The sequence below is a fragment of the Streptomyces poonensis genome (genome assembly GCF_014650915.1).
In the GTDB taxonomy this organism is placed as follows: domain Bacteria; phylum Actinomycetota; class Actinomycetes; order Streptomycetales; family Streptomycetaceae; genus Streptomyces; species Streptomyces poonensis.
The window spans coordinates 57,672-113,728 of the sequence record NZ_BMVW01000004.1 but is presented as its reverse complement, the minus strand read 5'-3'; the positions used below and the strand labels follow the sequence as shown (position 1 = coordinate 113,728).

The window sequence follows — 56,057 nt, the reverse complement described above, 5'->3', positions numbered from 1 at the left end:
CGGGCCATCGCGAAGGCGGTCAGTCCGGCGTACCTGACACGGAAGGGCGGCACGGAGTACGAGTAGGCCCGCGGCCTCCGTACGGCCGGCGCGGGCGGCCGGGAACCGCTCAGCGGCAGTCCCCGGCCGCCTCCGCCCGCTCCTGCTCCTGCTCCTGCTCCTTCTTCCGCGCCGCGCGCCGGGCCGAGCCTCGCGCCACCATGAGTCGGGAGCCGCTCAGCCGCTCACCGAAGACGTCGTCGGGGTTGGACAGCACACAGCCGTCCAGGGACAGACAGCCGCAGCCGATGCAGTCGGTGAGGTGGTCGCGCAGCCGGTTGAGCTGCTTGATGCGCTCGTCGAGCTCGGACCGCCAGGACTCGGACAGCCGGGCCCAGTCCTCATGGGTCGGGGTGCGCTCCTCGGGGAGTTCCGCGAGGGCCTCGCGGATCGTGGCGAGGGGGATGCCGACGCGCTGCGCGGCCCGTACGAAGGCCACGCGCCGCAGCGCGTCGCGGCTGTAGCGGCGCTGGTTGCCGCTGGTGCGGCGGCTGCTGATCAGGCCCTTGGACTCGTAGAAGTGCAGGGCGGAGACGGCGGCGCCGCTGCGGGCCGACAGCTGGCCGACGGTCAACTCGTGGATCGCCTGGGGAATTTGGGGCACCTGTCAGAGCCTACCTACCCCCTGTCGGCGCCCGTCCGTTGACAGGGGCCCGCGACCCCACCATGCTAAGCAGTTGCTTAGACATTGCACTGTGGCCCGGAGACAGCCGGGAAGCGGGAGGACGCACCATGGCAGAGCCGAGGATCTTCACATCCGCCGACGAGCTGAAGGCGGCGGTGGGCGAGCAGCTCGGGTACAGCGACTGGCTGGAGATCGACCAGAAGCGCATCGACCTCTTCGCCGAGGCCACGGGCGATCACCAGTGGATCCACGTGGACCCGGAGAAGGCCGCCGCGGGCCCGTTCGGCACGACCATCGCGCACGGCTACCTCACCCTGTCGCTGCTGCCGCTGCTGGTGCCGCAGGTACTCAAGGTCGAGAACGTGAAGATGGGCGTCAACTACGGCACCAACAAGGTGCGTTTCCCCGCCACGGTGCCGGTGGGCTCCCGGCTGCGCGCCTCCGTCACCCTCGCCGATGTCACGGAGGCGGGCGGCGGGGTGCAGATCACCACCGCGGTCACGATCGAGCGCGAGGGCGGCGACAAGCCGGTGTGCGTGGCGGAGTCGGTGGCCCGCTACTACTTCTGAGCCGCGCCCGGGGCTACTTCTCGGCCCCGACCATCCGCAGCACGAGGTCGGCGTAGAGCGCGCCGACCTCGTCGGGCGTCCGGGGGCCGTTCACGTTGAACCAGCGGGCCACGTCGATGCAGAGCGACAGCACGGCCAGCGTGGTGCCCTTCACGTCGGGCACGTCGAACTCGCCGGCCGCCACACCGTCCTCGATGATCTCCCGCACGGTCGAGTCGTTCTGCCGCCGCAGCGCCACGATCTCGGCGCGCGCGTCCGGGCCGAGGGCGTCCAGCTCGTACTGCACCACCCGGGCGACCGTGTGCTGCCCGGCGTGCCAGCGCACGAAGGACCGTACGGCCTCGGCGAGCCGCTCGGTGGGGGTGCCCTCGCCCTCGGCCGCCGTCCGCAGCACCCGCAGGGCCTTCTCGTGCCCGATACGGCTGATCCGGTGGAGCAGCTCTTCCTTGGTCTTGTAGTGGATGTAGAGCGCGGCCGGACTCATGCCCGCGCGGCCCGCGATGTCACGGGTCGTCGTCGCGTGGTAGCCGCGCTCGGCGAATGCCTCCACCGCGGCGACGAGCAGCCTCCGGGCCGCGTCCGGGGTGACCTCGCCCCACGGCTGCGTCTCGCCGCCGGCCGTCTCCTCCGCCGTACTCATCGCTCGTTCGCCCCTTCCCGTGGCAGGGTGAACACCATACCCCCGAAGGTGAGCGGTTGCTTAGAGAGCCCGCTCAGCGCGTATGCGGCGACGGATCGGAGCTGCACACCCTCACAGCTTCTCGAAGGGATCGTGCTCGGAGAGGAGCTTCTCCAGCCGGGCCTGGTCGACCCGGCTGACGATCTGCCCGGCCTCCTGCCGGTCGCGGATCACCTTGGCGAGGGTGAAGGCCGAGGTCACGAGGTACAGCACGGCGATGGCCAGGAAACCCCGGACCCAGGCGTCCGCGTCCAGCTGGTAGATACCGACGGCCGTGGCCGCCATGGCGACGGCGAACGAGGCGACGGCCTGCCCGTAGAAGGCGGCCGTGGACTGCTGCTTGACCGGTGTCTCACTCATGCGGAAAAGGATCGGCGGACATGGCCGGAACCACATCCGCCGAAGTACTCACCCGCCTACTCAGACGCGGGCACCGGGATCAGAAAGCCGAGACGCCGGTCAGCGCCCGCCCGATGACGAGCTTCTGTATCTGGCTGGTGCCCTCGTAGAGGGTCATCACGCGCGCGTCCCGCAGCAGCTTCCCCACCGGGTACTCGTCGATGTAGCCGTACCCGCCGTAGACCTGGAGCGCGTTGTTCGCGGCACGCACGGCGGCCTCGGAGGCGAACAGCTTCGCCTTGCTGGACTCGGTGGCGAAGGGCTGCCCTCGGTCGATCAGATCGGCGACGCGCCAGGTCAGCAGCCGCGCCGCGTCGACATCGACGGCGATGTCACTGATCAGCTCCTGCACCAGCTGGTGGTGGGCGATGGTCTTGCCGAACTGCTCGCGCTCGGTCGCGTACGACACCGCGGCGTCCAGCGCGGCCTGGGCGATCCCGACGCACCCCGCCGCCACCGACATCCGCCCCTTGGCCAGCGCGGACATCGCGACGGCGAACCCCTTGCCCTCGGGCCCGAGCATCGCGCTCACGGGCACCCGCACGTCCTCCAGGACCAGCTCGGCGGTGGCCTGCCCGCGCAGCCCGAGCTTGCCGTGCACCGTCCGCCGGGTCAGCCCGGGCGTGTCCGTGGGCACCAGGAACGCGGAGACACCCTTGTGCCCGGGGGCGTCGGTGGACCGCGCGAAGAGCAGCACGACGTCGGCCCAGGTGCCGTTGGTGATGAACATCTTGGCGCCGTTGATCACGTACGTGTCGCCGTCCCGCACCGCGCGCGTGGACAGGTTGCCCGCGTCGGAGCCGGTGCCGGGTTCGGTGAGGCCGAAGCAGCCGACGTACTCCCCCGAGGTGAGTCCGGGCAGCCAGCGGCGCTTCTGTTCCTCGTTCCCCCAGGACGCGACGGTCTTGGCGACCAGCCCCAGCGACACGGACACGATGCCGCGCACGGAGGAGTCGCCGCGCCCGAGCTCCTCGGTCACCAGGCAGTACGCGAGGTGGTCGCCGCCGCTGCCGCCGTACTCCTCGTCGATCGTGAGCCCGAGGAAGCCGACCTCGCCGAGCTTCTTCACGATCGAGCGGTCCACGGCCTCGGCCCGGTCCCACTCGACGACATACGGGGCGATCTCGCCCTCGACGAAGTCCCTGGCGAGCCGCCGCACGGCGACCTGCTCCTCGCTGAGCTCAAGGTTCACGAAATGTCACCCCACAAGAAGGGAACCGGGAAGGCGGTCCACGAAGGCGGCCCACGAAGCGACGCACAGAAACTAACACTGCTAGTTTTACGGCGCAGCCCTACTATGTGCGCCATGGCCCGACCGCGCAAGCCCCTCCTGAGCACCGACCGGATCGTCGCCGTGGCACGGGAGCTGGTCGACGGCGAGGGCCTGGCATCCCTCTCCACCCGCCGCCTCGCCGCCGAACTGGGTGTCAGCGGCCCGTCCCTCTACAACCACTTCCGCACCAAGGACGAGATCCTGGAGGCGGTCGCGGACTCGGTGAGCGCGCAGGTCGACCTGTCGATGTTCGAGGACGGCCGGGACTGGCGGACCGCCCTGCACGACTGGGCCGTCTCCTACCGGGCGGCCCTGCGCGACCACCCCAACATCGTCCCGGTCCTCGCCCGCGGCCCCGGCCGCCGCCCGGCCGGCCTGCGCCTCGCGGACGCGGTCTTCGGCGCCATGGTCCAGGCGGGCTGGCCCCCGGCCCAGGCCACCTCCATCGGCGCCCTGATGCGCTACTTCATCATGGGCTCGGCCCTCGGCTCCTTCGCCGGCGGCTTCGTGGACGACGAGGCGGCCTACGACCCCGCCGACTACCCCCACCTCGGCCAGGCCCATCTCCTCGCCGACCGGCAGGAGAAGATCGACGAGCGGGCCTTCGAGACCGGTCTGACGGCGCTGCTGGACGGGCTGGCGCAGCAGTACGAGCAGGTGAGGTCGATTGCCCAGGACGCATCCGCCCAGAACGCATCCGCGTAGAGAACTGCGGCGCGGAACACTTCGGCGGGCACCGAAGCGTCCGTACCGCATGCTGGGATCCATGACCTCCAAGGACGCCGGAGCACCGGGACTCGCCCGGCTGGCCGGCCTGATCGCCGACGAGACGCGGGCCGCCTGTCTGCTGGCGCTGCTCGACGGGCGGGCGTGGACCGCCGGGGAGCTGGCGCGGCACGCGGGTGTCGCCCCGTCCACGCTGAGCGAGCATCTGGGCAAGCTGGTCGCGGGCGGGCTGCTCGCCGAGGAACGGCAGGGCCGGCACCGGTACGTACGGCTGGCCGGCGCGCGGGTCGCACAGCTGGTGGAGGACCTGGCCGCGCAGGTGGCGCCGGAGGCCGGGGCCCGGCGCCCGCGCACGCTGCGGGAGTCGAGCGCCGGGTCGGCGCTGGCGCGCGGCCGTACCTGCTACGACCACCTGGCCGGGCGGCTCGGTATCGCGCTCACCGACGCGTTCACCGCACGCGGGCTGCTGGTCCAGGACACCGGCTTCGCGCTCACCGAGGCGGGGCTGGCCTGGTTCGGCTCCGCCGGGATCCGCCTCGACCGCACCGGGCGCCGCCCGCTGGCCCGTGCCTGCCTCGACTGGACCGAGCGCCGTCCGCATCTCGCGGGCGTCGCGGGCGCGGCGCTGTGCCGGCACGCGCTGGACGCGGGCTGGTGCGTGCGCATCGGCTCCGGGCGGGCGGTCAAGGTGACGGAGGCCGGCGAGCAGGCCCTGTCCGGCCTGCTGGGCATCGGGGCGGCGGCGCTGCGCTGAGCCCGCCCCGTCCCCCTGCACAGAATCGTCCGGCTCCCTTGCACAGCATCGTCCGGTGCCCTGCGCCGTCCGAAATACGCGAGCCCTCGAACCGTCTCTTCCCTAACCTCGGGAGCATGATGAACCACCCCTTCTCACACCCGGCCCGCCGGACGGAGCTGCTCGCCGCGGGCGCCGCCGCCGTCACCGTGGTGCTGTGGGCCTCCGCCTTCGTCTCGATCCGCAGCGCGGGTGCCGCGTACTCGCCGGGCGCACTGGCCCTCGGGCGGCTGCTGGCCGGTGCCCTGACACTGGGGGCGATCTGTCTCGTACGGCGGGAAGGGTGGCCGCCGCGCTCGGCCTGGCGCGGGATCGCGATATCGGGGGTGCTCTGGTTCGGCTTCTACATGGTGGTCCTGAACTGGGGCGAGCAGCAGGTGGACGCCGGTACCGCCGCCCTGGTCGTGAACGTCGGCCCGCTGCTCATCGCGCTGCTCGGCGCCCGGCTGCTCGGGGACGCGATGCCGCCGCGGCTGCTGGCGGGGATGGCGGTGTCGTTCGCCGGTGCGGTGACCGTGGGGCTGTCCATGTCGGGCGGGGGCGGTTCCTCGGTGTTCGGGGTGGTGCTGTGTCTGCTGGCGGCAGTCGCGTACGCCGGCGGTGTCGTCGCCCAGAAGCCGGCCCTGGCGCGGGCGAGCGCGCTCCAGGCGACGACGTTCGGGTGCCTGGTCGGGGCGGTGCTCTGTCTGCCGTTCGCCGGGCAGCTGGTGTCCGAGGCGGCCGACGCGCCGGTCTCCGCGACGCTCAACATGGTCTATCTGGGTGTGTTCCCGACGGCCCTGGCCTTCACCACGTGGGCGTACGCCCTGGCCCGGACGACCGCGAGCCGGATGGGCGCGACGACGTACGCGGTTCCGGCCCTGGTCGTGGTGATGTCGTGGGTGGCGCTCGGCGAGGTGCCGGGGCTGTTCACGCTGGTGGGCGGGGTGCTGTGTCTGGCGGGGGTGGCGGTGTCGCGGTCGCGGACGGCTCGGGCCGCGACAGCGCCGGACGTGGCGGAACCGCGGCCCGAGCGCACCCCGGAGTCGGCGTGAGCACGCCCGGCCGGGCGGGGCGGGACGCCCGCTAGAACACCACCAGCGCCCGGCCGCCCTTGCCCGCCCGCATGTTCTCGAAGGCGGCCGGTATGCCGTCCAGCGCGATGTGCTCGGTCACCAGGGCGCCGAGGTCCAGCCGGCCGGCCCGGATGTGCTCGGCCAGCACCGGCAGGTCCTCGGCCGGGTTCGCGTTGCCGTAGACACAGCCGGACAGGGTGCGGCCCCAGTGGAAGATCTCCAGGGCGTTGAAGGTGACCTGCTGGTCCTTGCCGCCGATGCCGACGACCGTCGTACGGCCGCCGCGCCGGGTGGACTCCCAGGCCGTGCGAATGGTGACCGCGCGGCCCACGCACTCCACGGCCACGTCGACGCCCTGCTTGCCGGTGAGGGCGCGGATCTCGCGGGCCGTGGTGTCGGAGGCGAGCACGTAGTCGGTGGCGCCGGCCGCGCGGGCCAGCTCCTCCTTCTCCGGGGAGACGTCGACGGCGACGATCTTCGACGCGCCCGCGATCCGGGCCGCCTGGAGGGTGGCCAGGCCCACTCCCCCGACGCCGAACACGGCGACCGTCTCGCCGGGCCGGACCTTCGCCGCGTGGTGGACGGCGCCGTAGCCGGTGAGGACCGCGCAGCCGAGCAGGGCGGCGTCGGTGAGCGGGACGCCGTCCGGGGCGGGCAGGACGCAGGAGGCGGGTACGACCGTCTCCTCGGCGAACGCGGCGACGTTCAGGCCGGGGTGCAGGCCGGTGCCGTCGTCGGCACGGTGGGCGTGCACGTCGGCGGCGCCGCTGAGGGCGTCGGCGCACAGCCAGACCTCGCCGAGCGAGCAGGGGTGGCAGGTGCCGCAGGAGGGCGCCCAGTTGAGGACCACGCCGTCGCCGGGCGCGAGGTGCGTGACGCCCTCGCCCACGGTGACGACCGTGCCCGCGCCCTCGTGGCCGAGGACGGCGGGGACCGGCACCCGCAGGGTGCCGTCGGACAGGGACAGGTCGGAGTGGCAGACCCCGGCGGCGGCGAGCCGGATACGGACCTGGCCGGGACCGGGGTCCGGCAGGTCGATCCCGGTGATCTCCAGCGGGGCTCCGACGGCGGGCACTACGACGGCGCGGACGGCACGGACGGCCATGGCGGGTGACTCCCTTGGGACTGGATCAGCAGGACGGGATCGGCAGGACGGAATCAGAACTGGAGGGACTTGGTCTGCAGGTACTCGGACAGCCCGTGCGCACCGAGCTCCCGCCCGACGCCCGACTGCTTGTACCCGCCGAAGGGCGCGAGGGGGTTGAAGCGCCCGCCGTTGATGTCCACCTGCCCGGTCTCCAGCCGCCGCGCGAAGGCCACCGCCTCCGCCTCCTCCCCGGCCCACACGGCGCCCGCGAGCCCGTACACCGTGCCGTTGGCGATCCGTACGGCGTCGTCCTCGTCCTCGTACCGGAGGATCGACAGCACCGGGCCGAAGATCTCCTCCTGCGCGATCGTCATCTCCGGCGTCACGTCCGCGAAGACGGTCGGGCTGACGTAGTAGCCACGCTCGCGCGGGGCCTCCGGGCCGCCCGCGACCAGCCGCGCGCCCTCCGCGATCCCCTTCTCGATGTATCCGCGCACGCGTTCCTGCTGCCCCGCGTTGACGAGGGGACCGATGCGGTCGCCGTACTTCGCGGCGGCAGCGGCGGCGAGTTCGACCGCCTCCTCGTACTGGGAGGTGTGCACCAGCATGCGCGTCCAGGCGCTGCACGTCTGGCCGGAGTTGGACATGACGTTGGCGACGCCGACGTTGACCGCCTTGGCGAGGTCGGCGCTCGGCAGGATGACGTTGGCGGACTTGCCGCCCAGTTCCAGGGCCACGCGCTTCACCGCCGCGCCCGCCGTCGCGCCGATCCGCCGGCCGACCGCCGTGGAACCGGTGAAGGAGACCAGGTCCACGCCCGCGTGCTCGGCGAGGGCCTGGCCCGCGACCGGGCCGAGGCCGGTGACGAGGTTGAGGACGCCGGCCGGGACGCCCGCCTCGTGGGCGGCCTCGGCGAAGAGCTGCGCCGTCAGCGGGGTGTCCTCGGCGGGCTTGAGGACGACCGTGCAGCCCGCGGCCAGCGCGGGGGCGACCTTGGCGACGATCTGGTGGAGCGGGTAGTTCCAGGGGGTGATCGCGGCGACGACGCCGACCGGCTCCTGGTAGACGGTGGAGTTCCCCACCTTCTCCTCGAAGGGGTACGCCGCGGCCAGCTCGGCGTACGACCCGGCCACCATGACCGGCATCCCGACCTGCACCTTCTGCGAGAACGCGAGCGGCGAGCCCAGCTCCGCCGTGACCGTCCCGGCGATCTCGTCCAGGCGGCCGGCGAGCGCGTCGCGCAGGGCGCCGAGGACGGCGCCGCGTGCGGCGGGCGGGGTGGCGGCCCAGGCGGGGAGGGCGGCGCGCGCGGCTCGTACGGCGGCGTCGACGTCCTCGGCCGTGCCCGCCGGGACCCGGGCGATCACCTGCTCGTCGGCGGGGTTCACGACCTCGATCGTGTCCGTCCCGGCGGCGGGCCGCCAGGCGCCGTCGATGTACATGCCGTCGTGTGCCTTCATCGTGTCCTCCCCGGGGCGGGCATCGTCGGCCGCGGCGATCGGTCGCCGTCGACCCGGCCCCCTAAACTAGCGACGATAGTTTTCTGTCACCAGAGGGGTCCGTCCAGGAGTACTCGCCCCGCCGCGCCGCCACCACACCCCCAGCGCGCCGGGGAACGTCAGAAGCCGACCTCGCCGCCCGGCTCCCTGACCGCCGTAAGGTGCGCGAAGACGACGATGTTGCTGTTGTAGCCGCTCTCGCGGTCGTAGTCGCCGCCACAGGTGATCACGCGCAGCTCCGGGCGGTCCCGCCGGCCGTACACCTCCTCGTTCGGGAAGCCGTCCTTCTCGAACGTCCGCACGGTGTCCACGGTGTAGACGGCGGTACGCCCGTCCGCGCGCCGTACCTCCACGACGTGGCCGGGACCGAGCGCGCCGAGCGCCGCGAAGACGGCCGGCCCCCTCCGGGTGTCACGGTGGCCGACGACGACCGCCGTGCCGGGGCCGCCGGGTGCCGGGCCCTGCTCGTACCAGCCGACCAGTTCGGGCCTGCTCTCGTCGGGCGCGGGCAGCCGGCGCCGGTCGTCGAGGCGCAGGCCCGTGACGGGCGCCTCGATGTCGAGGTACGGGATGTCGACGCGGACCGCCCGGGACCGCGGCAGCGGCCGCGGCGCGCCGGGGGACGAAGGACGGGCGGAGGCGGAGCCGGCGGGCGCCGGGCGGGCCGGCGCCCCGCCGGGCGACGCCGGCGAGGCGGGGACCGAGGGGGTACGGGCCGGCGAGGCGGAGACCGGTGACCGGTGAGCCGACGGGGTGGAGGCCGGCGGGGCGGACACGGCCCCCGAGGACTCCGACGCGCGTGGTGCCCCCGCACCACGCGCGTCGGTCCGGGCCCCGGCCACCTCGGCGGGCTCGTCGTCCTGCGCCCACCAGACGCCGCCCACCAGCAGCGAGACGGCCACCACGACCGTCCTCGCCAGGCGGTAGGCGCGCCTCCGGAGCCAGGGCCGCTGGACGCCTCTACGCAGCGCCATCGGCGCGCCGACGGCGCATCCGGAGGTACATCGCACCGCCGATCGCGGCCGAGCCGACGGCCGCCGCGCCCGCGACCGTCGAGAAGTCCTGCGCGAGGCCGCCGCCACCGGCGGGCGGCCCGCCGTTGGGACCGATCGCGGCCTGCGGACCGGCGGCGTTGCTCACGGTCGCGCGCGGACGGGCGGCGCTGGGAGTCGCGGCGCTCGGGCTGACGACGCCCGGGCTCACGGCGCTCGGGCTGACGGCGCCGGGCCTGGCGGTACCGGGGCTCGCCGCGCCGGGGGACGCCGCACCGGGGCTGGCGGCGCTGGGGCTGGCAGCGGACTGCCTGGAGTCCGAGCACTCCGCCTTGAAGTCCTTCTGCTTGCCCGCGCCCGCCCCGCCGAGCATCTTCCAGGTGAGCCGGTACGCCCCCTCCGGAGCCGTCAGGGGCTCGGACTTGCCCGCTCCCTTGACGAGGGAGAGGGAGCCGGAGAGCGCGCTGCCGCCGGGCTTGGCGGGCTGGGGCTCGATGGTCCAGTCGAGACCCTGGACCGTGTCGAAGCCGGTGGCCTCGAGCTGGAACCGGCAGACCGCCGGCTGACCGTTCTGCGGGGCGACGGCCACGCCCTGCACCCGAGGCGTGACGTCCCCGTTGTCACCGGGAGCCGCGACGGCGCCGGGGGCTGCGAAAAGGGCGATTCCCGTGACGGCGAGCGCCGCGAGGCCGACGGCGCCGGAGCGCGCTCCCGAGCGGCGTGGGAGGAACGAGGTGGACATACATGACCTCCGGGTCAGGTGATATTCACACAAATCGGCTTTCACCCGACTCTCCGTCCATCCGCACGCGCAGGTGTGCGTGCCGCGCCCCGCGGCCCGTCAGATATCGCCCTTCCGGCCCAACGAGGCCCTGGCCCGCCGGCACCGGGCCCGGGCTCCGGCGACCCCTCCCGCTCCCGTTCCGCGCTCCGATCCGTTCTCCGTTCCGCGCCTGGTTCCGGTCTCGGCTCTGGTCTCGGCTCTGGTCTCGGCTCCGCGCTCGGTATCCCTCTCCGCTCCGCGCTCGGTTCCGCTCTCCGGCCGCGCGGTCGAGCGCAGGGCCGTGGCCGAGGACAGCAGCAGCAGCGCGCCCAGCATCACGAAGGGCGCGGCCACTCCCGCGACCCCGGCGACCAGGCCCGCGGCGGCGGGCGCGGCGACCTGGCCGAGCCGGTTGCCGGTCAGCCGCAGCGCGAGCGCGGTGGACCGGGCGCCGTCCGGGGCGGCCTGCACGACGGTGGTCATGGACAGCGGCTGTCCGACCCCCAGGCAGAACCCGAGGACCGCGAGCATCACGGCCAGCGCCCACACCGGCACCGGCACCGCGATCCCGGCACACAGCACGGCGGCCAGCAGACAGGTCACGGTGAGCAGCGCGGTCCGGCCCAGCAGCCGCAGCATGGGCGTCATCACGAGCCGGCACGCGATGGTCGCCGCCGCCCGCAGGCTCAGCAGCAGACCGATCACGGACGGCGCGATGCCCCGGTGCTCGCCCACCACCGGCAGGTACGCGGTGAGGATGTCGGTCGCGGACAGCACGGCGAGACTGACGAAGATGCCCCCGGGCACGCCCCGCGTGCGCAGGATGCGGTGCACGGGGACCCGTTCGGCGTCCTTCGCACGGGACGTGGGCGCCGTACGGTGCTCGATGCGCCACAGCGACGTGCACGCGACCGCCGCCCCGGCCGCCGCGACGAGCAGCGCCAGCGCGCTCGTGCCCGCCATGTCCCGGCCGCCGATCAGCGCGCCCGCGGCGATCGGCCCGACGAGCTGGCCGAGCGAGGCGCCGATGGTGAAGTGCCCGAAGTTGCGGTCCTGCTCGTGCGGCGCGGACTGGCGGGCCACGATCGACTGAGCGCCGATCACGAAGCAGAGGTGGCCGAGCCCCATCACCCCGCTCCAGGCCGCCATCGCCGCCAGGGAGTCCGCGACCCCGCTCAGGGCGCAGCCGCCCGAGATCAGGACGACACCGACGGGCAGCAGCGGCGCGCACCGCCCGTGATCGGTACGGCGGCCGAGGGGCACGGCCACGAACAGCGGGAGCAGGGCGTAGACCCCCGCGATCACACCGACCGCGCCCTCGTCGGCGCCCAGCGCCAGGGCCCGGTAGGACACGGCGGGCCGGGCCATCGACACCGCCCCCTGCGCGAAACCGAAGGCGATGACGAGGCGGAGCAGCCAGCCACGGTTCCCACCGGGCCTCACGATGACGTGCCTCCTCGAACAACTACTGACAACAGTTACGAACGACTACGGACAACTACCGAACATGATCGCTCAGATGATGCCCATCAGGATCCCGGCCCCCAGCACCACGAGCGAGGTGAGCGCCGCCCACTTCACCACGAACCGGGTGTGGTCACCGAACTCGACCTTGGCCATGCCGACGAGCACGTACACGGCCGGCACCAGCGGGCTGGACATGTGCAGCGGCTGGCCGACGATCGAGGCGCGGGCGATCTCCAGCGGCGACACCCCGTGCGCGGCACCGGCCTCGGCGAGCACCGGCAGGACGCCGAAGTAGAAGCCGTCGTTGGACATGAAGTACGTGAGCGGCAGGCTGAGCACGCCGGTGACCAGCGCCATGTGCGGGCCCATGCCCTCGGGGATGGCGTCGACGAGCCAGTTGGCCATGCTGTCGACCATGCCGGTGCCCTGGAGCACCCCGGTGAAGACGGCGGCGGCGAAGACCATGCCGGAGACGTTCAGGGCGTTGTCGGCGTGGGCGGCGAGCCGCGCCTTCTGGTCGGCCATGTTCGGGAAGTTGACCGTCAGGGCGAGGGCGGCGCCGAGCAGGAACAGCACCGGGATCGGCAGCAGCTCCATAATCATGGCGGCGAGGAGCACCGCGGTCAGCAGCGCGTTGAACCAGTACAGCTTGGGGCGCAGCGTCGGGCGGTTCGGGTCGAGGCCCTGCAGGCGCGCGTCGCCGCCGCCTTCACCGTCGTCGCCGGAGGCGTCCGCATCGGTACCGGCGCCGGAGCCGCCGACGGCCTTGGGCGTACGCCCCTTGCCGGCCCCCGACGCCCCCTCGGCACCGGCACCGGCGCCGACGAGCACCGTCTCGCTCTCCTGCTCCTTCTCCAGCACCTCGTCCAGGCTCAGCACACCGAGCCGTTTGCGTTCGCGCAGGCCGAGCCCGTACGCGAGGATCACGACGAAGAGGAGTCCGGCGGCGAGCGCCGGGATCATCGGGACGAAGATGTCCGCGGCGTCGAGCTTCAGCGCGGTGGCGGCGCGGGCGGTGGGACCGCCCCAGGGCAGGGTGTTCATGACACCGTTGGCGGTGGCGGCGACACCGGTCATCACCACCAGGCTCATTCCCAGCCGCTTGTACAGCGGGTACATCGCCGAGACCGTGATCATGAAGGTGGTCGAGCCGTCGCCGTCCAGCGACACGATCGCGGCGAGCAGGGCCGTACCGATCACGATGCGCAGCGGATCCGCCTTGCAGAAGCGCAGGATGCCCCGCACGATCGGGTCGAAGAGGCCCACGTCGATCATGACGCCGAAGTAGACGATCGCGAACATCAGCATCGCGGCGGTGGGCGCCAGGGTGCCCACCCCCTCGATGACGTAGTCGCCGAGATGGGCACCCTTCCCGACGAACACACAGAAGAGCGCCGGGATCAGCACGAGCGCCGCGATCGGCGACATCTTCTTCATCATGATCAGGACCAGGAAGGTCGCGATCATGGCGAAGCCGAGGATGGTCAGCATGAGTTGGACACCTAACGTTCGCCCTTGAACAGCCACCGGAAGGACGGCGGATGGAGCGACGTTAGGGCGGGCCAACGAGCGTTAACAAGATGTTGACACGCGAGCAATAAGCGCAAAACTCCAGGTCACAGCCTCGTCTCGATCGGCGACAGCTCGACGGGCACACCATTGAGCCCCGGGTTGCCCGACAGCGGGTCGAGCTGCGGCCCGTCGAGGAGACGGTTGACGTTGACGCCGGGGTCGAGCGCGGCCTGCCGCATCCGGGTGCCGGGCCGGTCGTGCCCCCAGCCGCGCGGAAGGCTGACGACGCCCGGCCGGACGGAGTCGGTGATGCTGAACACGTCGTCCCGGTCCCCGCGCGCTCGGGTCACCCGGGCGCCCTCGACCGACCAGGCCGCAGGCGGCCGCGCAGAGAGGGCAGACGCGCAGGGCCGTACGGGAGTCGGTGGTGGTTGCGGCGGATGCGATGGTTCCGGCGGATTCGGTGGCAGTGGCGCCGACCGTACGGGACAGGGGTCCTCCCGGGCAGCGGCGGCAGTGACGCATGGCTGGGGTGGCACACGACTCACCAGGAGCATACCGACCGGTACGCATCTCGGGGAGTTCCCGGCGCCCGCCGATCCGCGGCCTCAGTCCAGCGCCCTCCCCAAATACGCCCGCAGCAGCGCCCGCATCTCCGCGATGATCCGCTCGTCCCCGTCCGGGGCGGTGCGGAAGGCGAGGTGGACCAGGCAGTCGGCGGTCTCCACGGCGACCAGGAAGGTGCGGCGCAAATCCTCGTCGGGCGTCCGGCCGATATGGCCGGCGAGGAGTTCGCCGAGGCGGTCGGCGACGCGGTGGTTGGGTGCCGCACGGCGGGTGCCGACCGGTATCTGGTTGCCGAAGTCGACGAGGCCGAAGCCGGGAGCGGTGCGCTTCATGTCGAGGTACTCGTCCAGGACGACGTCCACGGCGGCGCGCCAGCCCCCGTCGTGCGTCTCACCCAGGCGCTCGGCGACCCGCTCGGTGAAGCGGGCGAGGTTGCGCTCGGCGAGGGCGTCGACCATCGCGCGCTTGTTGCCGAAGAAGCGGTACACGGAGCCGATGGGCACACCCGCGCGCAGGGCGACGGCGCGGGTACTCAGGGCGTCGTAGCCCACCTCGTCGAGGAGGTCGGCGCAGGCGTCGAGGATTCTGGTCAGTCGTTCGGCGCTGCGGCGCTGCACGGGTGCGCGGCGCAGCGAGGTCGCTCGGAACACGGGCTTCATGATCTCTTTCCCCCCGGGTGCGACGGGCGCCCGGTGCGGGTGCGCCCGTCACGTCGGGCCTTGGTGCGGCGGGGCCGGCGAACGGGCGAGAGGCGGACCTCGCGGACGGTCAGCCGTGGGTCCTCGTCGCCACCGTCCCCGTCTCCGTCTCCGTCCGCGGCATCGGACCGGGCCTCGATGCGGCTCCGCGGCGTGCCCTCTTCATCGGCTTCGTCGGTCTCACGGCAGTGCTGTCCCTTCTCGTGCGTGTCGCCCGGCGGTGTGCCCGACGGTGACGCCCGCCCCCTCCGCGCGTCCACGACATGCCCGGGAGACTAGAGCACCTCTCCGACAAGCGGACCCACCTGGAGCCGGGTTCCGTCGAATCCGTCGAACGGCGCCGCCGCGCTCCCACCCGGACCGGCCTTCGCAGCCGCCAACACCACCGTTTGCTCCCGGTCGGTCCGGCATGCTCGGCCCGGTCTGCTCGGTCCGGCGTCCGAGGTGGCGTCAGAAGTGGCGGAGAACTGGCGGCAGAAGTGGCGTCAGAACTGGCGGCAGAAGTGGCGTGCGGACCCCTTGCGCCCCGCACCCCCGATTCCTACGGTGATGCATAGGATTCCGAGGCGAGGGAGGGCGCGCCCATGACCGTGGACGCGAGGAAGACCGCCGAGCAGCTGACATATCTCTGCGGTTTCGGCAATGAACACAGCTCGGAGGCGGTGCCCGGCGCGCTGCCGGTCGGACGCAACTCCCCCCAGCGGGCCCCCTTGGGGCTGTACGCGGAGCAGCTGAGCGGCACGGCCTTCACCGAGCCGAGGGCGCACAACCGGCGCTCGTGGCTGTACCGGATACGCCCGTCGGCCGCGCACCCGGCGTTCACGCGCACGGACAACGGCGCCCTCGGCACGGCGCCCTTCACCGATACCGTTCCCGACCCGAACCGGCTGCGCTGGAACCCGCTCCACGAACCACCGGCGGGCACCGACTTCCTGGCCGGTCTGTGGACCCTCGGCGGCAACGGCGACGTGACGCAGCGCACCGGAATGGCGGTGCACCTGTACCACGCGAACTCCTCGATGGAGCGGGTGTTCAGCGACGCCGACGGCGAGCTGCTGATCGTGCCCGAGCGCGGCGGGCTGCTGCTGCGCACGGAGTTCGGGCTGCTGGCCGCCGAGCCGGGCCATGTGGCGTTGATCCCGCGTGGTGTCCGGTTCCGCGTGGAGCTGCTCGACGATGTGGCCCGAGGCTATGTCTGCGAGAACTACGGCGCCCCCTTCCGCCTGCCCGACCTCGGCCCGATCGGCGCCAACGGCCTGGCGAACGCCCGGGACTTCCTGGCGCCGGTCGCCGCGTACGAGGACGTCGAGGGCCCGGTGGAGGTGGTCAACAAGTTCTGCGGCAACCTGTGGCGGGCCACCTACAGCCACTCGCCGCTCGACGTGGTCGCCTGGCACGGCAACCATGTGCCGTACATCTATGACCTGCGCCGTTTCAATGTGATGGGGACCATCTCCTACGACCACCCGGATCCGTCGGTCTTCACCGTGCTCACCTCGCCGTCCGACACCCCGGGGCTGGCCGGCGTCGACTTCGTCGTCTTCGCGCCGCGCTGGCTGGTGGGCGAGGACACGTTCCGGCCGCCGTACTTCCACCGCAATGTGATGAGCGAGTACATGGGGCTCATCGAGGGCGCGTACGACGCCAAGACGGCCGGGGAAGGCGGCTTCGTGCCGGGCGGGGGCTCGCTGCACAACATGATGTCGGCGCACGGTCCGGACCGGGAGACGTTCGACCGGGCGTCCTCGGCCGAGCTGCGGCCGCAGAAGATCGACGACGGGCTGGCGTTCATGTTCGAGACCCGCTGGCCGGTGACCCTCACCCGGCAGGCCGCGGAGGCGGGCCACCTGCAACAGCGGTACGACGACGTGTGGTCGGGTCTCGGGCGTCACTTCACGCCATTGCACTGAACGCCCGCGACCGGTACGGATACCGTCGTGACAGCATTCGCGCCGGACTCGATCGTCCTGAACCGCAAACTTCCGCTCTGGTATCAGGTCTCGCAGTCCCTGCGTGCCTCGATCCTCGGCCGGTCGCCCCATGACCCGCTGCGTCTGCCGACCGAGGAGCAGCTCGCCGGGCACTACGGGGTGAGCGTGCTGACCATGCGGCAGGCGCTGAAGGAACTGGAGGACGAGGGGCTGATCAGCCGGCACCGCCGACGCGGCACGTTCATCGAGCCGAGCGCGCGGCGCGGCGCCCCCGTGCGGCTGCTCGGCTCGGTGGACGCGATCGTGGCCCAGCAGTCGGGCATGTCCACCGAGCTGCTGGAGAGAGGCACGGCCGCCCCGCCGGCCGAAGTCGCGGAGTACTTCCCGGAGCTGGCCGGGGTGGCGACGTACCACCGGCTGCGCAGCGACGAGAAGACGGGCGAGCCGACCAACCACGCCCGCAACTACGTCCGGCCGGAACTCGCCGCCCGCATCGACCGCGACGACCTGGTCCGCTGGCCGATGACGAAGGTGCTGCGGGACGTGGTGGGCGTGGCCATCGCCCGGATCACGGACACGGTGGAGGCGCGCCTCGCGGACCCGGAGACGGCCCGGCTGCTCCAGGTGCCGCTGCTCAGCCCGATCCTGCACTACACGGGCGTGACGTACGACGAGGACGGCCAGGTGCTGGACGTGGCGGTCATCCACTACCGCGGCGACCGCTTCTCCTTCACGGTGACGCTGGACGCGCACTGATCCGGTTCATCGTGGCAGCGGCCGCGCACCGATGCCGTTCACCGTGACACCGGCCGCCCACCGATCCGGTCCCGCGTCGGCGGGGGCGTCGTACCATGCCCAGCGTGACGCACGACGACGCTCCGCTGCTGGCGGACCTCATGCCGTGGTCCGTCGCACCGCCGCGGCTCGGCCGGGGGTGGCCGACGGCCCCCGACGCGGCTTCGCTGAAGGCTCGCTGGGACGCCCTGGTGAAGGCCGAGGGCCCGGACCGCGAGACCCTGTTCGCGCCGACGCGCTCCCGCACCCTGCACTCGGCGGTGGGCCAACTGCCGGGCCGGGCGGGCGGCACCGGACGACTGGCCCGCGAGTCGGGGCCGTGCCCGGAGCCCGTACGCGTCCTCGCCGCGCCCTTCGACGAGCAGTGGCTCATCCCGGACCACCGGCTGATCGACGCGGCGCGGCCCGAACTGTGGCGGGTGGCGGACGCGGAGCAGGTGTTCGCCGTCGAGCAGCCGGCGGTACCCGACTCCCCGGGCCCGGCACTGCTGGTGTCGTCCCTGCTGCCGCTGCACCCGCCGCGGGGCCCGCGCACCGGCCCCGTCCGCCCGCTGTACCGGCGCCCGGGCGGAGCGGAACCCAATCTCGCCCCGGGCCTGACCGCCCACCTCGCCGGACGCCTGGGCAGCGCCCCGGAACCCCTGGACGTCCTGGCCTGGATCCTGACCGCCGCCCGCCCGGGCCCCCGGGGCATCGAGGTCCCGCTGACCGCGGACCCCGACGCGTGGCGCGCGGGCGTGGAGTCGGGACGCCGGGCGCTGTGGCTGATGCGCCGCGACGGCGAGCGCCCCAAGCTCCCGGGCGGCCGCCGCCCGTACGTCCGCGCCCCGCTGCCGGCCCGGCCCACGGAACTCCTCTACGACCGTGCGGAGGAGGTCCTGCTGATCGGCGAGGGCCGGATCGCCCCCGTGCCCGCGGCGGCGTGGGACTTCCACGTCGGCGGAGTCAGGATCCTGGAGGCCTGGTTCGCGCGCCGCACGGAACGGGCCGCCCCGGGAACCCTGGAAGCCGTGCGTCCCCCCGCGTGGCCGCAGGCCTGGACCTCCGAGCTGCTGGAACTGATCACGGTGCTGGCCCTGCTCGCGGAGGTACGGGACACGCACCCGGAGCCGGGCGTCCAGGACCCGGTCACGGCGGCCGAGCTGCGGAAGGCCGGCGTCCTGCCGGTCCCGGACTCCGCCCGCCGCCCCGCCTCCGTCCTGGACCACCAGGAGGAGGGTCCGGAGGGCCAGTTCGCCCTGCTGTGAGCGGCCCGGCGGTTCACGCCCCGCGGTCGAACGCGTCCAGCACCCGCTGCAGCGCCCGCTCGAACACCGCCTCCAGATCGATCGGCCCGGCGTCCTCCGCGAAGGCCGCGGCGAGGTGCGGGTACGCGCCGGTCGCCACCTGGCTGCCGAGGTAGGCGATGCGAACCGCGTTCTCCTCCTCCTCGGACCACGGCATCGCGCGGGTGCGCTCGGCGGTGGCGAGCTCGTTCGCGGTGTAGGTCGTCACGACGCCGTTGAGCAGCGCGACCAGCTCCATCTTGGTCGCGTACGACGCGTCGAGCGGTTCGAGGCAGGCCAGGCAGTGCTCCAGATAGTGCAGGGTGTTGGGGCTGAAGCCGTACACCCCCGACATCAGGCGCGGCGCCCAGGGGTGGCGGTGCATGATGGCGCGCGTCTGCCGGGCGTTGCGGAGCATGTCGGCGCGCCAGTCGCCCGTGGGCTCCGCCAGGACGTGTTCGGCGCCGATGGCGTCGACCATCAGCTCGTACAGGTCCTCCTTGCGCGGCACGTAGTTGTAGAGCGACATCGTGCCGCAGCCCAGTTCGGCCGCGACATGCCGCATCGAGACTGCCTCCAGCCCGCCCGCGTCCGCGAGGCGCACCGCGGCGGCCGCGATGTCCGCCCTGGTGAACGCCGGCCTCGGGCCTCGCCCGGTGCGCTCGGGGCGCGCCCAGATCACTTCGGGTACGGCCGCTCGGCCCGCCATCGCTCATCACCTCGATGACCATCCTAGTTACGTACAGCGTACGTAGTGCGCTATGGTCGAGCCATGACTACTACGTACGCTGTACTTAGTGAGGGCCTGGAGAAGCGGTTCGGTGACGTGCGGGCGGTGAACGGCCTGGATCTGGCGGTCGCGGAGGGCACGGTCTGCGGGGTGCTCGGGCCGAACGGGGCGGGCAAGACCACGGCGGTCCGGCTGCTGACCACACTGCTGCGGCCGGACGCGGGGTCGGCACGGGTCGCGGGGCACGACCTCGTACGGGAGGCGCCCGCCGTGCGCCGCGCGATCGCGGTCACCGGGCAGTACGCCTCGGTGGACGGCGACCTCACCGGGCGGGAGAACCTGCGGCTGTGCGCACGGCTGCACCGCGTCGGGAACGCGGCGGCCCGGGCGGACGAACTCCTGGACCGCTTCGGGCTGTCCGAAGCCGCCGGCCGGCTCGCGTCCACGTACTCGGGCGGGATGCGGCGCCGTCTCGACCTGGCGGCCAGCCTGGTCCGCCGCCCCGAGGTGCTTTTCCTGGACGAGCCCACCACCGGCCTCGACCCGGTCAGCCGGACCACGATCTGGGACGCCGTGCACGAGCTCACGGCGCGGGGCACGACCGTGCTGCTGACCACCCAGTACCTGGAGGAGGCGGACCGGCTCGCCGACACGATCGCCCTGGTGGACCGCGGCCGTGTCGCGCACACCGGTTCCCCGTCCGAACTCAAGGCGCTCATCGGGACCTACGCGGAGGTCATCGTCGCGGACACCAACGTCATGATCAAGGCGGCGGCTGTGCTCGACCGGCTCACCGGCGCCGAACCCGCCTTCCACCACGAACGGCGCGCGGTGGGCGCGGTCACCACCGACCCGACGCTCACCCTGCCCCGTCTGGTGCGCGAACTGGACGCGGCGGGCGTGCCGTTGCTCGACGCGAGCCTCAAACCGCCGACACTCGACGACGTCTTCCTCCGGCTCACCGACACCGGCGCGGAGCGTGCGGCATGAGCGCCCTGGCGTACGACGGCGCGGCGATGCTCGGCCGCCAGCTGCGGCGGGTCCGGAACAACCCCGCGCTGGTGGTCCTCGTCCAGACGATGCCGATCACGATGCTGCTGTTCTTCGGGTACGTCTTCGGCAGCGCCCTCGCGATGCCCGGCGAGGAGTACCGCACCTTCCTCGTGCCGGGGCTGCTGGTGGCGACCGCGGCCAACGGCATCATGACGGGGATGTTCCAGGCGGCCCAGGACACCCACCGCGGCGTGATGGACCGCTTCCGTACGCTGCCGGTGAGCCGGGCGGCCGTACCGCTCGGGCAGGCGCTCGCGGATCTGGTCGTGTCGGCCGTGGGGACGGTGCCGTTCCTCCTGGCCGGGCTGGCCGTGGGCTGGCGGATCGAGGGACCGGCGGTCCGGGCGGTGGCCGCCCTGGGGCTGTTGCTGCTGTTCCGGTTCGCGTGCACATGGATCGGGATCTTCCTCGGCCTGCTGACGCGCAACGAGGAGATGGCGGGTCAGCTGGGCAGCGCCACCTTCATGCTGCCCCTGCTGTCCAACGCCTACATCCCCACGGACGATCTGCCCGACTGGCTGCGCACGCTCGCCGAGTGGAACCCGCTCAGCGCGGTGACCACGGCCCTGCGGGACCTGTTCGGGAACTCCTCGGCGCCGGAGGGGGCCGCCTGGCCGGTGGCGCATCCGGTGGCCGGGTCACTGGCGTGGTGTGGTGTGCTGATCGTGGTGTTCGTGCCGCTCGCCCTGCGCGGGTACGCGCGCGGCGGACGGTGACCTGGGACACGGCGCGGCGAGCGGGGCGGAAGGAAGGAGGGAGGGCCGGCCGGTGACAGGAAGGAAGGCAGAGAGGGACCGGGACGAGAGCGGTGAGCGGTACCCGCGCCCGGGAACCGCTCGGGGGCGCTGCTGTGTGCCGTGGGGATGACGGGCGAAGAGACAGCAGCGCCACACCGGAACGGCGTGGAGCCCGAGCGGCGGGCTCGCACGGAGGGTCCGACCTGTACGGCGGGTCGTCCCGGTGCTGCTCAGCGGCCGCCGAACAGCGAGCGGCGCAGGCGGCGGAGCGGGGCGAACAGCGAGACCCGGTGCACCCGGGCTCCCCGGCCGCCGCGCCGGTGCGTGTCGCGAGCGGTTATCTCACGCATCAGGGACGTCGCCTCGGCCGCCTCGCGCTGCGGCACGGCGGGGCCGCCGAGCACCGAGAGATGCCGGTCGAGACGCGAACTGGTCGCGCTGCTCCCGCAGGTGATGGCAGGGACCCGTGCCCTGCGCACTGTTATCTGTTCCATGTCACTCCCCACCCGTACGAGTCCACCCGGCCCGGGCAGAGTAACCCTATCGCCCCCTTGGGGCACTCGTGTATCGCGGTCACAGCATTGACGTACCCCGCCCACGGATGACGATCACTCTCCGAATCCGACCGCATCCAGGGCGAGTTGGACAACTGGCAGGCTGGTGGGGTGCGGTGACCCTCCATCGGGTTCGACGGTCACGGCGAGTGACGTCGCGTCGGGGGTCATTCCGTCGGCGACCAAGGGCGTGTCGTCGGCGAAGAGGCCCAGAGAGCGAGGCTGCGCCTGGGGGCGCACAAGCCAGAGCTGATGCACTCGGCCGGATGGCGGCTCCTCCAGCCCGCGCAGAGTGACAACCGCGCGCCCCTCTTGAGCGGAGGCGATCACTCCGATTCCCCGGCCCCGCGCGTCCTGTTCGCCGGTCGCGCGGGCGTCGGGCGCGGCGAGAACGTGGGCGATCTCACGTGCCCGGTCGCGCTCGGCGTCCAGCCGCTCCTGCGTCCGGTGTGCCTGGACGGCGAAGAGCGAGGCCACGACGAGCGCCGCGGCGGCCGTGGCGGTGGCCAGCGGGGCGAGGAGAGGCCGCGTGCGGGGCGCGTGCCGCGGGCCCGACGGCGGCTCGGTGCCCCACCCGTGCGCCGGTGGCTGCCGGGGGCGGGCGCGGGGCGCTTCCTGCGGCGGTGGCTCCTGGGGTGTGGTGCGGACGGCGGCGAGGACCCTCTCGCGCAGGGCCGGCGGCGGCGTGGCCGTCGTGGACCAGGCGAGCCGTACCGCGTCCTCGGCCAGGGCGCGCACCTCGGCCGCGCACCGGTCGCACACGGCCAGGTGCCTCTCGAACCGTGCGCGCTCGTCGTGCTCCAGCGCGTCCAGGGCGTACGGCGCGGCGAGCGAGTGCGGATCGCGTCGGAAGAGGCGGGCGAACAGGCTCATGCGGCACCTCCCAGGCACTCACGCAGCCGCGTCAGGCCGTCGCGCATCCGGGTCTTGACCGTCCCGAGCGGCAGGGAGAGCCGCTCGGCGACCTCACGGTAGGTGTAGCCGTCGTAGTAGGCGAGGGTGACGGACTGTCGCTGGAGGTCGGTGAGCCGGTCCAGGCAGCGGCGCACCCACTCGCGTTCGAGGCCGGCCTCCACCTCCTCGGCGACCTGGTCGAAGGCGGGGTGGTGGGCGCGCCGTCCCTCGCGCTGCTCCCGGAGCCCGGCCGCGCGGGCGCTGCGCACCCGGTCCACGGCCCGGCGGTGGGCGAGGGTCAGGGTCCACGACAGGGCGCTGCCGCGGCCGGGGTCGAACCGGGACGCGGACCGCCACAGTTCCAGCAGCACCTCCTGCGCCACCTCCTCCGACTGCGCGGGGTCCCGCACGATGCGGCGTACGAGCCCGAACACCGGCCCGGAGACCAGCCCGTACAGCTCCTCGAAGGCGTTCTGGTCACCTCCGGCGACACGTATGAGAAGTTCGTCCGCCTCCACTTTCTCCCCCTCTGCTCCGGCCGGGCACGGCCATCCCCTCGCGTAGGGCATTCGCAACGAAGCCACCTCCGGATGGGGTTACGGATCGGCGCGCCGAAAACGCGGGTCCGGCCGCGGCGGAACGGATCCCGGGTTGTGGCCAATCCGCTCCGGCCGCGGCTCCGAATCCCCGTGCAGCAAGGCAAGTCGGCACAAGGGCGCGAGGGACGGACGGCATGACACCTACTTCCAGGGCGAAACGCGGCGGCATCGCCGCCCTCATGAGCGGGGCGCTGGCCGCCGCGGGGCTCGCGGCCGCCGGCGCGGCCGCGCTGGAGCCGGGGGCGGCCACCGCCTCCAGCCACCGGGAGGCCCCGCTGATCTCGGGGCAGCCGCAGTTCGACAACACGGACGTGTACGCCTTCGTCAGCCCGGACAAGCCGGACACGACGACGATTGTGGCGAACTGGATCCCGTTCGAGGAACCGGCCGGCGGGCCGAACTTCTACACGTTCGCCGAGGACGCGCAGTACGACGTCCACGTCGACAACGACGGTGACGCGCAGGGCGAGCTGGTCTTCCGCTACACCTTCGACACGCACACGAAGAACGGGAAGACCTTCCTGTACAACACGGGGCCGGTGGACAGCCTCGACGACCCCGACCTCAATGTGACGCAGACGTACGACCTCGAGCTGCTGAAGCTGAAGGACCAGCGTCTGGTCTCGAAGACCCGGCTCGCGGACGACGTGCCGGTGGCGCCGTCGAACGTCGGCAAGGCGTCGATGCCGGACTACGGCAAGCTGCGCGACCAGGCGGTGTACCGGACGGCGGGCGGGGCGACGACGTTCGCCGGGCAGGCCGACGACCCGTTCTTCCTGGACCTCAGGGTCTTCGACCTGCTGTACGGCGGTGATCTCTCCGAGGTCGGGCGGGACACGCTCAAGGGCTACAACGTCAACTCGATCGCGTTGCAGCTGCCGAGCGGCATGCTCACCGAGTCGGCGGACCAGCCGGTCGTCGGCATCTGGTCCACGACCCAGCGCAAGGGCGCCGACGGGCACTTCAGGCAGGTGTCGAGGCTCGGCAATCCGCTGGTCAACGAGGTCGTCAACCCGCAGAAGGACAAGGACGCGTTCAACGCGTCGGCGCCCTGGGACGACGCCCGGTTCCTGAAGAACGTCACCGAGCCGGAGCTGCCGAAGCTCATGGAGGCGATCTACAAGATCGACGCTCCGGCCGAGCCCCGCAACGACCTCGTGGACGTCTTCCTGAAGGGCGTGGAGGGCCTCAACCGGCCGCCGCACGTGCGCCCCTCGGAACAGCTGCGCCTCAACACCTCGATCGAGCCCGCCGCGCGGCCCAAGCGGCTCGGGGTCCTCGACGGCGACAAGGCGGGCTTCCCGAACGGGCGCCGGCTCACCGATGACGTGATCGACATCTCGCTGCAGGTCGTCGAGGGCGAACTGGTGGGTGCCAAGAACGACCTGGGGGACGCGGTCGACGAGAACGACAGGAAGTTCGGTGACTCCTTCCCGTACGTCGGTCTGCCGACGGCCGGTTCGCGCGGCGCGACGGCGAAGGGTGACGGCAACACCGTCCGCAGCCAGCTCGACGGCGGCGTGCCGGCCACGGCGGGCGGCGGCATGGACGACACCACGCTGATCGCGGCCTCCGCGGCGGCGGGCGCGGCCGGGTTCCTGCTGGTCGCGACCGGTGTGGTGTGGTGGCGGCGCCGGACGGCCGGCGGCCGCGCGTACCGCTGACCGGCGGCGCCGTCCCGGCTGCCCCGGTCCCGTGACCGGCGCGGCCCGTGCCTCCCCAGATTCCCCCACGGCGCGGGCCGCGCCACCCGCCGGTCACCACGTATTTCCTGCCATGGATGCCATTCGGATGCCGATGAACTCGAGGAGGGGCATGTCCCCGCGGAGGAACAAGGTGCTGCACACGGCCGCGTGTGCGCTGGCGCTGGCCGTCGCGATCACGTCGGGCGCCATCGCGCTGGACGCCCGCGACGAGCGGACGGCGGTGAGCGGCTCCGCCGCGCCCGGCGCCGGCGTCGGGCTGCTCGCCGGCGGTGACCTCGGTACGCAGGTCACCTCGCTCCAGGCGCATCTGCGCGACCAGCCGCGCGACCACGCCTCCTGGGCCGCGCTCGGTCTCGCGTACGTGGAGCAGGCCAGGACCGAGGGCGACCCCTCCCGCTATCCGCAGGCCGAGAAGGCGCTGCGGCGTTCGCTGGAGCTGCGCCCGGACAACGATCCGGCGCTCGCCGGCCGGGCCGCCCTCGCCGCGGCCCGCCACGACTTCGCGGGCGCCCTGCGCGACGCGGACCTGGCCCTGGAGCAGAACCCGTACAGCGAACGGGCGCTGGCCGTCCGGATCGACGCCCTGGTGGAGCTCGGCCGCTACGGCGAGGCGGCGCGGGCCGCCGACGTGGCCGACGCGCGGCGGCCCGGCATCCCGGTCTTCACGCGGTACGCCTACGTGCGCGAACTGCGCGGCGACACACGGACCGCCGAGCGGGTACTGCGCCGGGCCCTCGGCTCCGCGACCGCGCGCGGCGACATCGCGTACGTGGCCACGCAGCTCGGCGGGCTCGCCTGGAAGCAGGGCGACCGGAGGAGCGCGCTGGCCCACTACGCCCGTGCCCTCGCCGCCGACGACGCCTACGTCCCCGCGCTGGAGGGCCGGGCCCGCGCCCAGGCCGCGAGCGGCGACCGGGCCGGCGCGGTCCGCACCCTGGAGGCCGTCGTCGAACGGCACCCGCTGCCGGGACCGCTCGTGGCGCTCGGCGAGCTGTACGAGGCGCGGGGCGACAAGGCGGCGGCGCGTGACCGGTACGCGCTGGTGGACGCCTGGGTCTCGCTCGCCCGCGCGCACGGGGTCGACGCCGATCTCGACACCGCGCTCGCCGCCGCGGACCACGGTGACCGCGCGGCCGCCCTGCGCGCGGCCCGCGCCGAGTGGGAGCGGCGGCACACGGTCCACACGGCGGACGCCCTCGCCTGGGCGCTGCACGTCAACGGCCGGGACGAGGAGGCGCTGCCGTACGCCCGGCGCGCGACGGCGACCGGTTACCGGGACGCGGCCTTCCTGTACCACCGCGGCATGATCGAGCGGGCCGCCGGCGACCGGGCGGGAGCCCGACGCTCGCTCACGGCGGCGCTCGACCTCAACCCCGGCTTCTCGCCGCTCGGCGCCCGGCGGGCCCGGCAGGCCCTGGCGGCACTGGAGGCGGCCGAGTGACGTTCCGCCGACGCCTTTCCGCCTGCTGCGCGGCGGTCCTCCTGGCGGTCTGCGCGCTGGTGCTGCTGCCCGCCGGGGCCGCGCACGCGCACCCGCTCGGCAACTTCACCGTCAACCGGTACGACGGGCTGGTCGCCGCACCCGGCACGCTGCGCGTCCTGCACGTCGAGGACCTCGCGGAGATCCCGGCCGCCCAGGCCGCGCCCGACGTCGAGAAGCGGGGCAGGGACGGCTGGGCCCGCGAGCGGTGCGCGGCGGCGGCCCGGGGCAGTGAGGTCACGGTGGGCGGGAAGGGCGTGCCGCTGACCGTCGGCGCGAGCCGTGCGCTGGTAGGGCCCGGGCAGGCCGGGCTCACCACCCTGCGCGTGGAGTGCCGGCTCACGGCGCCCCTGCCCGAGGGCGCGTCGGAGACGGTGCGCTTCCGGGCCGCCGTGGACTCCGGGCCGGGCTGGCGCGAGGTCACCGCGCGGGGCGACCGGATGACGCTCACCGCGTCGGACGTGCCGGAGGAGTCCGTGTCCCGGCGACTGACCAGCTACCCGCAGGAGTTGCTGTCCTCGCCGGAGGACACCGCGGCCGCGTCCCTCCGGGTCCGGCCCGGCGGACCGGCCCTGGGCGCAGAGCCGGACGGCTCCGGCGGCGTCTCCGGCAGCTCGGTGCTGCCGCGCGCCGCGGACCGCTGGACCCGGGCGCTCGACGGCCTGGTGGCGCGGCAGGACCTGACCGCCGCCTTCGCCGCGCTGGCGCTGGGCGTCGCCGTGGTCCTCGGCGCGCTGCACGCGCTCGCTCCGGGACACGGCAAGACGATCATGGCGGCGACCGCCGCCGCGCGCGGCCGGGCCGGCTTCCGCGACGTCCTGCCGATGATCGCCTCGGTGACCGTGACGCACACCCTCGGTGTGGTCGCCCTGGGCCTGCTGGTCACGGCGGGCTCGGCCGCCGCGCCGTCCGTGCTCGCCTGGCTCGGCGTCGCGAGCGGGCTGCTGGTGACGGCGGCGGGCCTGGCGCTCGTACGCCGGGCCCTGGCGAACCGGCGGCTCGCGCACCGGCACACGCCCGGACATGACCATCCACACGAACGCCAGCACGCACATGAGCACGAGCGTCCGCACGAACACGGTGACGGACACGCGCACGAGCACAGTCGTCCGCATACGCACGCCCCCCACACCCGCACCCACACCCACACCCACACCCACACCCACGGCGGCATCACCCACACCCACCCCGTCGCCCCCACCCTCCGCGGCACGCTCCTGCTCGGCTTCGCGGGCGGGCTCGTGCCGAGTCCCTCCGCCGTGGTCGTGCTGGTGGGCGCGGCGGCGCTGGGGAGGGCGTGGTTCGGGCTGGTGCTCGTGCTGGCGTACGGCGCCGGGCTGGCGCTGACGCTCACCGCGGCCGGGATCGCCGTGGTGCGGGCGGGGGACGTGACGGCGCGGCTGCTGGCGCGGCGCTCCGGGTGGTCCGGCGGGCCGGCCGTCGCGGTGCTGCGCCGGGCCCTTCCCGTGGTGTCGGCGGGGGTGGTCGTCGCCCTGGGGGCCGGATTGGTGTTCAGGGGGGCGGCATCCGCGTTCGGCTGAGTTACTTTCGGGGAGATATCAGGCGCAGCGGAGGAATCGCGCGGATACGAGGAGGGGACGCCCGTGTCCGGAGCACCCGGCAGTGAGCGTGTGGTCGCGGGGCGCTACCGCCTCCTGTCCCGGCTGGGCGAGGGCGGGATGGGGACGGTGTGGCGGGCCCGCGACGAGGTCCTGCAGCGCGAGGTCGCCGTCAAGGAGGTGCGCGCCCCGGCCGGGCTCCCGGCCGGCGAGGTGGAGCGGATGTACGCCCGGCTGGAGCGGGAGGCCTGGGCCGCCGCCCGGATCACGCACCGGAGCGTGGTCACCGTCTACGACGTGGCCATGGCGGACGGCCGCCCGTGGATCGTGATGGAGCTGGTCCGGGGACTGTCCCTGGCCGACGTGCTGGAGTCCGAGGGCCCGTTGCCGCCGCGGGAGGCCGCCCGGATCGGCGCCGAGGTGCTGGCCGCGCTGCGCGCCGCGCACGGGGCGGGTGTGCTGCACCGGGACGTGAAGCCCGGCAACGTGCTGATCGCCAACGACGGCCGTGTCGTCCTCACCGACTTCGGCATCGCCATGGTGGAGGGCACCTCCGCGCTCACCATGACCGGCGAGGTGATCGGCTCCCCCGAGTTCGTCGCCCCGGAGCGGGCGCTGGGCCTCCCGCCGGGCCCGGAGTCCGATCTGTGGTCGCTCGGGGTGCTGCTGTACGCGGTGGTCGAGGGCAGCTCGCCGTTCCGGCAGGACACCCCGCTGGGCACGCTGCGCGCGGTCGTCGACGCGGAGCTGCCGCCGGCGCACCGGGCCGGCCCGCTGGCCCCGGTGATCGCGGGCCTGCTGCGCAAGGACCCGGCCGAGCGCGCCCGGGCCGAGGGGACGGAGCGGGATCTGCGCCTGATCGCCTCCGGCGGCACCCCGCGCGCGGACACCGCCTCCGCCGTGCCGTACACCCCGACGGTCACCGCTGTCCCGCTCCCGGAGACCGGCCCGGGCGGGTTCGGGCCGGCGACCCCGCCGCAGCCGGCGTCCGCCGCCGTGGCCCGGACCCCCGACGCGCCGGCGGAGCCCCGCCGCAGCCGCCGGTCCGTCCTGTTCGTGATCGTGGGCATCGCCGTACTCGCCCTGGCGCTGGCCGGGCTGACGTACCGCCTGGTGAACCGCGGCGACGGGGGCGGCAAGGCGGACGGCACGGTCGGCAGCGTGCGCCCCACCGGCGGCAGCGCGGAAGAGACGGGTGGGACCAGCGGGTCCGGCGGGGACGACGAGACGGACGTGAGGGAACCCACCGGCGGCCGCACCAGCGACGAGACGGACGCCGGGAAGCCGGGCGGCAGCCCCTCCGGTACGTCCACCGGCGACCGGACGACCCCCGCGCCCGACCCGACCGTGCGGGTGACGGTCGAGGGCGCGCAGACCGAGTACGCGGGGACGTGTCCCCCGCCGGACACCGAAGTGCCCACGTTCACCGCGACGTTCACGGTGGGGCGGGTGCCCGTGGAGGTCGGCTACCGGTGGGTGACGAAGGGCGGCGAGGTGTCGGACCCCGGCTGGCGCACGCTGGAGTTCCCCGCGGACGGGGGAAAAACCCGGCAGGAGCGGGTCATCGTGACGACGTACCGCACGGACGGGACGTACGAGGACGAGATCGGCGTCGAGGTCCGCGATCCGGTGCACACGGCGTCGGACACCGTGCCGTTCTCGGTCACCTGCGAGGGGGAGCCCCCGACGGACGGGACCTCCCCCAGCACGTCCGGGTACGCGTCGGTGTCCGGCGCGGCGGTCAGGCCGCGTTCCTGAACACCGGCAGATAGCCGCCCGACTGGCCCGCGGCCGTCGGGTGGTACGACTCGCCGATGTTCAGCCAGTTGACGCTGTGCAGCCACGAGCTGCCGGAGCAGATCTCGTGACCCGTGAACGAGGAGCGCACGTCGCCGAAGGTGAAGCCGTGGTCCGCGGCACGCTTGGCGATCGCGCTGTTGAGGTGGTCGGAGGCGTTGTTGATGGCGGTGCGCTTGGCCTCGGAGAGGCCAAGGCAGGTCTGGCCGAGCTTGTAGAAGCGGGGGTAGCCGAGCACGACGACGTGGGCGCCCGGCGCCTTGGAGCGGATCGCCGTGTACACGGAGTCGAGCCGGCCGGGCAGGGTGGAGTCGACGTACGCCCGGGCCGTGTTGATGCGGGAGATGCAGGTGCTGTCGGACGAGGTGACGCAGGTGGTCATCACGTCGGCGAAGCCCGCGTCGTTGCCGCCGACGCTGATCGAGACGAGGCCGGTGGAGGAGTTCAGCGGGCCGAGCTGGTTGGCCAGGACATCGTTGGTCCGGGCGCCCGAGCAGGCCGTGAAGCTGAAGGAGGAGGGGGCGTTGGCGGCGGCCCAGAGCTGCGGGAACGCCTTGGTGCTGCGCTTGCAGTCGCCGCTGGAGCTGAGGTAGCTGCCCGCGCCGACACCGGACGAGTAGGAGTCACCGAGGGCCACGTAGCCGGTGGCCGCAGCGGTCGAGGACGCCTGCGCCGCGGCGGACCCGGTGAGGGTGACGCCGGTGGCGAGGAGGAGCGAGGTCACGTATGCCGCAATTCGGGTACGTCTCATGGAACCTCCCTTTAGCAGGATCTCTGCCACAACCGTGGTAGCAGCTACGCGTGTTGACTGGAAGTGTTCATGCCAATAATTTCCGTGTCGTGTCCTCATTCGCCCCAGGCGTTCACCGCCATTTTCATTACGCCCCTATGACAGAAACATGACAACGCTTCAACTCCCTTGAGCTGCACCCGTTGATCCCCGACGCTGTGTGCAGCCCCGGCGTGGAACGCAACACTCCGAGGCCGTGCGTGCGAAGACGCGCGCACCCCCACATGCGCGCACCCGACCCCGGGGGCGCGCTGCCTGGAGGAGGACTCCCTCGTAATGGCACAGCTGCGTAGCAACAAGATCCGGATCGCCGCTCTCACCGCCGTGACGACCGCCGCCCTCGTGGGCGGACTCACGGCACTCCCCGCCCAGGCCGCCCCGGCCGAGGGCAAGGTGCTCGCGGCCGATTCCCCCACCGCGATCAAGGGCAGCTACATCGTCACGCTCAAGAAGGGCGCGACGGGCCTGAAGGCCACGTCCAGCCAGGGCAAGAGCCTGGTCAAGACGTACGGCGGCACCGTGCAGAAGACCTTCAAGGCCGCGCTCAACGGCTACACGGCCGAGCTCTCGGCAGCCGAGGCCCGCAGACTCGCGGCCGACCCGGCCGTGGCCTCCGTCGAGCAGAACCAGACGGTCCGGGTGACGGCCACGCAGTCCAACGCCCCCTGGGGCCTGGACCGCATCGACCAGACCTCGCTGCCGCTGAACGGCACGTACACCTACCCGGACTCGGCGGGCAGCGGCGTCACCGCGTATGTCATCGACACCGGCGTCCGCATCACGCACTCCCAGATCAGCGGCCGTGCCTCCTACGGGTACGACGCCGTCGACGGCGACACCACCGCCTCCGACGGCAACGGCCACGGCACCCATGTGGCCACCACCATCGCGGGCTCGACCTACGGCGTCGCCAAGAAGGCGAAGATCGTGGCGGTCCGTGTGCTCAACAACAGCGGTTCCGGCACCACGGCCGGCGTCATCGCGGGCGTCGACTGGGTGACCGCCAACCACAGCGGCCCCTCCGTCGCCAACATGTCGCTCGGCGGCGGCGTCTCCACCTCGCTCGACAACGCCGTCCGCAACTCCATAGCCAGCGGCGTGACCTACGCCGTCGCGGCCGGCAACAGCAGCACCAGCGCCTCCTCGTCCTCCCCCGCCCGCGTCAGCGAGGCCATCACGGTGGGCGCCACCACCAGCACCGACGCGCGGGCCAGCTACTCCAACTACGGCTCGGCCCTCGACATCTTCGCGCCCGGCTCCTCGATCACGGCGGGCTGGTACACCAGCGACACCGCGACGAACACCATCTCGGGCACCTCGATGGCCACCCCGCACGTCGCGGGCGCGGCCGCCGTGTACCTCGCGGGCCACACCTCGGCCACTCCGGCCCAGGTCGCCACGGCCCTGGTGAACGGCGCCACCACGGGCAAGGTGACCAGCCCGGGCAGCGGCTCCCCGAACCGCCTGCTGAAGATCGTCCAGTAGTGCCCGGCGCGTGAGCGCCACGCTCCGACTCGCTTGACCGGCACCACAGTTCCCCGGAGGCAGCCGGCGCCTCCGGGGAACCGTCGTGTACGCCGGGGACATCCTTTGCCGGTGCATTACGAATGCGGAATCCCGGTCTTGACGCCCGCGCGCCCCCTGGGTGACATTGAAGCCCGGCATCCGGCGCTTCAGGGGGCAAAGTCGCCCATGCAGACCTTACGCATCAAGCTGCCGTCCTCGTCGGGACCGCCACCGGGGGACGACGGCCGGCCGCGGCCCGGTCCGCGCAGGGACCTGGCGGCGCTGCTCGCGGGCGGAGCCGTCACCGTCGCGGCGGCCGGCGCGCTGCTCGCGCTCACGGACACGGCCTCGCCGCTGCGCGGCCCGCTCACACTGTTCTTCCTGCTCGCCGCGCCGGGCGCCGCCATCGGTGCCGCGCTGCGCGGGCTGGCCCCTCTCGGTCGCGTCGTGACGTCCGTCGCGGGAGCGGTCGCGGTCGACCTCCTCGTCGCCCAGGCACTGCTGGCGACCCGCGCGTGGTCCGTCCGCGGCGGGATCGTGGCGGTGACCGCGATCAGTTCGCTCGTCCTCCTGCTGGTTTCGGTGCGGCGCCTGCGCGGCCGCACGGAGAGAAGACGGACCCCCTGACGTGGACATCAGCGTGTACCGCCCCGGTGAGCTGACCGCCGCCGACCGGGCGGCCTGGACCGCTCTGCAGTCCAAGGCGCATCTGCACGGCGCGCCCGAGCTGGCGAATCCTTTTCTGTCACCGGAGTTCGCCCTCGCGGTGGGCGCCTGCCGGCGCGGCGTGCGCATCGCCGTCGTCCGGGAGGACGGAGAGCCCGCCGCGTTCTTCCCGTTCCAGCGGAGCGCCACCGGTGTCGGCCGGGCCGTCGGTCTCGGCCTGTCCGACTGCCAGGGCCTGGTCCACCGCCCGGGGTTCACCTGGGACGCGCGCGAGCTGCTGCGGGCCTGCGGGCTGGCGGTGTGGGAGTTCGACCACCTGGCGGGGGGCCAGGCGCCGTTCGAGGTCCACGCCACCGGCCGCTTCCCGTCCCCCGTCATGGACCTGGAGGACGGGTACGAGGCGTATCTGGGCCGGCTGAGGGCCAGATCGGGCGGGAAGTTCGTGCGGTCGACGTTCGCGAAGGAACGCCGGCTCCAGCGGGCGACCGACGGCGAGGTGCGCTTCGTGTACGACGAGCGCGACCCGGCGGTGCTGCGCACGCTGATGGAGTGGAAGTCCGCGCAGTACCGCAGGACCGGGCGCAGCGACCGCTTCGCGCACCCGTGGATCACCCATCTCGTGCACCGGCTCTTCCACACCCGCTCCGACGCGTTCGCGGGTGTGCTGTCCGTGCTGTACGCGGACGGCAAGCCGGCCGCGGCGCACTTCGGGCTGCGCTCCGACCGGGTGCTGACGTGCTGGTTCCCGGCGTACGACCCGGCGTACGGGCGGTTCTCGCCGGGTCTGCTGCTGCATCTGCACATGGCGGAGGCGGCCGCCGCCGACGGCATCGCCTATCTGGATCTCGGGCGGGGCCAGAAGCAGTACAAGGACTCCCTGAAGACCCGTGAGATCAGCGTGTCCGAGGGCTGGGTGTCCCGCCGCCACCCGGTGGCTCTCGGCCACCGGGCCCACCGGGCCCCGGTCCGGGCGCTGCGGAACACGGTGGTGACGCGGCCGGAACTGTTCGCACCTGCGGACAGACTCCTTAAACGGATTGGCAAAATCCGTTCGAGGAGGTAACTAACGGACACAACAACAAAAACGTGGGGTCTTGTTCCAGGACTTGCCATACGTGCCGATTTATCAATATCGTCGTACATCCACTCGCGTGGGTTCATCGTTATGCGGCTCCAGGGGAGGGCTCAGGGCCGCGATGATCCCGACGCGGTGGCGCGGTAGGGGGGTGCCGTGCTCGGTGACCGTACGTCGTGCCGAGTCGTGCCGCGCGACCGACTGGTCGCGAACAGTCGGCCAGCCATGCCAGCTCACTCGGGCGTGCACGTGAGATCCACTTCGTCATGCCCTGAGTGAGGACCCCCCTTTCGAACCGGACCACACACCGGACCGTCCAGGGGCGGGCGGTCCACCGGACGAGAGGGACCAGACTCATGACCTCAGTTCTGCGCCCGGCGGTTCCCGACGACACAGCGGAGGATCCGTCCGCGGCGGCGAAGTCCAAGTACCGGCCCGTCTCCAGCCACCTGGCCATCGCGCCGCCGGTGAGCGTGGTGATCCCCGCCATGAACGAGGCGGAGAACCTGCCGTACGTCTTCAAGACGCTGCCGTCCTGGATCCACGAGGTGGTTCTCGTGGACGGCAACTCCACCGACGACACCGTCGAGGTCGCGCGGGAGCTGTGGCCGGACGTGAAGGTCGTGCGCCAGCGCGGCAAGGGCAAGGGGGATGCCCTGATCACCGGGTTCGAGGCGTGCACCGGCGACATCATCGTGATGGTCGACGCGGACGGCTCGGCCGACGGCCACGAGATCCTCAGCTATGTCTCCGCGCTGGTCTCCGGCGCCGACTTCGCCAAGGGCTCGCGGTTCGCCAACGGCGGCGGCACGGACGACATGACGCCCGTCCGCAAGCTGGGCAACCGGGCGCTGTGCGCGGTGGTGAACCGCAAGTTCGGCGCCCGCTACACCGACCTGTGCTACGGCTACAACGCGTTCTGGCGGCACTGCCTGGACAAGATCGACCTCGACTGCACCGGCTTCGAGGTGGAGACGCTGATGAACATCCGGGTCGTCAAGGCGGGCCTGAAGGTGCAGGAGATCCCGAGCCACGAGTACCTGCGCATCCACGGCGCCAGCAATCTGCGGGCCGTGCGCGACGGGCTGCGGGTGCTGAAGGTGATCCTGAAGGAACGCTCCAACCGGCGTGACCTACGGCGCCGTCCGCACGGCACGATGCTCCTCGGGACGCGGGGAGAGGCGTCTTGAGCGAGCCGGACGTCTCGGTCGTCATCTGCGTGTACACCGAGGACCGCTGGGAGGACATCCTCGCGGCGGTCGCCTCGGTGCGGGCGCAGTCCCGGCCGGCCCGGGAGATCCTGCTGGTCGTCGACCACAACCAGGTGCTTCTGGACCGGCTGGCGAAGGAGTACAAGGAGTACGCGCGATCCGGGGAGGTGCGGGTGCTCGCCAACGCGGGCCCCCGCGGCCTGTCCGCCGGCCGCAACACCGGCATCGCCGCCTCCCGCGGCGAGATCATCGCCTTCCTCGACGACGACGCCGTCGCCGAGCGGCACTGGCTGCGCTACTTCGCCGAGGGCTACACGGACCCGCGGGTGATGGCCGTCGGCGGCCGTACGGTGCCCGTCTGGGCGTCCGGCCGCCGACCGCTCTGGTTCCCCGAGGAGTTCGACTGGGTGGTGGGCGCCGCGTACAAGGGCCTGCCCACCGGCCGGGCCCCGGTCCGCAACGTGCTCGGCGGCAACGCCTCCTTCCGCCGTACGGCGTTCGACGCGGCCGGCGGCTTCGCCACCGGCATCGGGCGCGACGGCGACAAACGGCCGCTGGGCTGCGAGGAGACGGAGCTCTGCATCCGGCTCACGCGGGCCAGACCGGACGCGGTACTGCTGTTCGACGACCGCGCGGTGATCCACCACCGGGTGCCCGAGGCCCGGGAGCGCTTCGCGTACTTCCGCACCCGCACCTACGCCGAGGGCCTGTCGAAGGCCCTGGTGGCGCGGAGCGTCGGCGCGGACAAGGGCCTGGAGTCGGAACGCCGGTACACCACCCGGGTGCTGCCCGCGGGGGTCGCCCGCGGGCTGCGCGACGCGGTGCTGGCCCGGCCGGGCGGCGCGGGCCGGGCGGGCGCGATCGTCACCGGGGTACTGACGGCGGCGGGCGGGTACGTCGTCGGGAGCGTCCGGGCGCGCAGGAACGGGACGGCCTTCTCCGTCGCGGACATAGACGCCGACGTCGTGGACATCGACGCCGGCAAGGAGGGCTCGGCATGAGCGAGACGGCTGTCCCGATCCTCATGTACCACGCGGTCGCGTCCGCGCCGAACGACGCGACCCGGGTGCTGTCCGTCGCCCCCGAGGCGTTCGCCGAGCAGATGGCGCTGCTCGGGGACCGTGGTTTCACCCCGGTCACCACGGCCGAGCTGGCGGAGCACTGGCGCTCCGGCGGCCCGCTCCCCGAGCGGCCGGTCCTCATCACCTTCGACGACGGTTACGAGGGCGTGCACCGGCACTGTCTGCCGGTGCTCACCGAGCACGGCTTCCGGGCCTCGCTGTTCGTCTCGACGGCCTGGATCAAGGGCGCGCACGACAACGGCGCCGCCCCCGACGCCATGCTCGACTGGGAGCAGGTGCGCCGGCTCGCGGACGCGGGCGTCGAGATCGGCGGGCACAGCCACGCGCATCCGCAGCTGGACCAGCTGACCGACGACGAGCTGTGGTCCGAGGTGCTGCGCTGCAAGGAGATCATCGCGGACGAACTGGGCTCCCGCCCCGTCTCGTTCGCGTACCCGTACGGCTACTCCAGCCGCCGGGTGCGGCGCACGGTGCGCGCGGCGGGCTTCGCGCAGTCGCTCGCGGTCGGCAACGGTCTCGCGCGGCGCCGCCAGGGCCCGTACGCCCTGGAACGGGTGACCGTGCGCCGGACCACCTCGATCGAGGAGTTCGAACGGCTCGTCGAGGGCCGTGCGATCGCCCGCAACTTCGCCAGGGACCGGGCCCTCACCAAGGGGTACGCCATGGTCCGCAGAGCACGACAGGTCCGGAAGGCACTCCGTTCCCGTGTCTGACACGACCACCACCGCCGAGGCCGGCACCGCCGCCACGACCGGGGCACCCGAGGAGCGGTCCGGGCGGCGGTTACGGCTGCCCGGACTGGGCGACGGGCCGGGCGGCAGCCAGCTGTTCCGCAACGCCTACGCCCTGATGCTCAACACCGGCATCTCCGCGGTGCTGGGGCTGGGCTTCTGGCTGGCCGCCGCCCGCTACTACTCGGAGGCCTCGGTCGGCCAGGGCTCCGCCGCCATCGCCGCGATGAAGTTCATCGCCGGTCTGGCCGCGCTGACCCTGACGGGCGCCCTGGCCCGGTTCATCCCCGTGGCGGGCGCCGGCACCGGGCGGCTCATCCTCCGCACGTACGTCGGGAGTTCGGTCGCCGTGGCGCTGGCCGCCGGGGTGTTCCTGCTGACCCTGGGGCTGTGGGGGCCCTCGTACCGCTTCCTGCACGACCCCCTTCTCGCCCTGGTGTTCGTGCTGGCGGTGGTCGCGTGGTCGCTGCTCACCCTTCAGGACGGGGTGCTGACCGGGCTGCGCAGCGCGCTGTGGGTGCCGGTGGGCAACACCGTGTTCTCCGCGGTGAAGCTGGTGCTGCTGGTGGTGTTCGCGGCCTCGGTCCCGACCATGGGCGTGTTCGTGTCGTGGATCGCCGCGATCGCGGTGTCGGTGCTGCCGCTGGGCTGGCTCGTCTTCCGGCGGCTGGTGCCCCGGCACGTGAAGGCGACCGAGGGGCACGCGCAACCGCCGTCCCTGCGGGAGATCGGGCGGTTCCTCGCCGGCGACTACACCGGCTCGCTGTTCTCGCTCGCCGTCGTCTACCTCGTCCCGGTGATCGTCGCCGCCCAGGTCAGCTCCGCCGACAACGCGTACTTCTACATCACCACGACCATCGGCGGCACGGTCAACCTGCTCGCCATCAACATGGGCGCCTCGCTGACCGTCGAAGGCTCCCACGACCCGTCACGGCTCGCTGCCGACACCCGTGCGGCGCTGAGGCGGATGGCCCGCATCATGCTGCCGGTGTGCGGGGTGCTGTTCTTCGGGGCACCGTGGATCCTGGCCGTGTTCGGGCAGGGGTACGCGGACGCGGCGACCCCGCTGCTGCGCTGGTTCGCCCTGGGCGCGCTGCTGCGGGTCGTGATGGAGACGTACTTCGCGGTGCTGCGCGCCCAGAGCCGTACCGCCGGACTGGCCTGGCTCCAGGGCCTGCTGTGCCTGCTGGTGCTCGGCCTGACGCTGCTGCTCCTGCCCCGGATGGGCCTGACCGGCGCGGGCGTCGCGGAGATCATCAGCCTTTCGGTGATCGTCCTGATCGCCGCGCCGAAACTGTACGCCATCGTGCGGACCGCGCCGCCCGCCGCGCCGCCCGAGGACGCGCCGCCGGACGGCGACCTCGCCGACATCGGCTCGGTCACGAAGCGGCGGAGCCCCACCTGGGCGCGCCGCCTCGACGCCGACACGATCGCGCTCGGCATCCATCTCGACTTCGACCACCAGGAACGGCGGCCGGACGTACGGCCCGGCCCCGGCACCCCGCCGGCCGGGACACCCGGCGAGCGGACCGAGCACCCGCCGGCGTGGGCGCTCCGGGTTCCGGACCGGGTACCGGAGGCACCGCCTGAGACGGAGACACCCCAGACACCTCAAGCGCCTCAGACACCTAAGGCACCTAAGGCACCTCAGGCACCTCAGGCACCTCAGATCCATGAGACCTCCGTCGAGGCTCCGGTGGAGACCTCCGTCGAGGCCTCGGGCCCGACAGAGGCACCCGTAAGCGCCGGTCCCGCCGCTCCCCGGACCCTGCGGGAGCGGCTGCGCCCCACGCGGTCGGGCCTGGTGCTCGGCTGTCTGCTGTTCTCCGCGCTGCTGCTGTACTGGGTGCCGGCGCTCGCGCTCGACGACACCGCCCTGGACGGGATGGGCGGGCTCGGGCTGGTCTCGGTGCTGCCCACGCCGACGCTCGTCGGCGCCGGACTGCTGGCCGTGGTGTTCGCCACGCTGCTGTGGACGGCCCGCGAGCGCAGGGGGCTGCTGCTCGTCACACTGCTGGCGACCGTGGTGTCACTGCACGCGCTGCCCGCGGTCGTCGAGACGGAGCCGCGGTTCCCGACGGCCTGGCAGCACCTCGGGTTCATCGACTACATCGACCGGACCGGCGAGACCGTGCCGGACCTGGACGCGCGCTGGAGCTGGCCGGGCTTCTTCGCGGCGGCCGCGTTCGTGGCGAAGGCCTGCGGCATCACGGACCTCACCGAGGTCATCCGCTGGTGGCCGCTCACCGTCCAGCTGCTGTACCTGGCGCCGATGTTCCTGATCACCCGCTCCATGCGGGCCAGCTGGCGGGCGAAGTGGACCGGCGTGTGGATCTTCGTGCTCGGCGGCTGGGTCGGCCAGGACTACTTCTCCCCGCAGGGCTTCACGTACCTCCTCTACCTGGTCTTCGTGGCGATCCTGCTCGTGTGGTTCCGTGCCCCGCGCATGCTGTGGGGCACGGCCCGCCCGGGCGAGGCGGAGGTCGAGCCGACCGACCGCCGGCAGCGCACGGTGCTGCTGGCGGTGCTGATCGCGCTGTTCGCGGCGACCGTCCCGGCGCACCAGCTCACGCCGTTCGTGATGCTGGGCGTGCTCACGGTCCTCGTCCTGATCGGCCGCTCGGAGCTGCGCGGGCTGCCGATCCTGTTCGGGGTGCTGGTCACCGTGTGGATCGGCTTCCTGGCCGAGCCCTACTGGTCCGGGCACTTCGACGAGCTGTTCGGCGGCATCGGCGGCGTCGGCGGCAATGTCTCGTCGTCCGTCTCCGGCCGGATCGCCGAGGGCAGCTCCACGCACAAGCTCGTGCTGTACACACGCGTGGCGCTGGCCGGCACGGTGATGGCGCTGGCCTGCTGGGGCTGGTGGCGCCGCCGCGACCACGGCTACCGCGAACGGTCGCTGCCGGTGCTGGCGTTCGTCCCGTTCCTGGGCTTCGGCATGCAGTCGTACGGCGGCGAGATGGCGCTGCGCGTCTTCATGTTCGCGCTGCCCGGCGCGGCCCTGCTCGCCGGACTCGCCCTGTTCCCGCGTACCGGGGTCACCGCGAAGGAGCGCGACAAGGACCAGGTGAGCCTCGCCCCGCTGGCCGCGCTGCTGGCGGGTCTCGTCCTGCTGGGCGGCTTCCTGGTGGCCCGCTGGGGCAACGAGCCGTTCGAGCGGACCCGTACGGGCGAGGTCGCGGCCATGGAGTACGTGTACGCGCACGACGACCCGACGGTGCGGCTGCTGTGGCTGAGCACCGACCCGGTGAACGACGTGACCCCCGCGATGCCGTGGGGCGCCCGGGACATGGAGAAGGTCGAGTACGTGCCCACCCTGGCGCCCGGCGACCCCGTACTGGTGTCGGGCCTGGTCAAGGCGCTGAAGGACGCGGGACCGAACTCGTATCTGATGGTCAACCGCAGCCAGGTGGTCTACCTCCAGCTGGACGCCGGCTACTCGACGACGTGGGAGCCACGGCTCCTGCACCACCTCGACGCCCGCGAGGAGCTGAGGCGGGTGTACGCCAACGAGGACGTCACGATGTACGCCCTGCGCGAGGAGCCGGACGGGCCGGTCGCACGGGCGGAACCGGGGCCGGCCGGGCCCCGGGTGACCTGGACCCCGTGGTCGGTCGTGGGCGGGCTCGCCGCGGTGGCGCTGATCGTGCTGCTGGCGGCCCGTGAGGTCGTCCGCGTCGCGCTGCGCCCCAGCGTGCGGCAACTGCGGTGGCTGCAGAGCAGCTTCTGGTTCGCCCTGCCGCTGCTGGCGGTGCTGCTGGCCTCGCTGGTGCAGCGGTTCCTGACGATGGGAGGCGCTCCGTAGCGCCCGGGAGGCATGAGGGACGACGGGTACGAGGTGAAGGGGCTCAGCGGCTGAGCCACTTCACCTCGTACGCGCCCATGTCGAACCGCCGGCCGTCGACCTCCGCGCTGATCTTCCGGTCGAGCGTGTTGACCACGAGCACCGCCTCGTCGTCCGCGAGGACGCGGACGTTGGGCTTGTCGTCGTCGGCCACGGAGACGGACTCGTACGCCGTCCCCGGCGGGAACTCCTCGTTGAAGCGGGAGAGCAGGCCGTACATCGGCAGCGCCTTGCCGCCGCCGGAGGCGTTCGTCGGGGTCCACAGGCAGCCGGCACAGTCGGAGCCGGCGGATCCGTCCTCCTTCTCCGGGTTCCAGTAGGAGCCGGAGGTGGCGCCGCCGCGGGCCATGGCCATCAGTCCCGCGGCGTGGACGGCGACGCGCCGGGTCTCGGACCAGCCGTCGCGGTCGTCGTTCGCGTCGGCCGGTTCCACGTAGTACTCGGACCACCACAGGGGCAGGTCGCCGATGCGCTCGCGCACCCAGCGGCCGACCGCCGTGAACTTGTCGGTGGCCGCGAACTCGTCGGGCAGCAGCTCGTCGTCCCTGGTGTAGCTGGACCCGTCGACGACGACGAAGTCCGCACCCGCCTTGTGCTTGTTCCAGTACTCGAAGGCGTCGAGGACCCGGCGGTCCAGCGCGCCCCACGGGCCCTTCAGGGTCTTGGACGCGTCGTGGTCGCGCGGGTCGAGGCTGTCCATCACCAGGTAGGGGCCGCCCACCATGATGTCCTCGTTGACCTGCTTCAACGCCTGGTGGACGCGGTTGTACAGCTCGGTGTAGCCCTCCTGGTCCCAGCGGTCCTCGGAGTCGTTCCAGAAGCCCTTGAACTCGTTCCAGACGATGAAGTGCCGTACGTCCGGATAGCGTTTGGCGACGGTCGCGGCGAGCGCGGCGAAGTCGTCGAAGTGCTCGGGATCCGGGGCCGACTCCAGGGAGGCCATGCTCCAGTTGGTGTTGTCGGAGCCGGACCGGCCGCCCTTCATCCAGTCCGGCGCGCAGCACAGGGTGACGACGGGGATGCCGCCGGAGGCGCGGACGAAGTCGATGCGCCGGTCCAGGTCGTCGAAGTCGTAGCGGCCCTTGACCGGTTCGGGGTTGCCCGCGCCCCAGCCCATGATGTGCTGGATCTGCGGCATCGGCCGCGCGCGGAGTCGGTCCGCCACGCGCCGCGTGGCCTTGTCGCTGCCCCGGTCGGCGCTGAACTGGGTGTGGGTGAAGCCCCAGCCGACGTCGGGTCCCAGGTCGTCGGGCGGAACGGCCGGAGTCCCGTGCACCTTGTCCCCCTCCGGTGAGGTGCCCGCGGTGCTGCCGCCGTCCCCGGGCAGTGTGTTGATCAGGGTCAGCACCAGCGCCAGGGCCACCACCGCCACGCCGAGCAGCGCGGCGAGCCGCCACCGCGGTACCCCCGAATTCCACCCATGACGTCGCATCGAGGGCAACAGTAACCGGCTGGTTCGGCACCCGGACAGGCCCGCTCTGCGACGGCCCCGTAACAGGACGACCCACCGGCGACAGAGGGCACTTCAGCACCTGAAGTGATCACCGGCATCAGGAGTACGGCACTGTGCGGCGCCCCGCACGCCGGGAGATCCCGGTGCACGGGTGACACTTCCGGCGCACTGCGGAAAGCGGATGCACGGGCGCGTCCCGTGACGGATCATGGCGGCATGTCTGCGAACCCACACGAGGCTCTGCCGATCCGGCTCAACGTCGACGACAGCGACTCGCCCTCGGACGTCGTCGACGCGCTGTTCCTCGGCCGCTTCGCGACGGGCGAGCAGCCGTTCGCGCACGCGGCCAACATCGACCGGGTGCGGTCCGGGGCGAGCCTGATGCCGCCGGGCGCCCGGGTGCTGCGCTCGGCCCGCGACGACGACCGCAGCGCGACGCTCGCGGAGGGCGACGGCTGGACGCTGCTGATCTCCCGCTGGAACCGGGGCGCCGACGTCACGGTCACGGCGACCAGCGCCGAACTGGCCGAGAAGGTCCTCGGCCAGGCCACCGACGGCGCGGCGGACGAGCCGGAGCCCCAGCCGAACGACGTGACGATGGGTTTCTGGTACGTGTCGCCGCGGCGCGGTCCGCACCGTACGACGCGCCGGATCTCCGCGGGCACCTGGGACGAGGTCCGTGCCAACTACACGGCACCGGTCGCGGACGCCCTGGACCGGCTGATGAAGACGACCCCGGAGGACATCGCGGGACGCCTCCTGCTGCTGCACGGGCCGCCCGGCACGGGCAAGACGTCCGCCCTGCGCACGCTCGCCCGCTCCTGGCGCGACTGGTGCCAGGTGGACTGTGTGCTGGACCCCGAGCGGCTCTTCTCCGACGTCGGCTATCTGATGGACATCGCGATCGGCGAGGAGGACGCGGCGGGCAAGGGCCGCTGGCGGCTGCTGCTGCTGGAGGACTGCGACGAGCTGATCCGCGGCGAGGCCAAGCACACGGCGGGCCAGGCGCTGTCCCGGCTGCTGAACCTCACCGACGGCCTGCTGGGCCAGGGCCGCAACGTCCTGGTGGGCGTCACCACCAACGAGGACCTGGAGCGCCTGCACCCGGCCGTGGTCCGCCCCGGCCGCTGCCTCGCCCGTATCGAGGTCGGCCCGCTGACCCGGCAGGAGGCCGTGAACTGGCTGGGCACCGAGGAAGGTGTGGGCCGCGACGGGGCCACGCTGGCGGAGCTGTACGCGCTGCGCCGGGGCATCCCGCCGGCGTCACTGCCGGAGCCGCGAGGCGGGGCGGACGCGGGGCTGTACCTGTAACGGGCGCCGTAACGGGTGCTTTCATGGGGGTATGACCCTGTTCGTCGGAACGTCGGGCTGGCAGTACAAGGACTGGCGCGGCCTCCTGTACCCGGACGGGACACCCGCGCGGCTCTGGCTGGAGGAGTACGCGGCGCACTTCGCCACGGTCGAGAGCAACAACGCCTTCTACCGCCTGCCGTCGTACGAGACCTTCGACGCCTGGCGGGAGCGTACGCCGCCGGACTTCGTGGTCGCCGTCAAGGCCAGCCGCTTCCTGACCCACGTCAAGCGGCTGAAGGAACCCGAGGAGCCCGTGCACCGTCTGATGAGCCACGCCGCCGGGCTCGGCGACCGGCTCGGGCCCGTGCTGCTCCAGCTGCCGCCCACGTTGCGCCGATCCCGGCCTCCTCGACGACTGTCTCGCCCGCTTCCCGGCCGGGACCCGGGTCGCGGTCGAGCCGCGCCACGACTCCTGGTGGGCGCCCGCCGTGCGGGACGTACTGGAGGCCCGGAACGCCGCGCTGTGCTGGGCCGATGTCCTGTCCCGCCCGGTGACCCCGCTGTGGCGGACCGCCGGCTGGGGGTACGTCCGCTTCCACACGGGGCGCGCCCGGCCGTGGCCGCGCTACGGGCGGCGGGCCCTGGTGAGCTGGGTGCGGCGGATCGCGGAGACCTGGCCCGACGACCGTGATGCGTACGCGTACTTCAACAACGATCCGGGCGGCGCGGCGGTCCTGGACGCCATGGTCTTCGCCCGCGTGGCGGCCGCGGCGGGGCTGACGGTCACGCGCACCCCGGTCCGCCTGCCGTCGCTGTCACCACCGCCGCCGACGCCGGTGACAGCGACGGCGACGGACGCGGCGGCGCGGCGAGGGGCGGGCGAGGCCGGGCGCCCTCAGTCCCCGTAGGCCGCCCGCAGGGCGTCGCGCACCGCGGCGAGCGCGTCGGGCTCGGCCAGTCCGAGCCGCCGTGCGCGCTCGGCGTACGCCTGTGCGGCGGCCGCGGCCTCGCGGTCCGCGGCGGAGCCGGCCGCGGCGACGAACGTGCCGTTGCGGCCCCGGGTCTCGATCACCCCGTCCGTCTCCAGGGCGCGGTAGGCCTTGGCGACCGTGCCCGCGGCCACCCCCAACTGCTCCGCCAGACCGCGTACGGTCGGCAGGCGGTAGCCCACCGGGAGGGCGCCGGAGCGTGCCTGCTCGGAGATCTGGGCGCGCACCTGCTCGTACGGCGCGGGTCCCTCGGTGATGTCGATCTTCAGGGTCACGAGGCGATTGTCCCGTACCCGCCGGAGAAAAATGAGAGGCATCCGTCTGCGGCCTGCACGTAGCGTGCGCACACATGACCGTCATCGTGCGCGATCTCCGGCCCGGGGCGGGGGCCGACGTCGAGGGCTTCGCCCGGGTGCGGCGGCTGGCCCTGCCCTTCATGCTGGCCACCCCGGCATCCGTCGCCCATACCCTCACCCACGCTCATCCGGACGCCCGTTTCCGGCAGTTGATCGCCGAGGAGGACGGTGAGGTCATCGGCACGGCGCAGGTGCACGTCGTGCATGACAGCCCGGACCCCGGCCAGGGCAGCGCGAATGTGTACGTACACCCGGGACGGACGCGGCGTGGGGCGGGTGCGCTCCTCGTCCGCGCCGCCGAGGAGTACCTGGCGGGTCACGGCGTGACCAAGGTGTACTCGTGGGTGCTGGACGAGCCGGGCAACCGCGCGTTCGCCGAGCGGCGCGGCTACCGGGCGAGCCGCTCCGCGCACTTCCTGCGGCTGGACCTGGTGCACGGGACGCTGCCCCCGCTCCCGGACCTCCCGCCGGGCGTCGTGCTGCGCACGGCCGCCGACTTCGCGGACGATCCGCGTCCGCTGTTCGAGCTGGACGTGGAGGCCTCTGCGGACGAACCGGGCGACATCGAGCACGAGTTGGCGGACTACGAGGCCTGGCTCGACGAGACCTGGCGGCATCCCCTCCTCGACCGCGACCTGACCTGCGTCGCGGTGGCCGACGGCCGGCCGGTGGCCTTCAGCGTGGCCTACACGGACGGCGACGGCCGCTACGGCACCGCGATGACCGGCACCGCCCGCTCCCACCGCGGCCGGGGCCTGGCCAAGCTGGCCAAGAGCCACTCGCTGCACCGGGCCCGCGCGGCCGGCTGCACGGAGGCCTTCACGGGCAACGACACGGGCAACGGCCCTATGATCGCGATCAACAAGTGGTTCGGGTACGAGATCTGTGCGACGGAGGTGCGGCATGTCCGCGAACTCGGCTGATCGGGCGGGCCTTTGGGACGTGGTGCTCGTCAAGGCGGGCCGTACGAAGATCCGTTACCCGGCCGAGCTGGTCGGCGACGACGGCACCCGCGTCACCGTGCGCGCCCCGTGGGCGGGTGCCGGCGTCCGCGACTTCGGCTTCGTCCGCTTCGAACCGGGCGACGTCTTCACGGAGCACTACTGGCGAGACCGGTGGTACGCGGTGAAGGAGGTCCGCGACGGGCAGGGCACCCTGAAGGGCTGGTACTGCGACGTCACCCGCCCGGCCGTGGTCTCCGGCACGGAGCTCGTCGTCGAGGACCTCGACCTGGACCTGTGGTGCTCCGCGGACGGTACCGCCGTACTGCGTCTGGACGAGGACGAGTTCGAGGCGAGCGGCCTGGCGGCCACGGACCCGGCGGCCACGTCCGCCGCCCGCTCGGCCCTGGACGAGCTGGAACTCCTCGCCCGGCGGCAGGACGCCTTCGAGTCGCTCCTCGGCTGAAGACACGCGTGCCGCGCACGGTATGCGGTATGCGGCATGCCGTGTGCCGCATACCGCTCTAGAACACCGCCACCACCGCGTACCGCCGGTCCCCCACCTCCCTCCCCCACAGCCTCGCGTCGTCCGACAGGCACTCCAGCCGTACCTCGGGCGCGAGGGGCGCGAGCAGGTCCATGAGCCGCTCCGCGGACACGCCGACCGGGGACACCGTCCCCCACACGCCCTCCACCAGGACGAGCCGCCCTCCGGGGCGCAGCAGCCCGCGCCAGTGCCGCAGCACACGCGCCGGGTCCGGAAGGGTCCACAGCACATGGCGTACGAGGACCACGTCGAAGCGCTCCTCCCCCACCGGCGGTGCCGCCGCGTCACCGACGACGAACGCCGCGTCACGGCCCGCCAGTTTGGCGCGGGCCAGACCCACCATGGCCGGGGAGAGGTCCACCCCGGTGACCCGGTGGCCGTGCTCGGAGGCGAGGAGTGCCAGACTGCCCGTACCGCAGCCCAGGTCCAGCACGTCGCAGGGGCGCGCGGGCAGCCAGGCGCGCAGCCGGGCCGCCCAGGCGTCGCGCACCACGGGGTCGCGCAGACCGTGGTCGGGCTCGTCGTCGAACGTGGCGGACTCCACGTCCCAGTCGATGTCGCTGGTCATGACGTCAGGGTGACACCCGCCACTGACAGCCGGATCGTGACAGCCGCCACTGACAGGGCGGGAGGCGGTGCGGAACCCTCCCCGGAAGGCCTAGCTCCGCCGGAACGCGGAACCCGGTAAGGCCACGAGGAGGCAGTCATGCGCCGCAGTACCGTGCACAAGCCCCTGAGGAAGCCCGAGTCCCGCCGGGCGCGGGACGAGGCGGCCGACGAGCGGCCGGCCGGGCGTCCGGAGGTGCGCAAGGACGTCGCGCGGACGTGGTGGCCGGACGGCTGAGCACGGCTCGGACGCGTCGTCGGTCGTGTACACAGCGGTACGGACCTGAGCGCAGTCTGATCACTTCCTTAACGCCGCCATAAGGATCTTCCTCACCCGCCTCGAACAGGCGATCTCGCGGTGACCCGGGGCTAGTTTCGGATCACCCCCACGGGATTCCCCAGCGGTTCCAGCCGCGCATCGCACCGTTTCGAGGAGTTCTTCATGCCCGCACCCCGCAAGGCTGCCGCCGTCGCCGCCGTCGGCCTGACCCCGCTCGCCCTGACCGCGCTGGCCGCCGCGCCCGCGTCCGCGCACGGTTCGATGGGCGACCCGGTCAGCCGGGTCTCGCAGTGCTTCGCGGAGGGCCCCGAGAACCCGCGGTCGGCCGCGTGCAAGGCGGCGGTCGCGGCCGGCGGCACCCAGGCGCTCTACGACTGGAACGGCGTGCGCATCGGCGACGTCGGCGGCCGCCACCAGGAGGTCATCCCGGACGGGGAGCTGTGCAGCGCCGGCAACGACGCGTTCAAGGGCCTCGACCTGGCCCGCGCCGACTGGCCTGCGACGAGCGTGAGCAGCGGCTCGTACACGTTCAAGTACCGGGTCACCGCCCAGCACAAGGGCACCTTCAAGGTCTACCTCACCAAGGAGGGGTACGACCCCGCCCAGCCGCTCACCTGGGACGACCTGGACCTGTCGAGCCCGGTGGCGACGGCCACCGACCCGGTCGCGTCGAACGGCTTCTACACGTTCTCCGGCACGCTCCCCGAGCGGTCCGGCAAGCACCTCCTGTACGCGGTCTGGCAGCGTTCGGACAGCCCGGAGGCCTTCTACTCCTGCTCCGACGTGTCCTTCGGCGGCGACAGCGCGACCGGCGGCAGCAACAGCGGCAGCACCTCGTCGGACGACGCGGCCGCCGCACCGGCGCCGTCCGCGTCCGCCCCGACCGACGAGCAGATCGAGGACGGCAACGCCCTGTCGACCGTCGAGCACCACGGCCACGGGGACGACGACCCCGAGACGACTACGGACCCGACCACAGCCACGGGCGCGGACGAGGACCAGGACGAAGCCGAGACCGCCGAGACCGCCGAGGCCGCCTCGGACACCGGCTCCGGTTCGGGCACCGCCAACGACGCCCGGCCCGCGGGCGCCGCCGAGAACCTCGCCGAGACCGGCGGCGACAGCATGACCCCGTACGTGGCTGTCGGCGGCGCGGCCGTCCTGGCGCTCGGGTCCTCGATCCTGTTCGCCTCGACCCGCCGCCGCGCGGCGGCCGCCGGCCGGCACGGCCGCTGACGGCCGCTGGACGGCCGCCACGACCGCTGGACGGCGGCGGCCGTGGCGGCTTGCTCCCGGGGTCTGTCCGGCGGCTCAGGCCGGACAGACCCCGGCGCATGTCGTCACGTGGTCACATCGTCAGGTCGTCAGGTCCTCACGTCGTCACCAGGCGGGCCGCACGGGCCCGTTGGGCGCGATGCGCAGCAGACACCCGTGCAGTGCCCGTATCTCTTCCTCGCCGAGGGCGTCGGCCCACGGCCGTACGGCGTCCGCCGCCGCCTCCTCCGCGGCCCGCGTGCACGCCCACCCGCGCTCGGTGAGGACCACCAGCCGGGCCCGGGCGTCCCCGGGGTGCGGCCGCCGCTCCACATAGCCCTTGCGCACGAGTTCGTCGACGACCTGGCTGGCCGCCTGCTTGGTCACTCCCAGGTGGACGGCGAGGTCGGTGACCGTGGCGCCGCCCGCGGCGAGCCGCGTGAACGCGAAGCCGTGCATCGGGCGCACCCCTTCGAACCCGCGGGCGACGACCCCGTCGTGGATACGCCGGGTCAGCTCACCGGCCGTGGCGAGCAGGACGGCGGACAGGGCCAGGGCGTCGGAGTTCTGCACGAAGGCATTGAAACATCTCCCGCCCTTGACGCATTGGTCAAGCTGCTTGACCATATAGTCAAATTGCTTGACCATCTGCCAGGCGTTCACGGAGGTCCGCCATGCCCGTTGTCCGTTCGTCCGATTCCGTCGTGCACGAGATCCACGGCGCCCGTTTCGTCTCGTACGCCGCTCCCCGCACCGGCAGCCGGGAACTGTGCGCCTGGCGGGGAGAGGTACCGGCCGGGACGAAGGCGCCCGTGCACACCGTCAACCGGGAGGAGATTCTCCATCTGCTCGACGGGGAACTGCTCGTCACCCTCGACGGCGTCGCCGAGCGGATCACGGCCGGGGACACCGTGATCGTCCCCTCCGGCGCCGCCTTCGGGGTCGAGAACCCGGGCGAGGGGACCGCCGTCACCTGGGTCGCCACATCGGTCGGACTGGAGGCCCGGCTCGCGGACGGTACGCACCTCGTGCCGCCGTGGGCCAACTGACCACGGCTCACGCGCTTCCGGGCCACGGTCAGCCCGCGCTCCCCGGACTCTGGTGCCACAGCTTCCGTGCCGCCTTCTTCGGCTCCTCGCCCGCGGGCCGCAGATCCGCCCACGGATGCATCTCGTACCCGGTGGACATGCGGATACTGCGCGAGCGGGCGGCCTCCATCGGGTCCTGCGCCGCGGACCCGGCCGGCGCGGGCAGCCCGTGCGACCCGGCGAGCCGGGCCGCCCGGTGCGCGCCCTCGCCGTCCGGAGCGCCTCCCGCCCCCGCCGGGGCGCCCGCCCCCTGCGCCAGCCGGGCCACCACCGCCTCGACACCTCCCGTACGGCGCAGCTCGACGAGTTCGGCGAGGTTCCAGGCGACCGATCCCACCACGCTGAAGCTGCGCGGCGCCCGCCGCTGCACCACTCCACGCACCAGCAGCAGCCAGGAGTGGAAGACGGTGTGGGCGCAGGCGTCGTGGGAGTCGTCGAAGAAGGCGAGGTCCACCAGACCCGTACCGTCGTCCAGGGTGGTGAAGATGACGCGCTTGCCGGAGCGGATCGGCGGGGTCTGGGTCGCCGCCTTGGCGCCCGCGACCAGGACCGTCTCCCCGTTCCGCGCCTCGCCCAGCCGTCGCGCGGACAGCACGCCGAGCTCGTCGAGGAACTGCTTGTAGTCGTCCATCAGATTGCGCGAGGCATCCATGGCGAGCACGCCCAGCTCGGCGCTGAGCCGCTCCTCCGAGGTGAGGTCGGGCAGCCCGGCCGACGCGGTCCCGCGCCCACCGGACAGGGGGAGCTGATCCCCGCGTCCTCCGCCTCCGGCGCCCCGGTGCAGCTCGGTCAGGTGCAGTTGCAGGTCGCGGCGGTTGGCGCCGAACGAGTCCAGCGCGCCGACCTGGGCGAGCCGTCCGGCCAGCGGGCGGCTGGGGCGGGCCCGTTCCCAGAAGTCGACCAGCGAGGCGTACGGCTGCCCCGCCGCGATCCGTTCGGCCTCGGCCTCACTGATGCCGTGCACGTCGGAGAGGGCCAGCCGGACGCCCCACTTCCCCGTTCCACCCGATTCAGACACCAGTTCGATGCGGTGCGTGACCCCCGACCGGTTCACGTCCAGCGGCAGGATCGGCACCCCGCGCCGCCGCGCGTCCGCCAGCAGCAGCCGCTTCGGGTACATCCCGGGATCGTGGGTGAGCAGGCCCGCGTAGAACGCGGCCGGGTGGTGGGTCTTCAGCCACGCCGACTGGTACGTCGGCACCGCGAAGGCGACCGCGTGCGCCTTGCAGAAGCCGTAGCTGCCGAACGCCTCGACGATCTCCCAGGTCCGGGTGATCGTCTCCGCGTCGTATCCCCGGGCGGCGGCATGCTGCGCGAACCAGACCCGGATCCGCCCCTGCGAGTCCGGGTCCGACAGCCCGCGCCGCACCCGGTCCGCCTCGCCCCGGCCGCAGCCGGTCATGCGGTCCACGATCTCGATGATCTGCTCGTGGAAGACCACGACCCCGTACGTCTCCTCCAGGGGCTCCTTCAGGTCCGGGTGCGGATAGCGGGCCGGCGCCCGTCCGTGGCGGGCCTCGATGAACGGGCGCACCATGTCGGCGGCGACCGGGCCGGGCCGGAAGAGGGAGATGTCGACCACCAGATCGTGGAAGGTCGCGGGCTGGAGCCGCCCGACCAGGTCCCGCTGTCCCGGCGACTCGATCTGGAAGCAGCCCAGCGTCTCGGCGGAGCGGATGAGCCCGTACGTCGCCGGGTCGCCCGCGTCGATGTCGACGGCGTCCAGGTCGAGCCGGTTGCCCGTCGCCCGCTCGACCTCGCCCACCGCGTGCGCCATCGCGGACTGCATCCGTACGCCCAGCACGTCCAGCTTGAGCAGCCCGAGGTCCTCCACGTCGTCCTTGTCGAACTGCGCCATGGGGAAGCTCTCGCCGCTGCTCGGCATCACCGGCGTACGGGCGAGCAGGGAGGCGTCGGAGAGCAGCACCCCGCACGGGTGCATGGCGATACCGCGCGGGAGGGCGTCGAGCGCCTCGACCAGCTCCCACATCCGGCCGTACTTCTCCTGCTCCCCCGCGAGCTTCCTGAGTTCCGGCAGTTCCTCCAGTGCCGCGCGCGCGTCCTTGGCCCGGATGTGCGGGAAGGACTTGGCGATGTGGTCGATCTCGGCCGGATCCATGCCGAGGGCGGCGCCCACGTCCCGGACGGCGTGCCGGACGCGGTACGTCTCCGGCATCGCCACGGTCGCGACCCGTTCGGTGCCGAAGCGGTCGATGATCGCGCGGTAGACGTCCAGCCGGCGCGCGGACTCCACGTCGATGTCGATGTCGGGCAGCACCGGGCGCCGCGTGGACAGGAAGCGCTCCATCAGCAGCCCGTGCGCGACGGGGTCGGCGTGTGCGATGCCGAGGAGGTGGTTGACCAAGGAGCCCGCGCCCGAGCCGCGCGCGGCCACCCGGATGCCCATCCGCTGGATGTCCTCCACGACCTGGGCGACGGTGAGGAAGTAGGAGGCGAAGCCGTGGTGGGCGATGATGTCCAGCTCGTGGTGCATCCGCTCCCAGTACTCGCGCCGCCCGTCGTAGCCGCGCAGCACCATGCCCGCCGCGGCCCGGGAGGCGAGGACGCGCTGTGCGGTGCGTCCGCCCGCGCCCACGAGGTGCGGCTCGGGGAAGTGCACGCTGCCCATGCCGAGGTCGTCCTCCGGGTCGACCAGGCACTCGGCGGCCGTCGCCTGCGTCTGGTCGAGGAGCCGGTACGCGGTCCCGCGCCCGAACCCGGCGGCCTCGACGACCCGCTCGGCGACGGCGAGCATGGCGTCCGCGTCCTTGAGCCAGGCCTCGCCCGAGTCCAGCCCGCGGGCGGGGTCGACGGGGACGAGACGGCGGGCGGCGTCCAGGACGTCGGCGACCGGGCCCATGCCGGGGTCGGCGTAGCGGACGGCGTTGGCGAGCACCGGCCGGATCCGCTGCTCGGCGGCGAAGCCGACGGTACGGGCGGCCAGCCGCAGCGAGCCCGGCCCGGTGCCCGTGCGGCCTTGCCACACGGTCTCGAGGCGCAGGGCGGCGTCGCCGTACGCCTCCCGCCACGGCAGAAGGAGCCGCGCGGCGCGGTCGGGGCGGCCCGCGGCGAGTGCGCGGCCCACGTCGGAGTCGGGGCCGAGCAGGACGGTCAGGCCCTCGGCGGCGAGCTCCCGCCGGGGCAGCACCGGCGGGCCCTCGCCGCGCGCGTGCGCCGCCGAGACGAGGCGGCAGAGGCCGGCCCAGCCCTGGGCTCCCTCGCGGGCGAGGAAGGTCACCCGGGGTGTCGACTCGTCGATGAAGGCACCGCCGCGTACGGGGGTCCGGCGCTTCTCGTGCGCCGCACCCCGCGCCCTTCCGGTGGCGCGCTCCCCCGCCGACGGTTCCTCCACCGCCAGCTCCGCCCCGAACAGCGGCCGGACCCCGGCCCGGGCGCAGGCCTTGGCGAACCGCACCGATCCGGCGAGGCTGTCCCGGTCGGTGAGGGCGAGGGCGTCCATGCCCCGCTCGGCGGCGCGCTCGGCGAGCCGCTCCGGGTGCGAGGCCCCGTACCGCAGGGAGAACCCGGAGACGGTGTGCAGATGCGTGAAACCGGGCACACGCACCTCCGCACTTCTCCGCACCTAATCGAACGCTAGTTCACAGCTTCCCCTCCCTCACCATACCCCCATTATCGAACGAACGTACGACATCCGTTCGGACCCGCCCCACCTGCGGAAACACCGGGCGCCCCGGAGCGTGGGGACATGACACGGACAGCCGCGACCCCTCCCGCCCGCCGCACCCTCCTCGGCGAGGTACGGGACGCGGTCACCCCGCGCGCCACGCTGCTCGTCCTCGCGGTCCTCGCCCTCCAGCTGCTCTTCATCGCCTCCTACGTAGGGGCCCTGCACGATCCGCGACCCCGGGACGTCCCGTTCGGCGTGGTCGCGCCGAACGCCCCGGCGGCCGGGCAGGCGACGGCCCGCCGGCTGGCACGGGTCCCGGGCTCACCACTGGACCCGCGCATGGTCGAGGACGAGGCCACGGTCCGCCGGCGGATCCTGGACCGGGATCTCGACGGCGCGCTGGTGCTCGACCCGGCCGGCACCACCGACACGCTGCTGGTCGCCTCCGGCGGCGGCGCGGCCCTCGCGAACACCCTCGAGTCGCTCGTGACCACGCTGGACGAGAGCCGGGGGCGTACGGTGCGGACGGTCGACGTGGCCCCGGCCTCCGACCGGGACTTCGACGGGCTCTCGTCGTTCTACCTGGTCGTGGGCTGGTGCGTGGGCGGCTATCTGTGCGCCTCGATCCTGGCGATCAGTACGGGGATGCGGCCTCCGAACCCGCGGCGGGCACTGATCCGGCTCGCGGCGATGGCGCTGGTCGCGATCGCGGGCGGGCTCGGCGGGGCGGTGATCGTGGGACCCGTGCTCGGTGCCCTGCCGGGGAGCGTGGCGGCCCTGTGGGGGCTCGGCGCGCTGATCACCTTCGCGGTGGGGGCGGCCACGCTCGCGCTCCAGGGGCTCTTCGGGATCGTCGGCATCGGACTGGCGATCCTGCTGGTGGTGATCGCGGGCAATCCGAGCGCGGGCGGCGCCTTCCCGCTGCCGATGCTGCCGCCGTTCTGGGCGGCGATCGGTCCGGCCCTGCCGCCGGGCGCGGGCACCTGGGCCGCCCGCTCGATCGCGTACTTCCGGGGCAACGACGTGACCGCCGCGCTGCTGGTGCTCTCGGCCTGGGCGGTCGCCGGGACCGCCGTCACCCTGGCGGCGGCCGCACTGCGCGGGAGACGGACCGAGGCCGGGGCCGGGCGCCCCGCCGCGGTGCCGTAGCGGTACGCCGCGAGCGCGCGAACGCGGACGGGTCCCGCCTCCGGACGTACCGGGCGGGACCCGCGACGTACCGGCCACCGGCGCCGGTCACCGCCCGTACCGGGCGGGACCGGCGCCGGGGCCGTCCTCCCCTCAGCCGATCCGGGCGCCGAAGGCCGAGAGCGCCTCGGTGACCGGCTGGAAGAAGGTCGTGCCGCCCGAGGCGCAGTCGCCGCTGCCGCCGGACGTGAGACCGATGGCGGTGGCGCCCGAGAAGAGCGCGCCGCCGCTGTCCCCTGGCTCGGCGCAGACGTCCGTCTGGATCAGACCGCTGACGACGTCGCCGTTGCCGTAGTTCACGGTGGCGTCCAGGCCGGTGACCGTGCCGCTGTGGACCTGGGTCGTCGAACCGCTGCGGGTCACCCGCATGCCGGCGGTCGCCTCGCCCGCCCCGGTGATGGCCTGCGCGGAGCCGTCGTAGAGGTTGACCTCGCTCGGATGGTCGACGCCGGCGGCGTACTTCACCAGGCCGTAGTCGTTCCCGGGGAAGCTGGACCCCGCACCGGTGCCGATCCGCCGGCCGCCCGTGTCGGACCAGGTGGTGGCGGCCTCGGTGCAGTGGCCGGCGGTCAGGAAGTACGGCTCGCCGTCCTTGACCACGTTGAAGCCGACGGAGCAGCGGCCGCCCCCGCCGGCGATGGCGTCGCCACCCGCGACGAAGGGCTTGAACTCCCCCTCCGTCCTCTTCAGTTCGGCCCTGGCGCCCAGCCCCTCGACCACGTCGGCCAGTTCGGCCCACTCCTCCCCGGAGACGGTGCGGTCCGCGGTGACGACGACCGTGTTGGTCCGCGGGTCGGTCGCCCAGGAGGTACCGGGGACGGCGGCGTCCCGCCGGAGCGTCGTACGGGCGCTGGTCAGTTCGGCGAGGGAGTGCTCCACGATTCTCGCCCTGGCACCGGCCTCCCGGACGGTTCCGGCGGCCGTCTCGTCGAGCACGTTCACCACCAGGTGCCCGCTCTTCGCGTCGTAGTACGTGCCCGCGGCGCCGGCGCCCAGGTCCCGGTCGAGGACCGAGGCGAGCTTTCCGGCCGCGCCGGCCGACAGGGTCCTCAGCTGGGGGACTCGCGCGGGCTCGCCGGCGTTCGCAGTCTGGAAGGTGACTCCGGTGGCGATCAGTGCGGCGACACCCGCACCCGCCACGGCGGCGCGCCGCCCGGATATGCGTCGGTGCTTCAACTCATGTCCTCCTGTGGGGGCGGCCGAAGGGGGTGTGGGGCCGCCTTCGGCCGGAAGGCGTACGGGCATGGAGGTGACGGACCGGAAAAAGCCGCGTCCATGCCAACCATGCGGCGCCCACTATTCCCAGGGGCACAGGGAGCACACAAGGTCGACTTCAGGCCGCGCACCAGGTCGCCGACGCCCCAGGGGCGTGCGCCCCACCGGGCGCCACGGACCGGTGCCGCACCGTCCGCGTTCCCACTGCAAACACACGCCGCGACGATCTCCTGCGCAGCGCATGAGATCTAGTCCTGTCTGGAAGTGACCTCTTCGGCGGCGGAGCCCGGGAGCGGCGGTGTCACGGAGGGCGCCGGCGGCCCGGACGGTGTCACGTCTCCTGGCTGCTGCTGGGCCCGTTCCAGAAACCGCAGCAGCTCCACCGGGAACGGCAGGACGAGCGTGGAGTTCTTCTCGGCGGCGACCGCCACCACCGTCTGCAGCAGCCTCAGCTGGAGCGCTGCGGGGGTC

51 protein-coding genes and 2 pseudogenes (2 of these 53 cut by a window edge) are annotated in these 56,057 nt (G+C 73.1%); 29 read left to right on the top strand and 24 right to left on the bottom strand.

Going from position 1 to position 56,057, the window contains the following annotated elements; translation table 11 throughout:
• Positions 1-66 carry the final stretch of an RNA ligase (ATP) gene (locus IE242_RS13335; RefSeq protein WP_189858712.1) on the top strand. 1,002 nt of this gene lie to the left of the window's left edge, so the window shows 66 of its 1,068 coding nt (coding positions 1,003-1,068); its start codon lies off the left edge, out of view; it ends in the stop codon at positions 64-66.
• 43 nt (positions 67-109) lie between these two features.
• Here the strand turns inward: IE242_RS13335 and soxR are convergent, their stop codons facing one another.
• On the bottom strand, positions 110-643 hold the full coding sequence (gene soxR, locus IE242_RS13330) for a redox-sensitive transcriptional activator SoxR (protein WP_189858710.1): 534 nt from the start codon (positions 641-643) through the stop codon (positions 110-112).
• 128 nt (positions 644-771) lie between these two features.
• On the opposite strand from soxR, the gene IE242_RS13325 reads away from it, so the two are divergent.
• Positions 772-1,233: a MaoC family dehydratase gene (locus IE242_RS13325; protein WP_189858708.1), complete on the top strand. Its 462-nt coding sequence runs from the start codon at positions 772-774 to the stop codon at positions 1,231-1,233.
• A 13-nt stretch (positions 1,234-1,246) separates the two neighbouring features.
• Here the strand turns inward: IE242_RS13325 and IE242_RS13320 are convergent, their stop codons facing one another.
• The 3 genes from IE242_RS13320 to IE242_RS13310 form a co-directional block, all read right to left on the bottom strand.
• Positions 1,247-1,873 carry a TetR/AcrR family transcriptional regulator gene (locus IE242_RS13320; protein WP_189858705.1) on the bottom strand — a complete coding sequence of 209 codons (627 nt, stop codon included), beginning with the start codon at positions 1,871-1,873 and terminating at the stop codon, positions 1,247-1,249.
• A gap of 111 nt (positions 1,874-1,984) precedes the next feature.
• Positions 1,985-2,272, bottom strand: a complete 288-nt coding sequence (locus IE242_RS13315; RefSeq protein ID WP_189858704.1) for a YiaA/YiaB family inner membrane protein — start codon at positions 2,270-2,272, stop codon at positions 1,985-1,987.
• A gap of 79 nt (positions 2,273-2,351) precedes the next feature.
• On the bottom strand, positions 2,352-3,503 hold the full coding sequence (locus IE242_RS13310) for an acyl-CoA dehydrogenase family protein (protein WP_189858702.1): 1,152 nt from the start codon (positions 3,501-3,503) through the stop codon (positions 2,352-2,354).
• 114 nt (positions 3,504-3,617) lie between these two features.
• Here IE242_RS13310 and IE242_RS13305 point away from each other — a divergent pair, with 114 nt between their 5' ends.
• The 3 genes from IE242_RS13305 (at position 3,618) to IE242_RS13295 (ending at position 6,137) form a co-directional block, all read left to right on the top strand.
• On the top strand, positions 3,618-4,289 hold the full coding sequence (locus IE242_RS13305; protein ID WP_189858700.1) for a TetR/AcrR family transcriptional regulator: 672 nt from the start codon (positions 3,618-3,620) through the stop codon (positions 4,287-4,289).
• 61 nt (positions 4,290-4,350) lie between these two features.
• Positions 4,351-5,064, top strand: coding sequence for an ArsR/SmtB family transcription factor (locus tag IE242_RS13300; RefSeq protein ID WP_189858698.1), 714 nt, complete (start codon positions 4,351-4,353; stop codon positions 5,062-5,064).
• A gap of 116 nt (positions 5,065-5,180) precedes the next feature.
• Positions 5,181-6,137 carry a DMT family transporter gene (locus IE242_RS13295; RefSeq protein ID WP_189858696.1) on the top strand — a complete coding sequence of 319 codons (957 nt, stop codon included), beginning with the start codon at positions 5,181-5,183 and terminating at the stop codon, positions 6,135-6,137.
• 31 nt (positions 6,138-6,168) lie between these two features.
• Here the strand turns inward: IE242_RS13295 and IE242_RS13290 are convergent, their stop codons facing one another.
• The 8 genes and pseudogenes from IE242_RS13290 to IE242_RS13250 all read right to left on the bottom strand — a co-directional run bounded on the left by IE242_RS13290 (position 6,169) and on the right by IE242_RS13250 (position 14,704).
• The gene (locus tag IE242_RS13290; protein ID WP_189858695.1) at positions 6,169-7,263 is read right to left on the bottom strand and encodes a zinc-binding dehydrogenase; all 1,095 of its coding nucleotides are present in this window, start codon (positions 7,261-7,263) and stop codon (positions 6,169-6,171) included.
• A gap of 53 nt (positions 7,264-7,316) precedes the next feature.
• On the bottom strand, positions 7,317-8,705 hold the full coding sequence (locus IE242_RS13285) for an aldehyde dehydrogenase family protein (RefSeq protein WP_189858693.1): 1,389 nt from the start codon (positions 8,703-8,705) through the stop codon (positions 7,317-7,319).
• 158 nt (positions 8,706-8,863) lie between these two features.
• A complete protein-coding gene (locus tag IE242_RS13280) occupies positions 8,864-9,718 on the bottom strand; it encodes a class F sortase (protein WP_189858691.1) in 855 nt (284 codons plus the stop codon).
• The gene (locus IE242_RS37700; RefSeq protein WP_229858908.1) at positions 9,705-10,478 is read right to left on the bottom strand and encodes a hypothetical protein; all 774 of its coding nucleotides are present in this window, start codon (positions 10,476-10,478) and stop codon (positions 9,705-9,707) included. Before IE242_RS37700 ends, IE242_RS13280 begins: the two co-directional genes overlap by 14 nt.
• Positions 10,479-10,577: 99 nt before the next feature.
• Entirely contained in the window at positions 10,578-11,942 is a 1,365-nt protein-coding gene (locus IE242_RS13265; RefSeq protein ID WP_189858685.1) for an MFS transporter, read from the bottom strand.
• A gap of 72 nt (positions 11,943-12,014) precedes the next feature.
• Positions 12,015-13,457, bottom strand: a complete 1,443-nt coding sequence (locus IE242_RS13260; RefSeq protein WP_189858683.1) for a CitMHS family transporter — start codon at positions 13,455-13,457, stop codon at positions 12,015-12,017.
• A gap of 125 nt (positions 13,458-13,582) precedes the next feature.
• Positions 13,583-13,786 (bottom strand): annotated as a pseudogene (locus IE242_RS13255) (molybdopterin dinucleotide binding domain-containing protein); the annotation flags it as partial.
• Positions 13,787-14,086: 300 nt separating this feature from the next.
• Complete coding sequence (locus tag IE242_RS13250) at positions 14,087-14,704, bottom strand: TetR/AcrR family transcriptional regulator (protein WP_189858682.1); 618 nt, start codon at positions 14,702-14,704, stop codon at positions 14,087-14,089.
• Between the two features lie 623 nt (positions 14,705-15,327).
• Here IE242_RS13250 and hmgA point away from each other — a divergent pair.
• The 3 genes from hmgA to IE242_RS13235 all read left to right on the top strand — a co-directional run bounded on the left by hmgA (position 15,328) and on the right by IE242_RS13235 (position 18,716).
• A complete protein-coding gene (gene hmgA / locus IE242_RS13245; RefSeq protein ID WP_189858679.1) occupies positions 15,328-16,653 on the top strand; it encodes a homogentisate 1,2-dioxygenase in 1,326 nt (441 codons plus the stop codon).
• 27 nt (positions 16,654-16,680) lie between these two features.
• Complete coding sequence (locus tag IE242_RS13240) at positions 16,681-17,430, top strand: GntR family transcriptional regulator (RefSeq protein WP_189858677.1); 750 nt, start codon at positions 16,681-16,683, stop codon at positions 17,428-17,430.
• A gap of 95 nt (positions 17,431-17,525) precedes the next feature.
• The gene (locus tag IE242_RS13235) at positions 17,526-18,716 is read left to right on the top strand and encodes a type ISP restriction/modification enzyme (RefSeq protein WP_189858675.1); all 1,191 of its coding nucleotides are present in this window, start codon (positions 17,526-17,528) and stop codon (positions 18,714-18,716) included.
• A 13-nt stretch (positions 18,717-18,729) separates the two neighbouring features.
• On the opposite strand, the gene IE242_RS13230 is transcribed toward IE242_RS13235, so the two are convergent.
• On the bottom strand, positions 18,730-19,443 hold the full coding sequence (locus IE242_RS13230; RefSeq protein ID WP_189858673.1) for a TetR/AcrR family transcriptional regulator: 714 nt from the start codon (positions 19,441-19,443) through the stop codon (positions 18,730-18,732).
• Between the two features lie 63 nt (positions 19,444-19,506).
• Between IE242_RS13230 and IE242_RS13225 the strand changes: the two genes are divergently transcribed.
• Complete coding sequence (locus IE242_RS13225) at positions 19,507-20,454, top strand: ATP-binding cassette domain-containing protein (RefSeq protein ID WP_189858671.1); 948 nt, start codon at positions 19,507-19,509, stop codon at positions 20,452-20,454.
• On the top strand, positions 20,451-21,233 hold the full coding sequence (locus IE242_RS13220; protein WP_189858669.1) for an ABC transporter permease: 783 nt from the start codon (positions 20,451-20,453) through the stop codon (positions 21,231-21,233). The genes IE242_RS13225 and IE242_RS13220 overlap by 4 nt, the downstream gene beginning before the upstream one ends.
• A gap of 251 nt (positions 21,234-21,484) precedes the next feature.
• Here IE242_RS13220 and IE242_RS13215 read toward each other — a convergent pair whose 3' ends face one another.
• The 3 genes from IE242_RS13215 to IE242_RS13205 all read right to left on the bottom strand — a co-directional run bounded on the left by IE242_RS13215 (position 21,485) and on the right by IE242_RS13205 (position 23,220).
• The gene (locus IE242_RS13215; RefSeq protein WP_189858667.1) at positions 21,485-21,748 is read right to left on the bottom strand and encodes a hypothetical protein; all 264 of its coding nucleotides are present in this window, start codon (positions 21,746-21,748) and stop codon (positions 21,485-21,487) included.
• Between the two features lie 114 nt (positions 21,749-21,862).
• Positions 21,863-22,681, bottom strand: a complete 819-nt coding sequence (locus IE242_RS13210) for an anti-sigma factor (protein WP_189858665.1) — start codon at positions 22,679-22,681, stop codon at positions 21,863-21,865.
• Complete coding sequence (locus tag IE242_RS13205) at positions 22,678-23,220, bottom strand: sigma-70 family RNA polymerase sigma factor (protein ID WP_189858663.1); 543 nt, start codon at positions 23,218-23,220, stop codon at positions 22,678-22,680. The genes IE242_RS13210 and IE242_RS13205 overlap by 4 nt, the downstream gene beginning before the upstream one ends.
• A 215-nt stretch (positions 23,221-23,435) precedes the next feature.
• Between IE242_RS13205 and IE242_RS13200 the strand changes: the two genes are divergently transcribed.
• From IE242_RS13200 to IE242_RS13185, 4 genes are all read left to right on the top strand, one after another.
• Positions 23,436-24,965: a DUF4331 domain-containing protein gene (locus IE242_RS13200; protein ID WP_189858662.1), complete on the top strand. Its 1,530-nt coding sequence runs from the start codon at positions 23,436-23,438 to the stop codon at positions 24,963-24,965.
• 151 nt (positions 24,966-25,116) lie between these two features.
• On the top strand, positions 25,117-26,448 hold the full coding sequence (locus IE242_RS13195; protein WP_373299515.1) for a tetratricopeptide repeat protein: 1,332 nt from the start codon (positions 25,117-25,119) through the stop codon (positions 26,446-26,448).
• Positions 26,445-28,028 (top strand): HoxN/HupN/NixA family nickel/cobalt transporter, encoded by a 1,584-nt coding sequence (locus tag IE242_RS13190; protein ID WP_189858660.1) that lies wholly within the window; start codon positions 26,445-26,447, stop codon positions 28,026-28,028. The genes IE242_RS13195 and IE242_RS13190 overlap by 4 nt, the downstream gene beginning before the upstream one ends.
• 63 nt (positions 28,029-28,091) lie before the next feature.
• Positions 28,092-29,804: a serine/threonine-protein kinase gene (locus IE242_RS13185; protein ID WP_229858903.1), complete on the top strand. Its 1,713-nt coding sequence runs from the start codon at positions 28,092-28,094 to the stop codon at positions 29,802-29,804.
• Here IE242_RS13185 and IE242_RS13180 read toward each other — a convergent pair.
• Positions 29,788-30,594 (bottom strand): SGNH/GDSL hydrolase family protein, encoded by an 807-nt coding sequence (locus IE242_RS13180; protein ID WP_189858658.1) that lies wholly within the window; start codon positions 30,592-30,594, stop codon positions 29,788-29,790. The genes IE242_RS13185 and IE242_RS13180 overlap by 17 nt on opposite strands.
• A 315-nt stretch (positions 30,595-30,909) precedes the next feature.
• Between IE242_RS13180 and IE242_RS13175 the strand changes: the two genes are divergently transcribed.
• From IE242_RS13175 to IE242_RS13145, 7 genes are all read left to right on the top strand, one after another.
• Positions 30,910-32,118, top strand: a complete 1,209-nt coding sequence (locus IE242_RS13175) for a S8 family peptidase (RefSeq protein ID WP_189858656.1) — start codon at positions 30,910-30,912, stop codon at positions 32,116-32,118.
• Between the two features lie 207 nt (positions 32,119-32,325).
• The gene (locus tag IE242_RS13170; protein ID WP_189858654.1) at positions 32,326-32,766 is read left to right on the top strand and encodes a hypothetical protein; all 441 of its coding nucleotides are present in this window, start codon (positions 32,326-32,328) and stop codon (positions 32,764-32,766) included.
• Position 32,767: 1 nt separating this feature from the next.
• A complete protein-coding gene (locus tag IE242_RS13165; RefSeq protein ID WP_189858652.1) occupies positions 32,768-33,868 on the top strand; it encodes a GNAT family N-acetyltransferase in 1,101 nt (366 codons plus the stop codon).
• Between the two features lie 368 nt (positions 33,869-34,236).
• Positions 34,237-35,070 (top strand): glycosyltransferase family 2 protein, encoded by an 834-nt coding sequence (locus tag IE242_RS13160; protein WP_189858650.1) that lies wholly within the window; start codon positions 34,237-34,239, stop codon positions 35,068-35,070.
• A complete protein-coding gene (locus tag IE242_RS13155; RefSeq protein WP_189858648.1) occupies positions 35,067-36,092 on the top strand; it encodes a glycosyltransferase family 2 protein in 1,026 nt (341 codons plus the stop codon). The genes IE242_RS13160 and IE242_RS13155 overlap by 4 nt, the downstream gene beginning before the upstream one ends.
• The gene (locus IE242_RS13150; RefSeq protein WP_189858646.1) at positions 36,089-36,886 is read left to right on the top strand and encodes a polysaccharide deacetylase family protein; all 798 of its coding nucleotides are present in this window, start codon (positions 36,089-36,091) and stop codon (positions 36,884-36,886) included. The genes IE242_RS13155 and IE242_RS13150 overlap by 4 nt, the downstream gene beginning before the upstream one ends.
• A complete protein-coding gene (locus IE242_RS13145; protein ID WP_189858644.1) occupies positions 36,879-40,709 on the top strand; it encodes a lipopolysaccharide biosynthesis protein in 3,831 nt (1,276 codons plus the stop codon). Before IE242_RS13150 ends, IE242_RS13145 begins: the two co-directional genes overlap by 8 nt.
• Before the next feature lie 43 nt (positions 40,710-40,752).
• Here the strand turns inward: IE242_RS13145 and IE242_RS13140 are convergent, their stop codons facing one another.
• Positions 40,753-42,180: a GH39 family glycosyl hydrolase gene (locus tag IE242_RS13140; RefSeq protein ID WP_189858642.1), complete on the bottom strand. Its 1,428-nt coding sequence runs from the start codon at positions 42,178-42,180 to the stop codon at positions 40,753-40,755.
• Between the two features lie 237 nt (positions 42,181-42,417).
• Between IE242_RS13140 and IE242_RS13135 the strand changes: the two genes are divergently transcribed.
• Complete coding sequence (locus IE242_RS13135; protein ID WP_189858640.1) at positions 42,418-43,512, top strand: DUF5925 domain-containing protein; 1,095 nt, start codon at positions 42,418-42,420, stop codon at positions 43,510-43,512.
• Between the two features lie 31 nt (positions 43,513-43,543).
• A pseudogene (locus tag IE242_RS13130) lies at positions 43,544-44,402 on the top strand (DUF72 domain-containing protein).
• Here IE242_RS13130 and IE242_RS13125 read toward each other — a convergent pair.
• Positions 44,390-44,758, bottom strand: coding sequence for a GntR family transcriptional regulator (locus IE242_RS13125; RefSeq protein WP_189858638.1), 369 nt, complete (start codon positions 44,756-44,758; stop codon positions 44,390-44,392). The pseudogene IE242_RS13130 and the gene IE242_RS13125 sit on opposite strands and share 13 nt — an antisense overlap.
• Positions 44,759-44,832: 74 nt before the next feature.
• Between IE242_RS13125 and IE242_RS13120 the strand changes: the two genes are divergently transcribed.
• Entirely contained in the window at positions 44,833-45,762 is a 930-nt protein-coding gene (locus IE242_RS13120; RefSeq protein ID WP_189858636.1) for a GNAT family N-acetyltransferase, read from the top strand.
• Positions 45,743-46,246 carry a ribonuclease FAU-1 family protein gene (locus IE242_RS13115; RefSeq protein WP_189858634.1) on the top strand — a complete coding sequence of 168 codons (504 nt, stop codon included), beginning with the start codon at positions 45,743-45,745 and terminating at the stop codon, positions 46,244-46,246. Before IE242_RS13120 ends, IE242_RS13115 begins: the two co-directional genes overlap by 20 nt.
• 58 nt (positions 46,247-46,304) lie before the next feature.
• Here IE242_RS13115 and IE242_RS13110 read toward each other — a convergent pair whose 3' ends face one another.
• Entirely contained in the window at positions 46,305-46,895 is a 591-nt protein-coding gene (locus IE242_RS13110; protein ID WP_189858633.1) for a class I SAM-dependent methyltransferase, read from the bottom strand.
• 138 nt (positions 46,896-47,033) lie between these two features.
• Here IE242_RS13110 and IE242_RS13105 point away from each other — a divergent pair, with 138 nt between their 5' ends.
• Positions 47,034-47,171 carry a hypothetical protein gene (locus IE242_RS13105; RefSeq protein ID WP_189858630.1) on the top strand — a complete coding sequence of 46 codons (138 nt, stop codon included), beginning with the start codon at positions 47,034-47,036 and terminating at the stop codon, positions 47,169-47,171.
• 204 nt (positions 47,172-47,375) lie between these two features.
• Entirely contained in the window at positions 47,376-48,449 is a 1,074-nt protein-coding gene (locus tag IE242_RS13100) for a lytic polysaccharide monooxygenase (protein WP_189858628.1), read from the top strand.
• A gap of 144 nt (positions 48,450-48,593) precedes the next feature.
• On the opposite strand, the gene IE242_RS13095 is transcribed toward IE242_RS13100, so the two are convergent.
• Positions 48,594-49,040 carry a MarR family winged helix-turn-helix transcriptional regulator gene (locus IE242_RS13095; protein ID WP_189858626.1) on the bottom strand — a complete coding sequence of 149 codons (447 nt, stop codon included), beginning with the start codon at positions 49,038-49,040 and terminating at the stop codon, positions 48,594-48,596.
• Between the two features lie 101 nt (positions 49,041-49,141).
• Here IE242_RS13095 and IE242_RS13090 point away from each other — a divergent pair, with 101 nt between their 5' ends.
• Positions 49,142-49,516, top strand: a complete 375-nt coding sequence (locus tag IE242_RS13090) for a cupin domain-containing protein (protein WP_189858624.1) — start codon at positions 49,142-49,144, stop codon at positions 49,514-49,516.
• A 28-nt stretch (positions 49,517-49,544) separates the two neighbouring features.
• Here the strand turns inward: IE242_RS13090 and IE242_RS13085 are convergent, their stop codons facing one another.
• On the bottom strand, positions 49,545-53,114 hold the full coding sequence (locus tag IE242_RS13085) for a DNA polymerase III subunit alpha (RefSeq protein ID WP_189858622.1): 3,570 nt from the start codon (positions 53,112-53,114) through the stop codon (positions 49,545-49,547).
• Between the two features lie 147 nt (positions 53,115-53,261).
• On the opposite strand from IE242_RS13085, the gene IE242_RS13080 reads away from it, so the two are divergent.
• Positions 53,262-54,332, top strand: coding sequence for a DUF3533 domain-containing protein (locus tag IE242_RS13080; RefSeq protein ID WP_189858620.1), 1,071 nt, complete (start codon positions 53,262-53,264; stop codon positions 54,330-54,332).
• A 132-nt stretch (positions 54,333-54,464) separates the two neighbouring features.
• Here the strand turns inward: IE242_RS13080 and IE242_RS13075 are convergent, their stop codons facing one another.
• Both IE242_RS13075 and IE242_RS13070 read right to left on the bottom strand, forming a co-directional pair.
• Entirely contained in the window at positions 54,465-55,547 is a 1,083-nt protein-coding gene (locus IE242_RS13075) for a S1 family peptidase (RefSeq protein ID WP_189858618.1), read from the bottom strand.
• Between the two features lie 287 nt (positions 55,548-55,834).
• On the bottom strand, positions 55,835-56,057 hold the final stretch of the coding sequence (locus tag IE242_RS13070) for a slipin family protein (RefSeq protein ID WP_229858901.1). 635 nt of this gene lie beyond the right edge of the window; the window shows 223 of its 858 coding nt (coding positions 636-858); its start codon lies beyond the right edge, outside the window — the gene reads right to left on this strand; it ends in the stop codon at positions 55,835-55,837.

Excerpts from the sequence above, each read along its gene's own strand:
- IE242_RS13325 (WP_189858708.1), top strand. The coding sequence starts at position 772 with ATGGCAGAGCCGAGGATCTTCACATCCGCCGACGAGCTGAAGGCGGCG.
- IE242_RS13320 (WP_189858705.1), bottom strand. The coding sequence starts at position 1,873 with ATGAGTACGGCGGAGGAGACGGCCGGCGGCGAGACGCAGCCGTGGGGC.
- IE242_RS13315 (WP_189858704.1), bottom strand. The coding sequence starts at position 2,272 with ATGAGTGAGACACCGGTCAAGCAGCAGTCCACGGCCGCCTTCTACGGG.
- IE242_RS13305 (WP_189858700.1), top strand. The coding sequence starts at position 3,618 with ATGGCCCGACCGCGCAAGCCCCTCCTGAGCACCGACCGGATCGTCGCC.
- IE242_RS13300 (WP_189858698.1), top strand. The coding sequence starts at position 4,351 with ATGACCTCCAAGGACGCCGGAGCACCGGGACTCGCCCGGCTGGCCGGC.
- IE242_RS13295 (WP_189858696.1), top strand. The coding sequence starts at position 5,181 with ATGATGAACCACCCCTTCTCACACCCGGCCCGCCGGACGGAGCTGCTC.
- IE242_RS13290 (WP_189858695.1), bottom strand. The coding sequence starts at position 7,263 with ATGGCCGTCCGTGCCGTCCGCGCCGTCGTAGTGCCCGCCGTCGGAGCC.
- IE242_RS13285 (WP_189858693.1), bottom strand. The coding sequence starts at position 8,705 with ATGAAGGCACACGACGGCATGTACATCGACGGCGCCTGGCGGCCCGCC.
- IE242_RS13280 (WP_189858691.1), bottom strand. The coding sequence starts at position 9,718 with ATGGCGCTGCGTAGAGGCGTCCAGCGGCCCTGGCTCCGGAGGCGCGCC.
- IE242_RS37700 (WP_229858908.1), bottom strand. The coding sequence starts at position 10,478 with ATGTCCACCTCGTTCCTCCCACGCCGCTCGGGAGCGCGCTCCGGCGCC.
- IE242_RS13260 (WP_189858683.1), bottom strand. The coding sequence starts at position 13,457 with ATGCTGACCATCCTCGGCTTCGCCATGATCGCGACCTTCCTGGTCCTG.
- IE242_RS13250 (WP_189858682.1), bottom strand. The coding sequence starts at position 14,704 with ATGAAGCCCGTGTTCCGAGCGACCTCGCTGCGCCGCGCACCCGTGCAG.
- hmgA (WP_189858679.1), top strand. The coding sequence starts at position 15,328 with ATGACCGTGGACGCGAGGAAGACCGCCGAGCAGCTGACATATCTCTGC.
- IE242_RS13235 (WP_189858675.1), top strand. The coding sequence starts at position 17,526 with ATGCCCAGCGTGACGCACGACGACGCTCCGCTGCTGGCGGACCTCATG.
- IE242_RS13230 (WP_189858673.1), bottom strand. The coding sequence starts at position 19,443 with ATGGCGGGCCGAGCGGCCGTACCCGAAGTGATCTGGGCGCGCCCCGAG.
- IE242_RS13225 (WP_189858671.1), top strand. The coding sequence starts at position 19,507 with ATGACTACTACGTACGCTGTACTTAGTGAGGGCCTGGAGAAGCGGTTC.
- IE242_RS13220 (WP_189858669.1), top strand. The coding sequence starts at position 20,451 with ATGAGCGCCCTGGCGTACGACGGCGCGGCGATGCTCGGCCGCCAGCTG.
- IE242_RS13215 (WP_189858667.1), bottom strand. The coding sequence starts at position 21,748 with ATGGAACAGATAACAGTGCGCAGGGCACGGGTCCCTGCCATCACCTGC.
- IE242_RS13210 (WP_189858665.1), bottom strand. The coding sequence starts at position 22,681 with ATGAGCCTGTTCGCCCGCCTCTTCCGACGCGATCCGCACTCGCTCGCC.
- IE242_RS13200 (WP_189858662.1), top strand. The coding sequence starts at position 23,436 with ATGACACCTACTTCCAGGGCGAAACGCGGCGGCATCGCCGCCCTCATG.
- IE242_RS13195 (WP_373299515.1), top strand. The coding sequence starts at position 25,117 with ATGTCCCCGCGGAGGAACAAGGTGCTGCACACGGCCGCGTGTGCGCTG.
- IE242_RS13180 (WP_189858658.1), bottom strand. The coding sequence starts at position 30,594 with ATGAGACGTACCCGAATTGCGGCATACGTGACCTCGCTCCTCCTCGCC.
- IE242_RS13175 (WP_189858656.1), top strand. The coding sequence starts at position 30,910 with ATGGCACAGCTGCGTAGCAACAAGATCCGGATCGCCGCTCTCACCGCC.
- IE242_RS13170 (WP_189858654.1), top strand. The coding sequence starts at position 32,326 with ATGCAGACCTTACGCATCAAGCTGCCGTCCTCGTCGGGACCGCCACCG.
- IE242_RS13160 (WP_189858650.1), top strand. The coding sequence starts at position 34,237 with ATGACCTCAGTTCTGCGCCCGGCGGTTCCCGACGACACAGCGGAGGAT.
- IE242_RS13150 (WP_189858646.1), top strand. The coding sequence starts at position 36,089 with ATGAGCGAGACGGCTGTCCCGATCCTCATGTACCACGCGGTCGCGTCC.
- IE242_RS13140 (WP_189858642.1), bottom strand. The coding sequence starts at position 42,180 with ATGCGACGTCATGGGTGGAATTCGGGGGTACCGCGGTGGCGGCTCGCC.
- IE242_RS13135 (WP_189858640.1), top strand. The coding sequence starts at position 42,418 with ATGTCTGCGAACCCACACGAGGCTCTGCCGATCCGGCTCAACGTCGAC.
- IE242_RS13120 (WP_189858636.1), top strand. The coding sequence starts at position 44,833 with ATGACCGTCATCGTGCGCGATCTCCGGCCCGGGGCGGGGGCCGACGTC.
- IE242_RS13115 (WP_189858634.1), top strand. The coding sequence starts at position 45,743 with ATGTCCGCGAACTCGGCTGATCGGGCGGGCCTTTGGGACGTGGTGCTC.
- IE242_RS13110 (WP_189858633.1), bottom strand. The coding sequence starts at position 46,895 with ATGACCAGCGACATCGACTGGGACGTGGAGTCCGCCACGTTCGACGAC.
- IE242_RS13105 (WP_189858630.1), top strand. The coding sequence starts at position 47,034 with ATGCGCCGCAGTACCGTGCACAAGCCCCTGAGGAAGCCCGAGTCCCGC.
- IE242_RS13100 (WP_189858628.1), top strand. The coding sequence starts at position 47,376 with ATGCCCGCACCCCGCAAGGCTGCCGCCGTCGCCGCCGTCGGCCTGACC.
- IE242_RS13090 (WP_189858624.1), top strand. The coding sequence starts at position 49,142 with ATGCCCGTTGTCCGTTCGTCCGATTCCGTCGTGCACGAGATCCACGGC.
- IE242_RS13080 (WP_189858620.1), top strand. The coding sequence starts at position 53,262 with ATGACACGGACAGCCGCGACCCCTCCCGCCCGCCGCACCCTCCTCGGC.